Raw genomic sequence first — 44,842 nt, 5'->3', positions numbered from 1 at the left:
TGCTCACTCCAAATTATGTGCATAAAAAAATCCAGAGAGAAAATCCCTCTGGATGTATTGTTTAAAAACTTGTCAATCTATTTTAGGACTAGTCAATAACGTAATCTTTGTATTCTTCCGCAATGCGATCAAATAAACTTAATAATTCAATAGGATCATCAGTTGTAACTAATTTTAAACGATGTGGTTTAAAACCGTGAATACCTTTGAAATAGTTAGTGTAATGACGTCTCATTTCAACGATACCAACACGTTCACCTTTCCATTCCATAGACCATATTAAGTGGTTTTTAGCAGCCTCTAAGCGATCTTTAATCGTTGGAGGAGGAAGTAATTCACCTGTTTTAAAATAGTGTTTGATTTCATCAAAAATCCAAGGATATCCAATAGCTGCACGACCAATCATCATACCATCTAGACCGAATTTCTCTTTGTATTCTAATGCTTTTTGTGGACTATCAATATCACCATTACCAAAAATAGGCATTGTAATACGTGGATTGTTTTTAATGCGTTCAATATGTGTCCAGTCAGAATGCCCTTTATACATTTGAGCACGAGTACGCGCGTGAATAGTTAAAGCTTGTACTCCAATGTCTTGTAACCTTTCAGCTACTTCATCAATGTTGATCGAGTCATCATCCCATCCTAAACGAGTTTTAACCGTTACAGGTAGGTTTGTACTGTTGATAACTGCTTTTGTTAAGCGTACCATTAAATCAATGTCTTTTAAAACACCAGCACCAGCACCTTTAGAAACTACTTTTTTTACAGGACAACCAAAGTTGATATCAACTAAATCTGGTTGAACTGTTTCCACAATACGAGCAGACATTGCCATAGCTTCTTCATCTCCACCGAAGATTTGAATACCTACAGGTCTTTCGTAATCAAAAATATCTAACTTCATCTTACTTTTCATCGCATCTCTAATCAGTCCTTCTGAAGAGATAAATTCTGAATACATAAGATCTGCTCCGTGTTTTTTACACAAACGACGGAATGGGGGATCACTTACGTCTTCCATAGGAGCTAAAAGAAGCGGATGGTCAGGAAGTTCTATATTGCCAATTTTAATCATATTCGTTTTCGAAATTTGATGCAAAAGTACAATAATTTTAGTTTTTCAAATTTTTGTAAGTAAGAAACTTGTCAATTCTGTATTATACTGAGTTAATCCATAGTCGGACAAGTAGTTATTTGTTATCTTTAAGGCTCTAAAGAACCCCATAATTTATGCGATTAACAACTTTTGAATTTACGCCTTTTCACATTGAATTTTCTTTTCATCGATTGATAAAAGCGATGAATGAATTTATAGTAGATCCGAATAGGAATGAGATTAAAAAAAACTATCTAAAAGATTTATTAGAGAGAATAAATGTTGTCCCTGATTTATGTACAAACATAACAGCTACAGAAGTTCTTCAAGAGAATGAGGCTTTAATTCAAGAGTTGTTAGAGATTTTATTTCCAGTTGCTTTAAAGGATAATGAGATAAAGGCAGTTTCTATGCCCTTTCAACAATTGATGTTTAACTACACTAATCGTTTTAAAAAAATAATTGCCGAGAGTGGGATAAGTTATGATATAGAAATTCGTGATTTTGATCAGCACCAATATTATATTGCTTGCTGTTGTATTATTATGAATCATTATTTCAACGCTGATTTTGATTTAACTCGCCCACTGTTTATCGACTTGCCAGATGCAAAGGGGATTATACATCACTATCGCGTGTTGTATAATGCTGACTTTGTTGAAGTAATTCCAACTAATAAGGCTATTATGCTGACAAAGGCTGATATAGAATTATTGCAAGATAATTTTGACAACTTAGATTTGTGGAAAGAGAAATTTCCTCAAGAAAGTTGGATTATACGTGGATTTGGTATTGTTAGTTTGGTAGATGTAACGGTTGAAAGTGCTTTATCATTGTTGAAAGAAAACTTTTTAAAGTCGCAATTACAGCGAACACCTATTGGTGATACATTAGGACAAATATTTAGTTCTATTTTTAGAGTACCTAATTTGAAAATTGGTTATACGCCGATTGAATTAGAGACATTAGTTCAGAAAGAAACCCGCGATATAATGGGGCTGAAAAGTCATTTGTTGAATGATGAAAGTACAGATATTGTTTTGTCTAAAAAGGCTTATGAGGAGCTTATTTCAGATAAAAAATATTTCTGTATTTCTGATATTGATGAAATGATGTTAGATAAAAAAGAAGAGAAAATGTGTCTGCATTTGCGAAAACAAGGCGTTAGGAGCTGTTTGTTTAGACCTGTTGTTATATCAAGTGGTTTGGAGGGTATTTTAGAGGTTGTTTCTGAAGTTCCTCGTGATTTACATACTGTAAACGCACAGAAGTTAGAAGCAATGATGCCTATTATTTCAGAAACCTTTGAACGTGTAAAAGCAGATTTACTTAACCAAGTAGAGGCTATTATACAACGAGAGTTTACAACTATTCACCCAAGTGTTTATTGGAAGTTTATTGAAGAAGCTAAGCGAAACTATATAGAAAGTGTTATTGATAAAGATTATATTATTAATCCAATATCATTTCCAAAAGTATTTCCCTTGTTTGGAGAAATAGACATAAAAGGATCGAGTAAGTTGAGAAATGAGGCAATTGTTGCCGATTTGAAATCGCAATTGACTTATTTAATTAATATGTTTGATAAGAGTGCTTGTCGTAATGGAGCACTTGTTTTTGAGAAGCACTGTTTGCGTTTAAATGCGTTTTTACGTCAATTAGAAACTCGTTTCTATTCAGGTTTAGAACAGTTGATACAAAATTATATTAAAGAAGAAATACACCCGTTTTTAAGAAAAGAGGGGCATCTTTTTGATGAAGAAATATTAAAAGTATACCTATCTCATATAGACGTTCAGTTTGATATTTATTATAAGCAACGCAAAGTTTTTGACAATCAAGTAGGTCGTATGAATAAATGCTTTTCAGATATCTTAGACGAGCGTCAACAAATAGTTCAAAAAGTTTTCCCCCATTATTACGAGAGATTTAAAACGGACGGAATAGAGCATAATATTTATATTGGAGAATCGATATGTCCAACGATGTCTTTTGATTTTACCTATTTACAAAACCTGCGTTTGTGGCAATTGCAAGTAATGACTGAGTTGATGTGTGTTCACTACCGCAATAATATTCAGGATATGATTAAAATGGATGTTACGGTACTGATTTTTGTGTACGATACGTCTTTAGGAATACAGTTTAGAATGGATGAAAAACGCTTTGATATAGATGGTTCATATAATACCCGTTATGAAGTTATTAAAAAGCGTTTAGACAAGGCGTGTATTAAAGGAACAGAAGAGCGAATTGTTCAACCACAGAAATTGACAATTGCGTTTGCTTCTACCGAAGATTTAGAGGAATACAGACAATATCTAACGTATGGGCAACAAATAGGTGTATTACTTGGTGATATTGAACAATTTGAAATAGAAGATATGCAAAGTGTTTCAGGCCTACTTGGACTGAGAGTAAATGTTAATCTAGACTTTGATATAGAACAATTAGATTATAGTAATTTAATGCATGATTACCTTAAAAGCCAATACCTCTAAAAGCGAATACAAAAGCTAAAACAGAGGCAATAATTCCAACTGTAAAGATGGTATAAGTAATGCGTAATAGTTTATATTTTTTATCAAGTACTACACCTAAGTTGTACAAGTCTTTTGTCAGTGCATGGTGTAGGTACTTATTGTTTTTTAATATAGTCATTAAAGTCTTTTCATATTCATCAAAAGGCATTTGGTGAAATGTACCAAAGAAAAGTAAATTAACCTCATTGTTGTCAATTTCTTCTTTTGTAAATGTGCCAGAGGTTACTTTTGGTCTTGTAGATTGTATGGCGAAAATAATTGTAGCCACGCTAAAAAACAATAAAATAAAAGTTGGGTAAATTAAGTGAGCATTGCTTGGACTGTCTAATTTTGGAATTAAAGTAGAAAGACAAATAGAGATAATAATAGCATTTACAGAAAGCAATATATTCGCTTTTCTATCTGCTATAGCACTTAAAGAAGTGTGATTTCTTAAGGTTGTTCTGAACAAAGTATCAATAGTTCTACTTGATTCTGCTTTTTTCTTACGCGCCTTTCTGGTTTCTATTTTTTCTATTTTGGCAAGAATAGCCAATAAGTTTTTCTGTTTATAAGGTTGCCATTGCTGTTGGGCATACACAGTATAATATCTGTGTTTATAGAGCATAATATCTCTATTTTGTTCTAACCATTCTAAATCAGTAAAGGTTTTGTTACAGAAATGTTCAACTTCTTTTCTTAGTAAGTCACTTACATCTACATAATTCTCATCCGAAAAGTGTGCAAAATCAGCATCTTTTAAAATGCATTCAAGATTGTTTTCAGGAACATAGTCCAACTTTGTAGCCCTAATTAATTGCATAACAATATGTACGTCGTCTACATCAACACCATTCTCAAGTAAGAAAGTTTGCGCCATTTGCGCACCACGTTCTTCGTGTTCTTCCCAAGAGTTGATATATCCAATATCGTGAAACCAAGCAGCGTAACGAAGAATATTAGCTTCTTTATCAGTTACGTTAACAGTTTTTAGAATTTCTTCTAAACCATTAACAACACGTAATGTATGGTTAAAGTTGTGGTACGTATATTGATGTGATAGTGTATCTTTGTGTATCTGAAAGATATGTTCTTCAACCTTTTGTAGAATTGTCATATTCAAAACCTTTATAACCTCTAAATTATGAAATTATTTCCTCACATATCTATAAATGCTTTAAAAATAGGTTTAGCAACGTTATTTTCATTTGTTGTTTTGAGTTCTTGTGCAACGTATAGTATACAATATGGAAAGAAAAGTAAAGAGACAATTGTTGCTAAGGAGACTGTTTATAAAGCAGATATATCACATACTTATTACTTGTTAGGGAATACGGGATTTGACAAAAATAAGTCGAGAAAAAAACACTTCGATAAGTTATCTTCTTTTATCGATAAAGGAGAAAAAGAGTCAACGTTAGTTTTCTTAGGTAATAGTATTGATCGGGGAATGGCTAAAGAAGGCGCGAAAAGTAGAGGAAAAGTAGAAGAAATATTGGCTCCTCAATTGGGATTGGCAAAAGATTTTAAAGGGAATACTGTTTTTATAAATGGAAACGCTGAATGGGCAAGAGGGTATGAAGGAGTTAAGCGTTTTTCAGATTATATGGCATTAAATTTAGAAGACAAGAAAGCAGTATTACCGAGGAAAGTTTGTGGTTTTGAGCGATTAAAAATCAATGATGAAACTGTATTAATTGCAGTTGATAGCGAATGGTATCTACAAGATTGGGATAAGCAACCCAATATTAATGAGGATTGTGATATCAAGACAAGAGAAGATTTCTTTGATGAACTAAGAGGAGAGATTAACAAAAATCAGAATAGAATAGTGGTGTTGGCTATGCATCACCCAGTTTACAGCAATGGAAATTATGGAGGTCATTTTTCTTTTAAAGACCATATTTACCCTTTAAATTCCAATGTACCGTTGCCAATTATCGGTTCGATTATAAATTATACAAGAGCACTTTCTGGCATTAATACACAAGATTTACAGAGTAAGAATTACAATGAGTTTAATAAGCGTATTAGAACAATGGCGCAGATGTATGACAATGTTGTAATTGCTTCTGCACATGAACAAAATTTACAATACATAGCACAAGATGGGGTAAAACAAGTAATTAGTGGAGGTATGGCTGAAACGACACCTTCAAGAGCTATTTTACCAGATGATATTTCAATAGCACAAGCTGGATTTACAACACTTGAGATTATGAAAGATCGCAGTGTTGTGTTGAATTTCTATGGTTTTGACGAAAAAGGTGTTCAGTTAGTAACACAGAAAAAGATATTTGAACCGAGTTCTTATGTTTATAAAGGAGATGATGAAGTAAAAGAAGGATTAACGAAAGCAAGCGTATATCCCGCAGAATGGACAAAAAAAACTGCTTGGTATCGCTTTTTATGGGGAAAACATTATAGAGATATATACAGTAGACCAGTTGAAGTAGAAATAGCAGATTTAACAAAGATTAAAGGGGGATTGACACCAACTATTTCAGGAGGCGGTAACCAATCTATGTCGCTTCGTGTTGTTGATAAAGAAGGAAAAGAATACGTGATGAGAGGGGTGCGTAAGAGTGTTTCTCGTTTTGTTCAAACAGCTGTTTTTAAAGATCAATATGTGATGAATTCGTTTCAGGATACTTGGGCGGAAAGATTTATTTATGATTTTTATACGACATCACATCCATATACTCCGTTTATAATTAGTGACCTTTCTGAAGCAATAGGTATGTTTCATACGAATCCCGAGTTGTACTATATTCCAAAACAAAAAACATTGGGAAGATTTAATGAAAACTACGGAGATGAGTTGTATATGATTGAAGAGCGCCCTACCAGCGGTTTTGAAGATGAGGATAGTTTTGGAAATGCGACAAAGATAGTTAGCACTACAGATGTTATTGCTAATTTGAGAAAAGACGAAAAGTATGCTATTGACCAAAAAGCATTTTTGCGTGCACGTATTTTTGATATGCTAATTGGCGACTGGGATAGACATGGAGATCAGTGGAGATGGTCTGAGTTTAAAGAAGAAGGTAAGGTAATTTATAAACCTGTACCCCGAGATAGAGATCAAGCTTTTGCTAAGATAGATGGCGCTTTGTTGTCATTGATAAAGAAGCTTCCTCCTTTGAGACATATGCAAAGTTATAAAGAGGATTTTGCTAATCCACGTTGGCTGAATAAGACAGCCTTTCCATTGGATCAGTATTTATTAAAATCAACTTCTGAAGAAGATTGGATTACAGAGGCAAAAGATATTGTGACAACACTAAGTGATGAAGTCATCGAAGAGGTATTTGCTAAATTGCCTAAAGAAGTACAAGATAAAGAAATTGATGAAATCAAAAGAATATTGACGGTTAGAAAGAGTAATATTGTCGCCTATTTGCCAAAGTACTATGCTAAATTGAGAGAGTATGTTATTGTAGCAGGTACAGATAAAAAAGACTTTTTTGACATAGAACGCTTGCCAAATGGGGATGTGAAACTGACACAATATCGTGATAAGAAGTTGGGTAAAGAACTTGAGTTTGAAAAAGTATATTCGGCAAAGCAAACTAAAGAGATTTGGATTTACGGTTTGAATGATGAAGATGAATATATAGTTAGAGGAGAAGGGAAAGCAAAGATAAAGTTGCGTTTAATAGGAGGTAAAAATCAAGATACATACGTGATTGAAAACCCGGGTAAAACAATTGTTTATGATTATGCAGATAAGAAAAATGAAATAGTTGAAAAGAATGGTGTTGTAAGAAAATACAGCACGAATAAATATGATTTGAATAATTTTAACTATGAAAAAGTTCCTGTAAACATTAATATGTTATTGCCAAATATTGGTTTTAACCCAGAAGACGGTATTAAGTTAGGTTTTATGTATAGTTCAACTCGTATGAAGTTTTTACAAGATCCTTTTACCAGTAAGCACGAATTGAAAGGTTTTTATTCATTTAATACAAAAGGCTTAGAAGCTGAATATAAAGGGTACTTTCCGAATACCAAAAATAATTGGATGTTTACTTTAGGAGCAAGAGCTACGAGTCCAAACTTTGCTAAAAACTACTATGGTATTGGAAACGAAACTTATTATTTTGACAAAGAAGAAGGAGATGATTACAAACGAGTGCGTATCGAAAGTTATTCAATAGCTCCTGGATACCGTTATGAAGGAAAACAAGGAGGCTCTTTTGAAGTAAATCTTGGATATGACGCACTAAAAGTACAAAATAAGTCTAATCGATTCATTACCAGTTCACCAGAAGTGGTAAATCAGAAAGTTTTTGATTTTCAACAATATGGTTCGTTTAATGTAGAATATAATTATGAACAGTATAACTATCCTGCTAATCCAACTGTTGGATTTGGTTTTAATTCTAAAGCGGGATGGCGTATGAATTTAGAAGATACTAAACAGAACTTCGCTTACTTAGATATGCGAATAAACTTTATACATTTTATAGACAGAGGAGAGCGTTTTGTATTTGCTACAAATTTCACTTATCAAACAAGGTTTAATGACAATTACGATTTTTATCACGCAGCAACAGTTGGTGGTAACGCAAATTTAAGAGGATTTAGACCAGAGCGATTTACAGGAAAGACATCCTTTGTACAAACAACAGACATTCGCTTTAATGCAGGTCAGTTTACGGCAGGATTTATACCAATGAGTTACGGTTTCTATGCTGGTTTTGATTATGGAAGAGTATGGACTCCGTTAGAAAGTTCCAATAAATGGCACAATGCTTACGGAGCAGGTTTTTGGATCAATGCCATTGAACAAGCAACCCTACACTGTTCTTATTTCAACAGTGTAGATGGCGGTCGCTTTGTATTTGGATTAGGGTTTGGGTTTTAAAGCACCCAAATCCACTTTATAAATTTTACCACCTGTTTGCTTTTTTACTTCATCAGCGATGTAAACAGTATTGTTTCCATCGAAAGAAACAGATTCTTTTTGAGAAACGTGGTTTAATTTGTGTTCAGATATTTTACCATCTAAGATTGCATTAGGATTGAATCCGTCAATAATCCACAATTTAGAATGAGATAATAAAACAAAAGTCTTTTGGTCAGGACTAATAGCAGCTCCTGTTATAGCGCAGTGTTTATAAACATTACACCCTTTGAATGTTTGTACTAATTGAGCTTTGTGGTGTCCTGCTACATTGGGAATTTTATAAACATTTGATCTACCATCAAAGCCCTTACTTCTGTTTTTGGTAAAGATGTAAAAATTGTCATTATATAAAAAGAATGCCTCAGCATCATAAATCAACTCTGTGTCTTTAGGAGGAAATTGTTTTTGCTCAGGATATTCAAAAGAGATAATAGCAGAAGCGTCAACTTCTTCTTTAACTAAGTTATTCTTTTCAACTTTAATAATTTTCAAGTCTTTTCTTGTGTTTTTGTTATTTCCAAAATCACCGATATATAAGTTTCCTTCAGAATCACTTGTAAGTTCTTCCCAATCCTTATTTTTTTGGTTTTTAATTTTAACAGTATGTACTATATTTCCCGTCGAATCTATTTGGTAAAGTTCATTGCTGTTTCCACTGTCTTGAACAGTCCAAAATGTTTTAGAAGTTGTGTCGTAATGTAAACCAGAAACTTCTTGTAGATGATTAGGCAGTGTAATAAAATCTTCTGTAATTTCTTTTTTTTGACCACAACTAATCAATGTGAAAAAAGATAGTGTTGCGATAGATATGAATGTTTTCATTGCGCGAATTTTTAGAAAGTATAAAGTTAGTAAAAGTGTTAATAAAAAATGAGGCATTTGACAGTTTAATATTAGTGGTTAAAATACGTGGACTATAAAGGATGAAAAGTGCTGATAACTTTTTGTATAACGAAAAAAATGATTAAAAATTCAAACTTTAAAGTATATTTGCAAAATATAGGCTTATATTGTTTTAAATAGAAGAGAATAAAAGTCTTAGAATCTTGATTATATGATTATTGAAAGTTGTTTCAATACTTCTAATGGGCGTATAATCTAATTAAAACTTTGATATAACGAAGATGAAGAACATTAGAAACTTTTGTATTATTGCTCACATTGACCACGGAAAGAGTACGTTAGCAGACCGTTTATTGGATGCTACACAAACGGTAACTGCACGTGAGCAACAAAATCAGCTTTTAGATAGTATGGATTTGGAACGCGAAAGAGGGATTACAATTAAATCTCATGCGATTCAAATGGAGTATGTACACGAAGGCGAGAAATATATTTTAAACTTAATTGATACTCCAGGGCACGTAGACTTTTCTTATGAAGTTTCTAGGTCTATTGCTGCGTGTGAAGGGGCTTTGTTGATTGTAGATGCAGCACAAAGTATCCAAGCACAAACTATCTCTAACTTGTATTTAGCGTTAGAGAATGATTTGACAATTATTCCTGTATTAAATAAAGTTGACTTACCAAGTGCTAACCCTGAAGAGGTAAGTGATGATATCGTTGATTTATTAGGATGTGATTATGAAGAAATTATTCCTGCATCTGGTAAAACAGGTTTAGGAGTAGAAGATATTTTAAAGGCAATTATCGAGAGAGTTCCTGCTCCAAAAGGTAATCCTGAAGAGCCATTACAAGCTTTAGTTTTTGACTCTGTTTACAACCCATTCCGTGGTATTGAAGTTATCTTCCGTGTTGTTAATGGTACGATTAAAAAAGGTCAGAAGATTAAATTTATGGCTACAGGGAAAGAGTATTTTGCAGATGAGATTGGTACTCTTAAACTAAACCAAGTTCCTAAACAAGAGATTAGAACAGGTGACGTAGGTTACTTAATTTCTGGTATTAAAGAAGCTAAGGAGGTTAAAGTAGGGGATACGTTAACAGATGCAAAAGAACCAACTCAAAATATGATTGAAGGTTTTGAGAACGTTAAGCCAATGGTATTCGCAGGTATTTATCCAGTAGATACTGAGGATTATGAAGAATTGCGTAACTCAATGGAGAAATTGCAATTGAATGATGCTTCTTTAGTATTTGCTGCTGAAAGTTCTGCAGCTTTAGGGTTTGGTTTCCGTTGTGGATTCTTAGGAATGTTACACATGGAGATTATTCAGGAACGTTTAGAACGTGAGTTTAATATGACTGTAATTACTACTGTACCTAACGTTTCTTATTTAGCTTATACAAAGAAAGAACCAGATACAGCAATTGTAGTAAATAATCCATCAGACTTACCAGAGCCTTCTAAATTAGAAAGAGTAGAAGAACCATATATTAAAGCGACAATTATTACTAAAGCTGACTTCGTTGGTCAAGTAATGAGTTTGTGTATTGATAAACGTGGTATTATTACAAATCAAACTTATTTAACGGAAGACCGTGTAGAGTTGACGTTTGATATGCCATTAGCAGAGATTGTATTTGACTTTTATGATAGATTAAAAACAGTTTCTAAAGGATATGCTTCATTTGACTATTCTCCTATAGGTATGCGTACATCAAACTTAGTGAAAGTTGACGTTATGTTGAACGCAAACGTAGTAGATGCTTTATCTGCTTTAATGCACGCTGATAACGCTTACCATATTGGTAAGAAGATGTGTGAGAAGTTAAAAGAGCTTATCCCACGCCAGCAGTTCGATATTCCTATTCAAGCGGCTATTGGAGTGAAAGTAATTGCTCGTGAAACTGTAAAAGCACTTCGTAAAGACGTAACAGCTAAATGTTATGGAGGGGATATTTCACGTAAACGTAAATTACTTGAAAAACAAAAAGCAGGTAAAAAACGTATGCGTCAAGTAGGTAACGTTGAGATTCCACAAGAAGCTTTTATGGCTGTATTAAAATTGAATGACTAACAATTAGTTATATAAATAATGAAAAAAACTATCAGTAAAACGATAGTTTTTTTTTGCTCAAAAATCACTTAAATACAAATTAACTGATGAAAAAAGTATTGATTATCTTGGGGTTGCTAATGCTAATCGGCTGTAAAGAAACTACAGAAACAAAGTCTGAGGGTACACAAGAACTTACAGAAGAAAATAGCGTTGAACAAGAAGAGAAAAAAGATGTTCACCGATTTGCAGATGCTTATGGTAAAGAGGTAAAGGAGGTAATGACTGTTTTATTACCAGCATATTATGATGAAGATTTGACAGATACTTACTCTGCAATTAATGAAAATTGGTTAGAGTTTAGAAAGGTTGATAAAACACATTTTATTGTGAAAAAAGCAGATTATAATTTGACAGATCCGGTTTTGAACGAATGTACTGAAGTAAATCAAATTGGAGTATTCTCTCCAGAGGAAGAAGAGCCACTTTTTTTCTGTGCGCCTAATAAGTTGCTTGTTAAAGGAGATGTTGTCTCTTTACCTATTAAAAAGAAGCCATTGTGGCCAGGTGAGGTATATGAATACAAGTATAAAGGAGATACATATGCTTTAGAAGCAGAAGGAACAGTAAAAAATACATATATCTATACGGATGATACAGATCCGAAAGGGAAAGAGTTTAGAGAGATTGAAAATTACAAATTGTATATCAGTGTAAATGGAGCACAACAACAGATGGTTTTAGATATTCCTGTTTTCAGTGATACTTTTGTCGAATTACTTTTTGTTGGAGATTTAGATGGAGATGGCAAACTTGATTTTGTATTTGATACATCAGCAGATTATGAACAAAAAGAAATACAAATATATTTATCTAAGGAAGCTAAACACTATTTATACCTTGCAGGAAGTGGAGGATATGATTTTAGTTGTTAAGTAAAAAAAAGGTCTCAATTGAGACCTTTTTTCATTAGTAATTATTCTTGTATTGCTCTATGTTAGCAAGTAAAGTTTGTTTATCCATATATCCGGATTGACGCCATAGTAACTTACCTTTTCTAAACAACATTAAAGTAGGAACACCTCTCATTTGATACTGTGTGCTATATTGTGTTGTTAATGCTTGGTTTTTATCAACGTCAATCTTAATAATTGTGATATTGTCTTGTAGTGTTTGTTTTACTTCTTCCAAGACAGGTGCAAGCATCTGACAAGGACCACACCAAGTGGCAAAGAAGTCCACTAAGACTAACTGATCACTATTGATTAGTTCTTCAAATTTATTCATTTCTGTATTATTTTCCTGTTGTTGGACAAGTAGCAGTACAAGCACTTTCTTTTAAAGCAATACCTGTGTTTTTAATTGCTCCGAAACCTCCAATTACATCAATCATATTGTGGAATCCTCTTGCTTTTAAGATAGATGAAGCAATAAGTGATCTATATCCTCCAGCACAGTGGATAAAGAAAGTTTCATCTGTTGGGAATTCAGCTAAATGATCGTTTAAGTAATCTAATGGCGTATGGTTAACATTCTTATAGTCGATATGAGCAGAATTATATTCTCCTACTTTACGAACGTCAAAGATGTTGATATCTTCATTTTTAACTTTATTAGCTAACTCATCAGCAGTAACTTGTTGAACAGTGTCATATTCCATTCCTTCGTTCTTCCAGTTTGCAAATCCACCTTCTAAGTAACCTAATGTATTGTCATAACCAACACGAGAAAGTCTAATAATAGCCTCTTCTTCTCTTCCTTCTGGACAAACGATTAAGATAGGTTGTTTAATATCTGTAATTAAAGCACCAACCCAAGGCGCAAACTGCCCATCTAATCCAATAAAGATAGATCCAGGAATATGTCCCGCTGCAAATTCTGCACCAGGTCTAACATCTAAAATTAATGCACCAGAATCATCAGCTAAAGCTTGGAAATCTTTAGGAGATAATTTTTTATTATTAGTGATAATCGTTTCAACGTTCTCGTATCCTTCTTTGTTCAACTTCACATTTAATGGGAAGTAAGCAGGAGGAGGTAAAAGTCCATCAGTAACTTCTTTTACGAACTCAGCTTCTGTCATATCCGCGCGTAACGCATAGTTTGTTTGCTTTTGTTCTCCAAGAGTACCTACTGTTTCTTTACTTAAGTTCTTACCACAAGCAGAACCAGCTCCGTGTGCAGGATAAACAATTACGTCATCTGCTAGCGGCATAATTTTCGTACGTAAGCTATTGTATAAAGTAGCAGCTAATTGTTCTTGCGTTAAATTAGCAGCTTTTTGTGCTAAATCAGGACGTCCTACATCACCTAAGAAAAGCGTATCTCCACTAAAAATAGCGTGGTCTTTACCATTTTCATCTTTTAATAAGTAAGTTGTACTCTCCATTGTATGACCAGGAGTATGTAAAGTTGTAATAGTAACTTTTCCAAGTTTAAATACTTCACCATCTTTAGCAATGTGTGCTTTAAATGAAGGGTTAGCATTCGGTCCATAAACGATTGGAGCTCCAGTTTTTTCAGCTAAAGTAACGTGTCCACTTACGAAGTCAGCGTGAAAGTGAGTTTCAAAAATATACTTGATCGTAGCATTATCTTTAGTTGCTTTGTCCAAATAAGGTTGAACTTCTCTCAAAGGGTCAATTATTGCTACTTCTCCTTCGCTTTCAATGTAGTATGCTCCTTGAGCAAGACAGCCGGTATAAATTTGTTCTATTTTCATATCGTAGTGTATTTCTGTTGTTATTATAAAGTAAAATTAGGAAGATGTTTTGAATTGTACAGTAACAAGAGTTACAAACTAAAGAAACACTTCTTTTATTAAAATATAGATGGCCATAATTAAAACAAAATAACCAAAGCCTTTTTTTAAGTTGTTATCTGGGACAAATTTAGTTAAGTAAATCCCTATAAATATTCCGATGATTGAAATTCCACTAAAAGTTAGTAATAATGCCCAATCCATCGTTGTGTGTCCAATATCCCCTAAGAAACCGATTAGCGATTGTATGGCTACGATACATAGTGATGTACCTACAGCTTTTCGCATTGGTAAGTTTGAGAATAATACCAAAGCTGGTATAATAAGGAAACCTCCTCCAGCACCAACTGTACCAGCTAATAACCCAATTAATATTCCTTGTATAACTAGTCCTCCTAAATTAGGATTGTTTTCTTCAACTATTTGATCTTTTCGAGGACGAATCATTTTAATTGCTGATGTAAGCATAACAATTGCAAATAGCACCATAAGTGCAATGTTCTTGTCTAATTGTAAACTTCCTATAGCAATAATATCAGGAACTAAGGGTAATAAAAATGCTCTTGTAATATAAACTGATATTAAAGAAGGAATACCAAATAAGACAACTGCTTTTGTATCAACTTTTTTATCAACAAGGTTTTTGAAACCACCGACTAATGAGGTTGAACCTACAATAAATAGGGAGTAAGCTGTTGCAACAAAAGGCTCTATTTTCATTATATAAACTAAAATAGGAACGGTAAGTATTGATCCTCCACTTCCTATAAGTCCTAATGAAATACCAATTAGTAAGGCTAAAGAATAACCTATTAATGATGTGTAATCCATAGTGTTTTACTGAGATTTAAGTAACTCAATATATTTTCGATTGAGTTGTATAATTCCTTTGTTCTCAAGAGTTTTTAAAATACGAGAAATAACGACTCTCGATGTATTGAGCTCTTCGGCTAACTCTTGATGTGTGTTGTTTATAAACCTACTATTGTAAACCTTAGCTTTGTCTTGAAGTAATTTGCACAAGCGTTCTTCCATATTCATAAACGCTAAACTATCTACTGCAGAAAGTAATTCATTCATTCTGTTGTTATAGCTATTAAGTACAAAGTTTCTCCAACTTTTGTATTTCACTAACCATTCATCCATTTTACTAACAGGAACTAATATAACACTACCATCGCGTTCAGCAATAGAGCGCACTTGACTTTTAGTTTCACCCAAACAACAAGTTAATGTCATTGCACAGGTGTCTCCTTGTTCAATGTAATATAAGACAATCTCCCCCTCTTTTTGATCTTCTCTAATTATCTTGATAGCACCAGCTAATAGAAGAGGTATTTTTTTTATATACTCTCCAATTTCCATCAGTCTTTCTCCTTCTTTAAAATCTTTGATAGTAGAAACTTTGATAATCTCTTCTAACAATTCTTCTTCAAAGATGTAGCGGTATTTCGTTTTGATAATATGTTCCATAAAGATTGAATAAGATGGTTTTAGGTTTTAAAATTACTTTATTTAAAGCAACTTATCAATTTTATTACAATCTTAAAAGAGAATATATAAAATAATAATAGGCGTAATTCTGTGTTAGTGAATTATATAGAATAAAAAAGATTATAGAAAAAGGGGCGCGTAATTGGATAGTATTGATAAAATTCAGGCACTTTTAATCTTGTAAACAGCTGTTTTATCTGATAAAGTGCCAAAATTAAATTTAAGTTTTATCACTTAGTGTTAGTGAATATTATGCAATATTTTTTGCGTGCAGCATTTCAAAAGCTAAGTATTCTAAATTAATGAGGTAAGTATTTTCTCACTAATCCATAAACCCAAGTACCAAGAAGTGCACCAATGATAGCGAAGATAATAGAGTAAAATCCTGCTCCAAAGTTTGCAAACATAGGTCCTGGACAAGCTCCTCCAAGTGCCCATCCTAATCCAAAGATAATACCTCCAAATAAGTATCTTGGGATACTCATATCTTTAGGAGTAAATATGATTGGGTTGCCAGAGAAGTCTTTAATATTTTTCTTTTTGATAATTTGTGTAGCTATAACTGCTATAGTTAATGCTGTTCCCATAATACCGTACATATGGAAACTATCAAATTGGAACATCTCATAAATTCTAAACCAAGAAGCGGCTCCTGATTTAAACATTCCAATTCCGAATATCATTCCTACAAATAAATATGCTAATTTTTTCATTTCGAATATAATTTAAAAGATGAAAGGGAATAATAAATGAACCATAATTAGTCCTCCGATGAAGAAACCAATTACAGCAATTAATGAAGGCAATTGTAGATTACTCAATCCACTGATAGCGTGTCCTGATGTACAACCACCAGCATAGCGAGAACCAAAACCTACAAAGAAACCAGCTAAGATTAGAATTCCAATATTTTTTAAAGAAGAGAAGGTCTGGTTACTGTAAAGTTCAGTTGGAACATAAGCTTTACCAGCACTTTCAATTCCTAATTCGTTTAATTTTTGAATTGTGTTTTCTCCTAAAGGAATAGCTGCTGCGTCAATACTTAAAAAATGATATGCAATAAAACCTCCTGCAATTGTACCTACTAAGAACAATAAATTCCACGTTTGTGCTTTCCAATTAAAGCAAAAGAAATCACACGATTTACCAGCTCCCATCATCGAACACATAGTTCGCAAGTTTGATGAAAACCCAAAAGATTTACCAAGAAGTAATAATAATATTAAGGTGATTGCGATAAATAATCCACCAAGATACCACGGCCAAGGCTCAAATATCCAACTCATTTTCTTATTGTTTAAAGAATTAATAATAGTACAAAGGTCTCTATTAAAAATGACACAGAATGTAACTTAGGATACACTACTGCAAAAAAGATATTTGCTAATAAGTGGTACTATTTGTGAGGTTTTTCATAGCTTTATAAAACCAAAAATTAAATCATAAATTAAAAAAAGAAGATTATGAAAGAAGCTAATCACAAAGTAGTTTTTCAATTAAATACGGATAATATAATTGAGCAAAATGCTTTGATTACGTATGTCACAAATGTGAAAAAACATTGGGAAGAAGATGTCGTAATTCACGTTGTTGTACACGGACCTGGAATTGGTATGGTGCGAAAAAGTAAAACGATGGTTGGAGAAGGGTTAAGAATAGTTATGCAGAAGGGGATAAAGTTTTATGCGTGTCAAAATACGATGAATGCAAGAATGATATCTGAGGATGATATTATAGAAGGAGTAGCTTTTGTACCTTCAGGATTAGTCGATATAATTGAAAAGCAAGAACAAGGGTGGGCTTATATTAAGTGTAACCTTTAGTTGTAAATATTACGCCTTTTAAAGTCGTTTAAATGAAACTCTCTTTACTTTTGCACGTAGAATTTTTTGAAATAAAAAATAGTAATGAATATTGATACGAATGCTTTTTGTACGTTTTTAGAAGCAGAGGTTTTGGGAGAGAATGCCCAAGATAATTTGACAATTACAAATATCTCTGTTGATAGTAGGTCTTTGTTAAATGATGAGCATACGTTATTTTTTGCTTTGCAAGGAAAGAACCACAATGGGCACATATATATAAATGAGTTAATTACAAAAGGAGTTAAATATTTTGTGGTATCAGAAGATAATCTACCAAAAGAAACTTCTGGAGTCGTTTATTTTAAAGTAAAGAATACCTTAGCTGCTTTCCAAAAAGCAGCTAATTTTCATCGCAGTCATTTTAATTTACCTGTTATTGGAATAACAGGAAGTAAGGGAAAGACGGTAGTAAAAGAATGGTTGAACTTTTTACTAAATGAAGAGTTCTCCGTTATAAAGAGTCCAAAGAGTTATAATTCTCAAACGGGAGTTCCTCTTTCTGTTTTTGGAATTGAGGAAAAGCATAATCTTGGAATATTTGAAGTTGGTATTTCGACTATCGGTGAGATGGAACGATTAGAACCAATAGTTAAACCTACAATAGGTGTTTTTACTGCAATTACAGAAGAGCACAGTGAAGGCTTTGAAAGTGTAGAACAAAAAATTCAAGAAAAGATTAAGTTGTTCACAAATGTTGATAAAATAGTTTGTGAAGACGATATTCGTATTACCTCTTTCTTATCGAAAGACAAGTTGTATAGTTGGAGTTTTGAAAATAGAGAAGCACAAGTTTTTGCGTCTTTGCAGAACGATACTTTAATAATTACTCCAAATGCTAAACCTTCTTTTGAAGTAATTTTACCTTTTTCAGACAATGCTTCTGTTCGAAATATTCTTACCTGTATTACTACGATGCTATTGCTTAATTATTCTACTGAAATAATTAAGCATCGTATAGAATTGTTATATCCAGTTGAATTGCGATTACAGTTAAAAGACGGTTTGAATAATTGTACTTTAATTGATGATGCTTATAATGCCGATTATCAGTCGTTAGTAATTGCCCTTGACTTTTTAGAGAAACACAAGATAAATAAGTCTAAAACGGTTATTTTATCAGATGTGTTTAGAAGTGGTTTTGAAGAAGCTGAATTGTATGGTTTAGTTCGTTCATTACTTCTTAATAATAATATTACACGTTTGATCGGAATAGGTAACCATATTACAGAGTATTTATATGGTATTCCGAATACCTACTTATTTAAAACAACAGAAGAGTTTCTTCAAAAAATGTCTGTTGAAGATTTTTCAGAGGAGACAATTTTAATCAAGGGAGCAAGAGCGTATCGCTTTGACAAAATAGTAACTGCTTTAGAAACAAAGACACACGAGACAGTTTTAGAGGTGAACTTAAATGCTATACGTCATAATTTGAATTTTTATCGTTCTAAATTAGAAAGTAAAACTAAGATTATGGTAATGGTTAAGGCGTTTGGATATGGTAATGGTAGTTTTGAGATAGCAAAATTATTAGCACACGAGAACGTTGATTATTTAGGGGTGGCATTTGCAGATGAGGGTATTGATTTGCGTAAAGCAGGTGTGAATACTAAAATTATTGTAATGAATCCAGAGATAAGTGCGTTTTCTGCAATGATTGCGTATGACTTAGAACCAGAGGTTTATTCTGTCAGAGAATTGAATGCATTCTTGAAAGTAGCTCGAGAGCGCAATTGCTATCAATATCCAATTCACATTAAGTTGGACACGGGGATGCATAGACACGGTTTCTTAACCAATGAACTTCAAGAGTTAGTAGAATTGCTAAAGACTACAAATGTTGTCGAGGTTAAATCTATTTTTTCACATTTATCGTCAAGTGATATGCCAGAGTATCGTGATTTTACTTTGGATCAGATTAATATGTTTACCAAAAATGCAGATTACTTAATGAGTAGTTTGGATATACAACCTATACGTCATATTTTAAATACGTCTGGAGTTTATAATTTTTCAGCCTATCAAATGGAAATGGTTCGCGTTGGAATTGGTTTATATGGTGTAGGGAATGATGAAGAGGAGATGAAACAATTACATAATGTAAGCACATTGAAAACGCGTATTATGCAGATTAAAGAAATTGAAGATTTGGAGAGTGTTGGATATGGACGTCGTTTTAGAGCAGTTGGAAAAACGAAGATCGCAACAGTGCCTATTGGCTATGCAGACGGCGTACATCGTTCTTGGGGGAATGGAGTAGGATATGTGTTAATTAATGGGCAACAAGCACCAATTGTCGGTTCTATATGTATGGATATGTTAATGGTTGATGTTACTGCAATTGATTGTGTAGAAGAGGATGAGGTAATTATTTTTGGACAAGATTTACCAGTTACACTAATTGCGAATAGAATTAAGACTATTCCGTATGAAATATTAACAAGTGTAGCACAACGTGTGAAAAGAATTTTTTATGAAGAGTAAATTTGTACTATTTTTGCTCACTTAAACTCAATATTAAAAAAAGAAGACTATGGGATTTGTAAAAGAATTTAAAGAATTTGCTGTCAAGGGTAATGTAATGGACCTTGCTGTTGGGGTAATCATCGGTGGTGCATTTGGTAAAATTGTTACTAGTGCTGTAAACGATGTAATTATGCCACTTGTATCTGCTGTAATTGGTACACCAGATTTTTCAAATATGTATACAGTATTAAAAGGAACTGTTACAGAAGGAGCAGCATTAGCAGATGCTAAAGCAGTAGAAGGAGCTGTAGTTTTTGCTTATGGTAATTTCATTACTGAAGTGATCAGTTTCTTATTATTAGCTTTAGTTGTATTTATGCTTGTTAAAGGTGTAAATAAATTAAGAGAAGCAGAAGAAAAATTAACTAAAAAGAAAGAAGAAGAGGCTGCTCCAGCTGTTGAAGAACCAAAAGGACCAACACAAGAAGAGTTATTATCTGAGATTCGTGATTTGTTAAGAAATCAAAAATAAAAGTTAACTTCTATTAGGTTAAATAAAACAATATATGTTGTTAAAGCCACGTTTGTTCAAACGTGGCTTTTTTTATGCTAATTATTGATTATGTTATTTTTATATATTTTAATGCGATTTTTTCGGTAAAAAAGCCTAAAATATAAATAAAACAATAGTTATTTCTTTGTTAAATAAAATTTTATAAAAACTTAAATTGATGTTGACTTTATGGAATTTTTGTTAGTTATTTGTTAACGATAAAATAATAAATAGTTAATAAGTATGAGGAAATTTCTACTTCATTTCTTTTTGATGTTTATGACGCTTACTATAAGTGGTAGCGTATATGCTCAAAATAAAGAAATTAAAGGTAAAGTTGTAGCTGCAGATGACGGTATGTCATTACCAGGTGCAACTGTGTTTATTAAAGGCACAAAAGAAGGAGTTCAAACTGATTTAGACGGTAATTACTCTATTAAAGTAAAGGGTAATGAAACTGTATTGGTTTTTGAATTTATGGGATTCAACACTGTTGAGAAAAAGGTAGGAACACAATCTGTTGTTAACGTATCTTTAGCTGAGGCTACTGAAATGATTGATGAAGTTGTTATTACTACAGGGTATGAGAAATTATCTAAAAGAACTTTCACAGGAGCAGTAAGTACTATTTCTGAAAAAGAATTGAAAGTAGATGGTGTAGCTGACGTAAGTAGAATGATTGAAGGAAAAGCAGCTGGGGTTTCAGTACAAAACGTTACTGGTACTTTTGGTTCTGCTCCTAAAATTACTGTTCGTGGTTCATCATCAATTCTTGGAGACACTAAACCATTATGGGTTATTGATGGTGTTGTTCAAGAGGATATCGTAAACGTTTCTTTCCAAGACTTAGCTTCTGGAAACTCTGAAACTTTATTAAGTTCTGCTATTGCAGGATTAAACAGTAATGATGTTGTTAGTATCGAAATCTTAAAAGATGCTTCTGCTACTTCTATCTATGGTTCTCGTGCAATGAATGGTGTTGTTGTTATTACAACTAAATCTGGTATCAAAGATTCTCCAATGAGAATTAACTATACTATGGAAAATGCTATTCGTACAGTGCCAAGTTATGCACAATATGATATTTTAAATTCTCAAGAAAATATGTCTATTTTACAAGAGATGTCAGGAAAAGGATTGTTAGAGTATCCTGATGTTGTTCAAAATAGATATGGAGGAGTTTACAACTTATTAGCTCGTTCTATGGGACAAGTTAATCCTGATGGATCATTTGTTGTAAATAACTTTAATTCTGATAAAAATAAGTTTTTACAACCATATGAAATGGCTAATACAAACTGGTTTAAAGAATTATTTAGACCAAGTATTACTCAAAATCATACGTTAAGCTTCTCTGGAGGTGGTAAAAACAATGCATACTTTACATCTATTGGATACTATACTGATCCAGGATGGACTATTGCTGACCAAGTACGTAGATTAACTATTAATACAAAAAATACTTTCTTCGTTACAGATAAATTTAATTTATCATTTGGTGTTAACTTCTCTAATCGTGATCAAAAAGCGCCAGGAAGTTACAGTAGTAAAACTGACGTAGTTAATGGTGGTTCTTCAAGAGATTTTGATATTAACCCATTTAGCTATGCTTTAAATACATCAAGAACTTTACGTGCTTATGATGCTAATGGTAACTACGAGTATTACCGTATGAACTGGGCTCCTTTTAACGTATTGAATGAGTTAGAAAATAACGAAATCGATATGAACGTTAAAGATATTAAAGCTCAAATTGATGCTGAATATAAAATTTTACCTAAGTTAACTTATAATGGTAGTGCGTCTGTGCGTTATGCAATGTCTAAACGTGACCACAATATTTATGAAGGATCTAACGTGGTTGGTGCTTATAATGCAAACGAAACAACTATCGTTAACAAACAAAATATTTTCTTATATCAAGATCCAAACGATCCTGATGGAATTAAAGTTCCTGTTTTACCAGAAGGTGGTATCAGATACCGTCATAACAATAACTTATTAGCTTATAACGTAAGAAACAGTATTAGCTATAAAGATGTTTTCGCTGATAAACACGAATTAGAAGCATTTGTTGGTACTGAAATGCGTTCAGTAGATAGAAATTATGACTATTTAAGTGCTTTCGGATTACAATTTAATAAAGGATATGTTCCTTATACTGACCCTCGTTTATTAGAAAAAATTATTTCTGATGGTGGATCATATTATGAGTTTGATGAAGAGCGTGAAAGAACTGTAGGTTTCTTTGGTAAAGCTTCTTATATCTATGATAACAGATATATCTTGTCTTTAACTGGACGTTATGATGGTTCTAACAGACAAGGAGATAGTAATGCTTCTCGTTGGTTACCAACTTGGACTGTTTCTGGAAAGTGGAATGCTAAACAAGAGAAATTCTTATTGGATAATGAAACAATCAGTAACTTAAGCTTCAGAGGTTCTTACGGATTAACTGCTACTGCAGGTCCTGCTACTAACGCTTTAGCTATTTACAAAAGTATGATTACTGATAGACAATTTACTGGAGAAAGAGAGCCAGGATTGGAAATTAAAGAATTACAAAATGGTGATTTAACTTGGGAAAAACAACACGAATTAAACGTTGGGTTTGACTTAGGTTTATGGAATAACAGAGTTCAATTAGTAGTTGATGCTTACGAAAGAAAGGCTTTTGACTTAATTGATGTTGTAACAACAAGTGGTATTGGAGGTCAAAAATCTAAATTAGGTAATAATGCAGATATGACTACTAAAGGTATTGAGGTAGCTTTAACTACAAGAAATATTAGTACTCCTGATTTCAACTGGACTACTACTATTAATGCTTCTTACTACGATCAAGAGATTACAAAACTTCAGAATATTTCGAGAGTTATTGATTTAGTTGGTCCTACAGGAGGTAATGTAGTTGGAAGAGCAAGAAACAGTATTTATTCTTACCAGTTTACAGGATTAAACGGAGAAGGTCTTCCTACTTTCGTTTTAGCTGATGGTGTTACTAATAACGTGTATGGTGCTAACTTCCAAGATAGAAATGATATCACAGGATATTTAAAATATGAAGGATCTGTTGAGCCTAACAAATCTTTAGGTATTACAAATACTTTTAGTTACAAAAACTGGTCATTAAATGTTTTCATTGTGGCTTCAGGTGGTAACAAAATTAGATTAAATCCTGATTTCAAAGGAGCTTATACTGATTTAGATGTATTTACTAAATCATTCCAAAACAGATGGATTAATCCAGGTGATGAGCATATAACTGATATTCCTACTATTGCTTCTGCTTGGCAGATTGCTAACTACGGTAGCTCAAATATTAGTAAAGCTTATAATACGTATAACTATTCTGATGCACGTATTGTTGATGGTGGTTTCGTAAGATTAAAAGATGTTTCTTTAAGCTATGAGTTCCCTGACTTGTTAAAGAAACAATTGAAATTATCTAATTTCTCATTAAGAGCTACAGCAAGTAACCCTTGGTTGATTTATGCTGACAAGAAATTAAATGGACAAGATCCTGAGTTCTTTAGAAGTGGTGGTGTTGCAATGCCAGTAACTACGCAATACACTTTAACTTTAAATGTAGGATTCTAAATTTTTGATTATGAAAAGAGTTAAAATATTAATTGCAAGCTTAATATTAGCTGCAAGTTTTACATCATGTAGTGATTTCTTATCTGAGGTACCTGATAACAGAACTCAGTTAGATTCAGCTGTTAAAATTGGAGAGCTTTTAGTTACTGCATATCCTATTTATGCGTATGCACCGTTTACTGAAATTATGTCTGATAACGTGTGGGATAGTGGTGAATCAATCGGAGTTATAGATTATCATAGATCTCAATTTAAATGGGAATTAGAGGAGAGAATTTCTCAAGATTCACCTTCTGCTTATTGGGATGGTTGTTATGAAGCTATTGCTGCTGCAAACGAAGCTTTAGAGGCTATTCAAAAAGTTGATAAAGGAGATGGTAAATTAAACCCTTTAAAAGGTGAAGCATTAATGGCGAGAGCTTATGCTCACTATATGTTAGTTCAATTGTGGTCTAAAGCTTATAATCCTAATACAGCTGGTTCAGATATGGGGATTCCTTATGTGGATAAACCAGAGCGTAAATTAATTCAAGAGTATTCAAGAGGTACTGTAGAAGAAGTTTATGCAAAAATCGAAAAAGACATCGTAGAAGGAATGCCTTTAATTACTGATAATTATAAACAACCTAAGTTCCACTTTAACAAACAAGCAGCTAGAGCATTTGCTACTCGTTACTATTTAACTGTTGGTAAATGGGATCAAGTTATTTCTAATTCAGATTACTTAATGGGTGATCCTATTGGTATGATTAGAGATTATACTTCGTTTAAAAAGTTTGGATTAATGGAAAGGTTCCAAAAGTATACTAGACCTGAGATGAAAACTAATCTATTATTAGTTACTGCAGTTTCTACGTATTACAGATATAATTATCAATCTCGTTACTGGATTACAGGAAAAGAGAAAGATTTAATTTTTGGAACTGCAACAAATCCTTTTGGAAAAGCTTGGACATATAGTGGAGGTTCTTTTAATGGACAAACTACTTATGTTTATCCTAAGATGGGTGAGTATTTCAGATTAGATGATCCATCTGCAGGTACTGGTCTTCCATTTACTAATTATGTTCTTTTAAGTAACGATGAAGTATATTTAAATCGTATGGAAGCTTTGGTTATGTCTAATCGTATAGATGAAGCTATTGCTGGTATGGAGCTTTTTGCTGGTAATCGTACACCTTCTTATAAAGCAGGTACTGATAAAATTACTTTAGCTAAGCTTAGAACAATGTATCCAAATGTTACAGAGAAGTTAACTCCATTTTACAATTTAACTGAAGAACAAGCTTTACTTATCGAATTAATTTTGGAGACTAAACGTAGAGAGTTTATTCATGAAGGTTTAAGATGGTTTGATATTAAGCGTTATAATATTGAGGTTAAGCATAAGTTCAATACTGGTGAAGAATTGATTTTAACTAAAGATGATGCAAGACGTCAATTACCTTTACCTCTGCACGTAACAGCTGCAGGTTTACCTGATAACCCAAGAAACTAATTTTATTATGAAGAAAATTGTAAGATTTGTAAGTTTATGTTGTTTAACTGCAATGTTTGGTTTAACAGCATGTTCTCAAGAAGATAGTTTAGGGGAATCGAGATTAGTTACTACTCCTGAACAGAAAAGTGATTTAGATAATTGGATTGATGATAATTATACTTATCCTTATAATATGGCTGTTTTTTATAAATGGGATCCATATAAAGTTGATAAGACACGTTATTTAACACCAATTGAAGTAAATAGAGTTCAACCTGCTTTAGAAGTTATTAAAACTATTTGGTTAGATAGTTATAAAGAAATAGCTGGTGAAATGTTTGTTAAACAAACTGCACCAAGAGAATTGGTAATGGTTGGGTCAGTAAATGCTAACACAACTAATACTGTAACTTTAGGGTTAGCTGAACAAGGAGTAAGGATATCTTTGTTTGCAATGAATTATTTAGATACTAAGAATAAAGAAGAAGTTGAAGAGTTTATTCATACAATTCAACACGAATATGTTCACATTTTAAACCAGTCTAAACCATTTAATGAGCAAGAATATGGAAGTATTTCTGCTGGTGATTATATGGGAGATTGGCAGAATGGTGATGATGACGAAGCGTGGGAATTAGGGTTTATTTCGGCTTATTCACGTTCTAATGTAACTGAAGACTTTGCTGAGCAAGCATCGTGGATGTTAAAAGATATAAATGCTTATAATGCTATTGTAAATGCTGCACCTGCAGAAGGGAGAGCTAAAATCAGAAAAAAAGAAGCTTTTGTTGTAGCTTATTATTTATCAGCTTTTGGAATTGATTTTTATGAGCTTTGTAACTTAACAACTGCTAATACAGAAAAAGCTGTTAACAAAAAATAAAAGTTAGAGATGAGAAAAAATATATTAAAAGCTTTTATTGCTTTTGGAGCAATAGCTATGTTTGCTTCTTGTAGTAGCGATAACTTTGAAAGTAAGTTTGATGAAAATCCAACTGAGCGTTTTGAGAATAGAAAAAAAGATTTAACTAACAATCTTTTATCAAGTGAGTTCGGATGGAAAGCTACCTACTTTACGAATGATCAAAAATATGGTGGTTATACGCACTTAATGAAATTTAAAGATGCCACTAATGTTGAAATGATTAGTGATTTTGATTTAAATAGTTATAATGGTTTAAAAGCCATAGAGAGTGAGTATAAAATTGGATGGAGTACTACTGTAAGCTTAATGTTTAATACTCCTAACCATATTCATATGTTAGCAAATAATCAAATCGCACCTGGTAAAAAAGGGAAAGGTTTTGAAGGAGACTTTGAGTTCTTATTTAAAGCTAAAAATGGACTTGATTTAGATTTCATTACAGTTAGAAGTAATGTGGATGTTAAATTCGAAAGAGCTCAAGAGAGCGATTGGGAAGATATTAAATTCCATAACGATACTAAGAATGCATTGAATGTAAAGAGAAACTTAGTATTAATTGAAAATGGAGAAGAAACTACATTTAGTTTTAAATTTGATAGAAATACAAGATGGGCTTGGGTTTTAAATGCTGATCAAACAGAATCTGTAAATGGTACTGGTGGTATTGGAATCGGGTTTAGAAAAGATGGATTAGTTGTTAGTCCAGCTATCGAATTCGAAGATGGAACTTCAGTTTCGGAATTTGTTAAAGATGGAACTACTTATGTAGCACAAGTTGGAAATAACAAGGTTATTATCAAATAAATTTTAAAAGAGCCGCGATAGCGGCTCTTTTTTTGTTTTATAGTATCTTTGATTTTCATTCATTAAAGAAAAAAGATGCCGTTACTAAAGGTTATAGATACAGGAAATGCTATTGTCTATCTTTGGAAAATTGAAGAGTCGGTTGACGAACTAACAACAGGGATAAACTTGCGTGAAGCAAGTAGTACTCGTTTAAGCAGTATGAAATCCGAGGTACATAAACAAGGTTTTTTAAGTATTCGACAGTTACTTAAAGTTGCAGGATATAGCGATAGTGAGTTGCTATATGATACTAATGGCAAACCTTATTTAACAGACAATAAGTGTATTTCTATTTCACATTCATTTCAGTATGCTACAATTATTATAAGTAATGAAAATGTAGGTATTGACATTGAAATGAAAAGAGAGAAAATTAAGCGTATTGCAGCTAAGTTTTGTAGCTCAAAAGAGTTAGCAGTTGTTGAAGAAAGCGATAATGATATTCTTGCATTAACTACAATTTGGTGTGCAAAAGAAGCAATGTTTAAGATGTGTGACTCTCGCAGTTTAAGTTTTAAAGATCATATGTATGTCGATTTTAGGCAGAGTATATGTGAGGTGAATGCTAACGTGTTCAATAAGCAATTTAGTTTTGAAAGTATTGACCTATGTGATTTTTTATTAGTCTATGCTTTTGAAAAGTAGAATAATAGTTTGTTTATAACTCGAAAATTGTATTTTTGGAGAGAAAATATATAAATGGATATGGAAAATAACTTTAATTACGTGGCAGTTGCTCACGAGTCAGAAGCTGTAAAAGCACAGTTTTATAAGAAGACGTATGCAAACCTTGCAATAGGTGTTTTAGCATTTATCGTTTTCGAAACAGTATTATTAAATACGCCTATTGTTGTAGAAGGAATGTTTCAATTAATGGGTATGGGAAGGTTCTCTTGGCTTATTGTTTTAGGAGCTTTTATGGGGGTTACTTGGTATGCTCAAAAATTAGCTAATGAAACAGTGAACAAACCGAAACAATATGCTGGTTTTGCTCTTTATGTATTGGCAGAAGCATTTATTTTTGTTCCGATTCTTTACGTTGCAATGCAAATGACTGATGACGGTTCTTTAATCGTTCAAGCAGGTATTTTAACTTTAGCGTTATTTGGTGGATTAACAGGTGTAGTATTTGGTTCTAATGCTAATTTCTCATTCTTGCGTTCTATTTTAACGATCGGTTTCTTCCTTGCATTAGGTACTATGATTGCAGGAATGATATTTGGATTTAACTTAGGGTTATGGTTCTCTTTAGCGATGGTAGCTTTAGCATCAGGTTCTATTTTATATTCAACTTGGCAAATTAAAAACGAGTATGCTGCTGATCAATATGTTCCAGCTGCGTTGTCTTTATTTGCTTCTTTAATGCTTTTATTCTGGTATATCTTAAGAATATTAATGAGTAGAAATAACTAATTGTAGTTAATAAATTATACTTTTGAACCGCGTTCCTTTTGGATACGCGGTTTTTTATTAAATCATTTTCTTATGTTCGAATTTTTCTTTGGCGCTTATAAGGATGCCACTACATTGCAAATCGTATTAGAGACGATCGTTTTTTTCTTCGGTATTTTTAGTGTTTGGTATGCGGGAAAAGAAAATATACTTGTGTTTCCAACTGGTCTAATTGCTACTGTTATCACTGTTTACTTATTATATAAAGCGGGGTATTTAGGAGATATGGTGCTTAATGGTTATTATTCAATTATGAGTATCTATGGGTGGTATAATTGGTCACGTGGTAAAGGGGGAGAGGATTCTCTTAAAATTAGTAGAACAAACAATAGAGAAAAATTAAATGGACTTCTCATATTCGTAGTTACCCTTTTTGTAATCTTTGGAGTTTATAAAGTTGCTGGAAATGAAATTATGCCAGAGAACTATATCGATATTTTTACATCTGGAGTTTTCTTTACTGGTATGTACTATATGGCACTAAAGAAAATAGAGAACTGGACTTTGTGGATTTTTGCTGATATTATATCTATTCCTTTGTATGCTTATAGAGGGTTAGGAATATTGGCTGTGCAATTCGCTATCTTTACCATATTGGCGATTATGGCTTATATATCGTGGTATAAAATTTTAAAAGCAGAAAATGAATAAAGAAATTATAGAAAGGGAATTAGACTTTAAAGCAGTGCGCAGTGGAGGTGCTGGTGGACAACACGTAAATAAAGTGTCTTCAAAGGTTGTGCTTTCTTGGAATTGTAGTGCTTCAGAAGGGCTTTCAGAAGAAGAGAAAATGTTGTTTTTAGAGCGTTTTAGCAATAGAATATCGAAAGATGGCTTGTTGGTTATGGATGCTGATAGTACCCGTAGTCAGATTAAAAATAAAGAAATTGTTATAGAACGTTTTTTTCAACTTTTGGCACTGGGTTTAAAAATTGATAAACCAAGGCGTGAAACAAAAGTTCCAAGACATGCTATCTTAAAGAGAAAAGACAACAAACAACAAATGTCTTTGAAAAAAGCACTTAGAAAGAGACCGAATTTTTAGTAAAAAGCATAGGTAACTAAATCTATTTCAGTTATAACTACAATATGAGATTTATTGTTACCTTTGCAAAATAAATCTCAAAGGGGTGCCACACGGCTGAGATCATACCCATAGAACCTGGGCGGGTAATGCTGCCAAGGGAGTAAAGTAATCGTAAATCAACGGTTGCTATGGAACAAGTGTAATTATTAATCTATTAAATAATTGCCCCTTTTATTTGTGAAAGTGTTTTTTACGAATGAAAAAAAAACTAACTAATCCTTTATTAGCTCTTACTTTGTGTGTTGGTGCACAAATGTCTTCTTTTGCACAAGAAAAACAAGTTAATGATTCTATCCACCATACTTCGTTGGATGAAATTGTTTTATCTGCCGTTAAAATTGACGACAAGACACCTATTGCATATAGCAATTTATCAAAGAAAAATTTAGCTGCTCGTAACTTAGGACAAGATATTCCGTCTATGATGGGATATATGCCTTCTGTTGTTACTACTACAGACGCAGGAAATGGTGTGGGATATTCAAGTTTTAGAGTTCGTGGTTCTGATGCTACAAGGGTAAACGTAACTTTAAACGGAATACCGTATAATGATGGTGAATCTCAAGGTTCTTTCTGGGTTAATATGCCTGACTTTACATCTTCTGTTCAAAGTTTACAATTGCAAAGAGGGGTAGGAACATCTACAAATGGTTCTGCTGCTTTTGGAGCGAGTTTAAATTTAAAAACAGATGACTATTCTCACGATGCTAACGGAGAAATTTCAAACTCTTTTGGTAGTTATAACACCAGAAAATCAACTGTAAAATTCAGTACTGGGTTGATGAATAACAAATTTGAAATCGCAGGTCGTTTATCTGATATGCATTCAGATGGATACATAGATCGTGCAGAATCAAAAATGAAATCGTACTATTTACAAGGGGTTTATGTAGGTAATTCGTCTTTGGTTAAAGCAATTGTTTTCGGTGGAAAACAAAAAACTTACCAAGCGTGGAATGGTGTTGAACAGGCTGATATTGATAAATACGGTCGTCGTTATAATCCAGCTGGAAAATATAAAGACGATGAGGGTAATGTACAGTTTTACAACAATGAAACGGATAATTATATCCAAAATCATTACCAATTACATTGGAGTGAGCGTTGGTCTGATAGTTGGACTTCAAACGTGTCATTGCACTATACAAAAGGGGACGGGTACTATGAAAACTATAAGAAAAATCAAAAGTTTAAAGAGTATGGCTTCAAACCTATTGTAGTTGATGGTAAAGAAGTGAATAGAACAGATCTTATTCGTAGAAAAGGATTAGATAATCACTTCTATGGTGCGGTGTTTAGTACAAACTATCATACAGATGATTTTAGCCTTTCAATGGGTGGAGGTGCTAATAAGTATGAAGGAGATCACTTTGGTCAAGTACTATGGACTAAAGAAGCAGTAGCGCATAGTTACAAACAAGAATACTACAGAGATAGTGCTGTTAAAACGGATATGAACTTTTTTACAAAAGCTACTTGGCAGTTTACAGATAAGTTTAGCTTATTTGGAGATATGCAATATAGACGTGTAACTTATCAAACAGAGAGTCTTGAAGTAGGAGATTTGAATGAAAACTTTATTTTCTTAAATCCTAAAGCTGGTTTAACGTATCAAGCAAATGAGAATAACCAAGTTTATTTTTCTTATGCAAGAGCTAATAGAGAGCCAAATCGTACGGATTATAAAGAAAGAAAAATGGATGTGTTGCCAAAAGCAGAACGTTTAGATGACTTCGAGTTGGGATGGAGATTTAACGGAAATGGTTCTACAATTAACGTGAATGCATACTATATGAAATACAAAGATCAGTTAGTTGTAACTGGTGATTTGAATGATGTAGGGGCAGCGGTTAGAGAAAACTCTAAAGATAGTTACCGTTTAGGTATAGAAATTGATGCTAATGTAAAAGTGTTAGATAAGTTATATTGGAGTCCAAGTGTAACGATTAGTTCTAATAAAAATAAAAATTTCGAGTACTTCTGGGAAGGCGAAAGAAAGAATTTTGGAACAACAGCAATTGCTTTTTCTCCTGATTTCGTAGCGTCAAACGCATTGACTTATTTACCTGTAAAAGGGATGAGTGTTTCATTGTTGACTAAGTTTGTAGGAGAACAGTTTATGTCTAATATTGAAACAGAAAATTCTAAGTTAGACTCTTATTTCGTAAATGATTTAAGTGCTACTTACGAGTTTCCAATTAAAGGATGGGTAAAGAGTATTGGAGTGTCTGTATTGGCTAATAATATTTTTAATGTGAAATATATTTCTAACGGATATTATTGGACAGGATATGATGGTACGAGTATGATGGATGGAGCAGGATATTATCCACAAGCAGAATTTAATATTTTAGCAGGACTTACAATTAAATTTTAATTTGTATCTTTTGATTGACAAATTGAAAAAAGATATTTAATAATTTACGATTACAGCAGTGATGGGTTGAAAAAGAACTTAGGTTCTACATTGTTGCAGAAAGCCTTTTACGAAAGTAAAAGGCTTTTTTTGTGGGTTTTATACAGAGTGTTTGTATAGTGTATGTATAGTGTATGTATAGTGTTTGTATAGTCAATGTATACTTTCTATGTAAAAAGATACAAGCATTCTACATACAGTGTACAAAAAGTATACAAACAACACGCATAAAACGGCTATAGCACTTGAAATGCATAGCATAAGTATTTAGTTTATGGGTGGTTATTTGAAGTTTTTTGTATGAGAAAAGAGTTATATACTCCCAAGTGAAGGTGTAATGAAGTTATCTTTACTTAAACAAAGTAGTCTTTGATATTGATTTCAAATCAAGTGAAAGAATACTACAAAGTTACCAATATTACAGATTGTTTTTATACTAATAATTAACAATTAAATAGTCTCCTTTCTTTGTCACAGGATAGGGTTTAAGTTGATAGTTTATACCAGGAGTAAGTGATTGTCCGGTTATCAAGCTAAATTGCGCTTCTTGTCCATTGTGCTGGTGGATACATTTACAATTTACATATACACCTTTGTTGTCTTTGCGCATTAATCGAGAACACGGTCGCTCAATTGCGTGATTAGGACAAGCTAAATCATAGGCGAAAAATTGTCCGCCACCATTAAAAATAGCTACTCCCATAATTCCTTCATTATAATTTATATAAACACCACCTGGGTTTAGTACTTCTAAGGCATCAGGATTGTTTAGATAAACTGAAAAATTAACAGGTTGACTTGGTAAATATGGGTTAGCGTATTTGCTATTGCTTTTACTACAAGCAGCCAATATTAAGAAAGAGAAAATAAATAGAAAAGCTTTTTTCATGGTATAAAGTATTTGCAAAACAAATTTAATTATTTAACTTTGACAAATAGAGTTCAAGATTTTATATATAGATTAAACGAAAAAAAATAATAAATATTTTATAGGAAGAATCCCGTTTTATGGGATTCTTTCTATTTATATAAACCAGATAATTATGAGTAAGATTTCGTATTATACTGCAGAAGGTCTAAAGAAATTGAAAGACGAGTTAGAGCAGTTAAAAAGCGTTGAGCGTCCTAAGGCTTCACAAGCTATTGCTGATGCAAGGGACAAGGGGGATTTATCGGAGAATGCTGAGTATGATGCAGCTAAAGAAGCACAAGGTTTATTAGAACTTAAAATCGCTAAATTAGAAGAAGTAGCATCTAATGCAAGACTTATAGATGAATCTCAATTAGACAACTCTAAGGTGTTAGTATTGTCTAAAGTTAAGATCAAAAACCAAACAAACGGAATGCAATTAACTTATACGTTAGTAGCAGAAAGTGAAGCTGATTTAAAAGCAGGAAAAATTTCTGTAACTTCACCTATCGGAAAAGGATTGTTAGGTAAATCTGTTGGGGATATTGCTGAAATTAAAGTACCTAATGGAATTATGAATTTTGAAGTTTTGGAAATCTCAAGAGACTAATTTTAAAAGAAGATATTATGAGTTCTATTTTTACAAAGATCATCAGTGGAGAGATACCTGCTTATAAAGTAGCAGAAGATGATAATTTTTTAGCATTTTTAGATATTAATCCTAATGCTAAAGGACATACATTGTGTATCCCTAAGAAAGAAATTAATAAGATTTTTGATATGGAAGAAGATCATTATATCGAATTAATGAAGTTCTCTCGTAAAGTCGCTATTGCCTTAGAAAAAGCAGTGCCTTGTAAACGAGTAGGTGTAGCAGTGGTAGGTCTTGAAGTACCTCACGTACACGTTCATTTAATCCCGTTACAAGAAATGGATGATATGCGCTTTACGAAAAAAGAAAAATTAACTCCTGAGGAGTTTGAAAGTATAGCGAAAACTATTAATAGTCATTTATAAGACTAATAGAAAGATAGAAGAGAGGCTGCCCCATTAGGACAGCCTTTTTATTTTTTATAGGTAATACAGAAGGTAGTTCCTTTTCCTATTTCTGAGTGCAATACTTTTATTTTACCATTTTGAAAATCTTCAACGATTCTCTTTGTTAGGGATAATCCCAATCCCCAACCTCTTTTTTTAGTTGTGTAACCAGGTTCAAATATTTTGTTGAACATTTTTTTAGGAATACCTCCTCCGGTGTCACTAATAAAGATATTTACTTGTTTTGTGTTTTCTTGAATTAACACATCTAAGCCTCCTTTTCCTTTCATTGCATCTATTGCATTCTTAATTAAGTTCTCTATTGTCCAGCTGTGTAATTCTTTGTTTAAAGGGACAAGAATTTCGTGTTGCGGACTTTCAAAGGTAAAGTTGATTTGCTTAGAGTTTCTCAATTGTAAATAAGAAAATATTTTCTCTGTTTCAGCTACAATATCAATATTGGTTAATTGTGGTTTGGAACCAATCTTGGAAAAACGGTCGGCAATTATTTCTAATTTCTTGACGTCTTTTTCGATTTCTTCAATTATTTGAGGGTCTACATTGTCTAACCTCATAATTTCTAACCAGCCTAATAAAGAGGAAAGTGGTGTGCCTATTTGATGGGCTGTTTCTTTTGCCATTCCTGTCCATAGTCTGTTTTGTGTGGCTATCTTATTGCTTCGATAGAAGTTGAATAATAAGATAGTGAAAAACAAAAAGATTAATACTAAGGAGATAGGGTAGTACTTTAACTTGGTAAGTAAAGACGAGTTTCCGTAGTATAGGTATTGTGTGCTTTTCCCTACTTTAATTTCGATGGGTGGGTTCTGAGATTTTAGCTTTTTGAGGAAGCGTATTGTTTTTTCAGAACTGTTAATAATTTTATCATCAATATTGATCATTGATAAAATACTATCCTTATCTGTTGTTTGTATGATAGGAATTGTACTGTTTTCTGTAATGATTAATAGGGGTAACGATAAGTCAGTATCAAATTGGGTTGCATCATTTAAGGTATTAGATGCTTCTGCCCAGATGTTCATTTTTATTCGTTCTTCTTCTTTGTAAGTTTGAAAGAAGGAATAGGTATTCCACAAAATAACCAATAGGGTAACGAATGCCATTGCAATGACAGTCCAGCGAAATATTTCTTTTTTTCTAGTCAATTTTTTGTTGATTTGTAATCAGTATTTAAAAGTAAATAAAATAAATGAATTGCATACTTAGTTAAGTAGCTAATAAAAATTTTTACCTTCATAAAAGCTTTTGTAACTTTACTTTTTGCACTTAATATTAATTATTGATGAAAACAATTACACCAAAAGACATATCAACAGTTGACTTACAGCGCTATTTACAAACTGCTGTGGGACCAAGACCTATTGCTATGGCAAGTACAGTAGATGCAGATGGACGACCAAACTTATCGCCATTTAGTTTCTTTAACTTGTTTAGTGCAAATCCACCGATCTTAGTTTTTTCGGCTTCAAGAAGGGTGAGAGATAATAGTTTAAAACACACATTATTTAATGTACAGGCGACGATGCAAGTTGTTATAAATGTTGTAAATTATGAAATGGTACAACAAACTTCTTTGTCGAGTACAGAATATAAAGATGGGGTTAATGAGTTTGTAAAATCAGGCTTAACAATGATTCCTTCTGAAATTGTAAAACCATTTAGAATTAAAGAGAGTCCGGTTCAATTTGAATGTGCAGTACAGGAGATAATTCCTTTAGGAAATGAAGGAGGAGCTGGAAATCTTGTAATTTGTGAGGTGTTAAAAATGCACATAAGTGAAGAGGTGTTGGATGAAAATGGAAATATTGACCAGCATAAGATTGACTTAGTTGCTCGTATGGGAAGCAATTGGTACACGCGTGCAAATGAAGGAATGTTTGAGGTTGAAAAACCATTGACAACTTTAGGAGTTGGGGTAGATGCCTTGCCTAAAGGAGTTGTAGAAAGTGGCGTTTTCTCTGGAAATGATTTAGGTGTTTTGGGTAATATAGAACAGATACCTACTGATGAAGAGGTTGCTGAATTTGTAGCTTCAAATAGTGAAGTACAAGAATTAGTAAAGCAGGGAAACCAAAGCGAGAAATTTAAAAAAGCAAAAAAATATTTAGAAGAAAATAATGTACCTTTGGCTTGGAAAACAATTTTAGCTAAATAGTTACATTTAAATAACGAGGTAAAAAAGATCAACATGGAAGTAACAGGAAGAATCAGATTAATAGGACAAACACAAGATATCAGCTCATCTTTTAGAAAAAGAGAGGTTGTTGTAACAACAAGTGAACAATATCCTCAACATATTATGATTGAGTTTACTCAAGATAGAGTAGGTTTATTAGATGCATATCAAGTAGGACAAGAAGTAAGAGTATCTATTAATTTGAGAGGAAGAGAGTGGCAAAGTCCACAAGGTGAAACAAGATACTTCAATACAATTCAAGGATGGAGAATTGAGCCTTTTGCTCAAGGACAAGAAGCTCCTCAATTCCAACAACAACAGTCTTACGGAGGACAACAAGGTGGTTTTAACCAAAACCAACAACAAGGTTCTCAGTTTGGACAAACAAATCAGTTTGCTCAACCAAACCAACAAGGTGGATTCAACCAAGCGCAACAACAAGGTGGATTCAACCAAGCGCAACAACAAGGTGGTGGAATGCCTCAACAGAACTTTCAGCAAGGTGGTCAACAACAGTACAACCAATTTGCTCAAAATAATAATTCTGGTAATCAATTCCCTCCAGCTTCAAGTTATAATGAAGAGGAACACGATGATTTACCATTTTAATTAATAGTATAATTTAATCCCTAAGTTCTCTTACTTAGGGATTTTTTTATTTATAACTATATGATTGCATTTTTAGACGAGAATACTTTATTTTTTCCTTCTGTTGATGAAACACACGAATCTGGTATTATTGCCATAGGGGGTGATTTGTCTGTTGAACGAATTACTTTAGCTTATAAATCGGGTATTTTTCCTTGGTTTGAAGATGGTGAACCGATTACGTGGTGGTCGCCTGAATATAGAATGGTCTTGTTTTTAGATGAATTACGCGTATCTAAGAGTATGCGAAATATCTTGAATAGAAATATTTTTAAGGTTACTTATAATACGTGTTTTCGAGAAGTAATTACGCATTGCCAGAATGTAAAACGAGAAGGTCAATTAGGTACTTGGATTACGGATGAGATGTTAGAGTCATATTGTAAATTACACGAATTGGGGATTGCAAAGTCTGTTGAGGTATGGCAAGAAGACCAATTGGTCGGTGGGTTATATGGTATGGACTTAGGACATATATTTTGTGGTGAGAGTATGTTTTCTCTTGTGCCGAATGCCAGTAAGGTTGCGTTTATTAATTTGGTAAGAAAGTTAGCGGAAGAGAATTATGCGTTGTTAGATTGTCAAGTGTATAATGATCATTTAGACAGTTTAGGTGCTCGTGAGATACACAGAGAAGAGTTTATGGAATACCTCCATAGGAAGTAATCAGAAACTGAGTTTCTGTACTTCCCAATGTAAGGTATCTATGATAAGCAACTGATTGGTCAAGTGGGGTAAACCTATGATTACTTTTAGGGCTTCTTGTGCCATCATTGTTCCTATAACTCCTGGAAAAGTTCCTAACACACCGTTTAGGCTACAATTAGGGACATCACTTTCATTAGGTGGTTCAGGAAACAAATCTCGTAGGTTTTTACTCTTGTTGTGATTAAAGACGGCTAATTGTCCTTGAAAACCTAAAATGGTTCCATATATAAGGGTTTTGTTTAACTTCACACAATAATCGTTTACTAAATAACGAGTTTGAAAGTTGTCAGAACCATCAATTATGTAGTCATAATTACGAAATAAATTTTCAATATTTTCTATTGTCAGCTTCTCGTTGTAAGCAGTAAATACAATGTTTGGGTTAAGCTTGTGTATTTGCTGTTTTGCTATTGCTGTTTTTGCAATGCCTATGTTTTTGGGCGTGAATAAGATTTGACGGTGAAGGTTGTGTTCTTCTATTACGTCAAAATCAACTACTGCCAAGTTGCCAACGCCACAAGTAGCCAAGTAGGTTAGGATAGGAGAACCAAGTCCGCCCGCGCCAATAACTAATACTTTTGCATTTTTGATAAGTAGTTGTCCCTCCACCCCAATACTATCCAAAGCCATTTGTCTGCTGTATCTCAAAAAATCAGATGTGTCTATCATATTCTATTGTTTATGAGTGATACGAATGATGCCAGTCTTTCCAAACAGGGTCATAGCCTTGTGCTTTTATCATTTCGATAATTTGCTCAGTTGACCTATTATCACATATTTCAAATTGTTCAAGGGAATCTTCATCAACAGAGTAACCACCAGGGTTAGTTTTAGAACCTGCACTCATAGAGGTAGCTCCCAATTTGATGATGTTATTTCGCAATACCTCATTTTCTCTGGTAGAGATAGATATCTCTAAATCCTCATTCCACAAGCGATAAGCGCATATCAGTTGCACTAAGTCTCTGTCGTCCATTATAAAGTTAGGTTCAATCATTCCTTCAGCAGGGCGTAATCTTGGAAAAGACACAGAATACTTGGTTTGCCAATACGTTTTTTGCAAGTAGTTTATGTGTAAAGCATTGAAAAAGCTATCGACACGCCAATCTTCAAGCCCCAGTAAAACACCTAAGCCAATTTTGTGTATGCCCGCTTTTCCAATTCTATCAGGCGTATCAAGGCGATATTCGAAGTTTGATTTTTTTCCTTTAGGATGATACCGTTTGTAGACTTCTTTGTGATAAGTTTCTTGATACACTAAAACAGCGTAAACGCCTAAAGTAGCTAAGGTACTATACTCGTCTTCAGAAAGAGGCTGTACTTCAATCGAGATAGTGGTAAAGTCTTTTTTGATTTGTTCAACTGCTTGTTTGAAATAGTTGATATTCACGGTGTAGTTAGCTTCCCCAGTTACCAATAAAATATGGTCATACCCTTGTTTCTTGATGACATCAACTTCCTGTTTAATCTCCAAAGAAGAGAGAGTTTTTCTCTTAATTTTATTGTCCAGACTAAAACCACAGTACGTACAAATATTTTGACACTCATTGCTCAAGTACATCGGTGCGTAAAGAGAAATGGTTTTACCAAACCTTTTTTGAGTAATGGTATGACTCATTTGTGCCATTGTTTCAAGATAAGGAGCAGCGGCAGGAGAGATGAGGTTTATAAAATCCTCAAGCGTTTTTTTAGGTTGTTGTAAACTCTGTTCAACCTGATGTACGGTAGTGGCGTATATTCTTTGTTTTACGTCTTCCCAGTTATATTGGTTAAAAGTATCTAAGAAAGCCATAGTTATTCTTGTAAAAAAGTAGTGAGTGGACTTGATGCTTGTGCGTGAGAACGAATACCTCCCAGTTTGGCTTCAAAAGCTTGTCTGCCTGAGATAACAGCATTTTTAAAAGCTGTAGCCATTAATTCAGGATTACCTGCTACGGCAATAGCTGTATTAACAAGAACAGCATCAGCTCCTAATTCCATTGCTTTAGCAGCATCAGAAGGAGCACCTATTCCCGCATCAACAATAACAGGGACATTGCTATTTTCGATAATAATTTCTAAGAAGTCGATAGTTCGCAAGCCTTTGTTAGTACCAATTGGTGCTCCTAACGGCATTACAGCTGCAGTACCCGCATCTTCTAAGCGTTTACATAAAACAGGGTCGGCGTGAATATAAGGCAAAATAATGAAGCCTAATTTAGCCAACTCCTCTGTAGCCTTTAGCGTTTCAATAGGGTCGGGTAATAAATATTTAGGGTCAGGGTGTATTTCTAATTTTAGCCAATTAGTTTCTAAAGCCTCACGCGCTAATTGTGCCGCAAATATAGCTTCTTTTGCATTTCGTGCACCAGAGGTATTAGGCAATAAATTAATATGAGGATGCTGTAGATGATTTAAGAGTAAATCAGTTTCTGTTTCTGCATCAATTCTTTTTAAAGCAACAGTTACTAACTCTGTTTCAGAGGCAAGCGTTGCGGCCTCCATCTGTGAGGGAGAACCAAACTTACCTGTTCCCAAGAATAGGCGAGAGTTAAATTGTTTATCTGCTATGTGGAGTGGTTTCATTTTAAAATATCGTTAAGTTGTGTGAGTATTTCTGTTTTGTCTTGCGCATTGTATAGCAGGCCTGACAAAGCTATACCGTGTACGCCAGATTGGATTATCGAATGAATATCGCTGATTTCAATTCCGCCAATAGCGATAATTGGAATGTTGATATGATCCTGTTTCATCTGTGTTAATAATTGTTGATAACCCTCTAAACCAAGAACAGGACTAAGTTTGGCTTTGGTTGTTGTAAATCGGTAAGGCCCCAGACCAATGTAGGTACATTGTTCGTATGCACGTTGTAAGATATGTTCATACGTATTAGCCGTTCCTCCAATTATTTTGTTAGGTAAGAGTAGTTTTGCTTGGACAACAGACAAGTCGGTTAATCCTAAGTGTACACCATCCGCATCTATTGCTTTTGCTAAATCTACGTGGTCATTGATAATAAGTGTAGCCTTATACGTTTCACAAAGTTTTTTTACCTTTTCGGCAGTACTCCATCGAATAGAAGATAAAGTGTTTTTAAAGCGGTATTGTATCCAATCTTGTCCAGCATCAAGTACTTTTTCAATGTGGTACAATTGTTCTTGTGGAGAATCACCGTGACTGATATATTGAATTTTAGATAGCATGATATCCTAATAATGTATGGTTAGACTCTAAGTATTTTTCCATGTATCGCTTGGCGTTATACATAGCATATTCTATTGGTTCTCCTAAAGCTAAGTTGGCAGCAATAGCTGAAGAAAGTACACAACCAGAACCGTGTTTAGGGTAGTCAGATAGTTTTTTGGGAGCAAAGGTTTGTATGTTTTGTTTGTGGATGAGGTAATCAAAACCTAAAGCATTCTCATTATGACCACCTTTTAGAATGACCGTACAATGCTGACTGAGTTGACGTGCTTTTTCTATGGCATCTTCATTTGTTTGTACCAAATCGTGTATCTCTAAGTAATTAGGAGTGATGATATCTATTTGGTTTAAAATCTGAAATAATGTCTTTTTCTCTATATTATCTGTAAACTCAAAAGCCCCAGTAGCTTTAAATACGGGATCCCACACGATTTTTGTCGTAGGATATTTGTCTTTGATGAGGTTGATATAAAGAAGTAAGTCTTGTGAATTTGGAATAACCCCTATTTTAACCGCATCAGGTTTATAGCGATTTAGTAAAGTAGTCAATTGTTGTACTACAAACGCTTGTTTCTCCCAAGAGACAGTCAATACATTCTCTTCCGTTTGTATTGTGTTGGCCGTAATTACAGCTAAGCCCAAAACGCTGTGGTTTTCAATTGTTTTAATATCCGCCAGTGTTCCTGCACCCCCTGTGGGGTCAAGACCTGCAATAGTTAAGACAATTGGTCGTAATGTTGACATAGTTCAAATGTTTTTAAAGGGTTTTCAGATAGCCATATACAACCAAGTAAGGCATAGTCATCCAATCCCATTTGTTTAATAGCCGGTATATCGGTTGGCTTAATACCTCCTAATGCTACTAATGTTGTATAAGCATTGTCTTTTTTAGCTAACTCCTCTGTCCAATTCATTGTTGATGCATAGCCAGGTTTAGATATACTTGGGTAAATAGGACTTATGAACGCTCTATGATAGATTGTTGATAACTTATTATACTCACTTATACAATGAACAGATGTTGATAACTTTGGTAAGTAACTGATATAGTTGTTAACAAGTGCTTCATTAATTGTTGATAAGTGCGTATAATAGCTGTCTAAATTGTTGATAACTCTTAAATACTGTTGAAAAAGGCGTTCATTGTTGTTAATAACCTTACTTGAAATGTGTATAACTAACTTTCTGTGATGCTGTTTATCTATCTTTTTGAGCCAAAGCTTTAGGTATTCAATATCCCAATCAGGTTTTCTAACGTGAGCAAGGGGCAAACCCTTATCAAACATTTTGTTGATAAGAGTTGCTTCTTGTTTTACCTCATTTGGCATCGTAATTAGAACCATTGTTATAGGTATATTTCTTTACCTGCCTCAATAAACTCTTCAGATTTTTCTTTCATTCCTTGTTCTGCCGAATCTCTAATCTCTTGAGATATTTTCATCGAACAGAATTTAGGTCCACACATTGAACAGAAGTGAGCTACTTTAGCACCATCCGCAGGAAGTGTTTCATCGTGAAACTCTCTTGCAGTATCAGGGTCAAGCGAAAGGTTGAATTGGTCTTCCCATCTAAACTCAAAGCGGGCTTTACTCAAGGCATTGTCTCTGTATTGCGAACCTGGATGTCCTTTAGCTAAGTCAGCAGCGTGAGCAGCAAGCTTGTATGTGATAACACCATCCTTTACATCCTTTTTGTTTGGCAAACCTAAGTGTTCTTTAGGCGTTACATAACATAGCATTGCCGTTCCGTACCAACCAATCATTGCTGCACCAATAGCAGATGTGATATGGTCATATCCAGGAGCAATATCAGTTGTCAACGGACCTAAAGTGTAGAAGGGAGCTTCACCACAATCGCGAAGTTGTTTCTCCATATTTTCTTTGATGAGGTGCATTGGTACGTGACCAGGACCTTCAATCATAACTTGCACATCGTGTTTCCAAGCGATTTTCGTTAACTCGCCTAATGTTTCTAATTCAGAAAACTGTGCTTTGTCATTTGCATCAGCAATAGAACCAGGGCGTAGTCCATCACCAAGAGAAAAGGCGATGTCATATTTCTTCATGATCTCACAGATATCTTCAAAATGAGTGTACAAGAAGTTTTCTTTGTGATGAAATAAGCACCACTTAGCCATAATTGACCCACCACGAGATACGATACCCGTAACGCGTTCTGCCGTTAAGTGAATATATCTTAGAAGTACACCAGCGTGTATAGTAAAATATGAAACCCCTTGTTCAGCTTGTTCTATAAGTGTATCTCTAAATATTTCCCACGTTAAATCTTCTGCAATTCCCTTCACCTTTTCTAACGCTTGGTAAATAGGTACAGTACCAATAGGCACAGGAGAGTTACGAATAATCCACTCTCTTGTTTCGTGTATATTTTTACCAGTTGACAGGTCCATTATTGTATCAGCTCCCCAGCGACAAGCCCATACTGCTTTTTCTACTTCCTCTTCAATCGATGAAGTAACAGCACTATTACCAATGTTTGCGTTGATTTTAACCAAGAAGTTTCTACCAATAATCATTGGCTCACTTTCAGGGTGGTTAATATTGTTAGGAATAATAGCACGACCAGCGGCAATTTCGTCTCTAACAAATTCTGGAGTAATATAGTTTTTAGGAGTATTAGCATTGAAACTATTACCAGGATGTTGGTGTTTCATTGCCTTAGTAGCTTCATTTAATTGCTCAATCTTTTGATTTTCGCGAATAGCTACATATTCCATTTCAGGAGTAATAATACCTTTTTTAGCATAGTATAACTGCGTTACATTCGCATTATCCTTAGCTACTTTTGGTTTGTGTCTAAATTCAAATCTAAGATGATCAAGTTTTTCGTCTTGCAATCTCGCTTGTCCGTAAGCAGAAGTGATATTATCTAAAATAGTAACATCATTTCTATCGAGAATCCATTGTTCCCTAATTCTTGGAATACCTTTTCTAATATCAATTGTGATGTTAGGGTCAGTATAAGGTCCAGATGTATCGTAAACAGTTACAGGTGGATTTTTTTCTGTTCCACCACTTGCCAGTTTTGTATCGCTTAAAGTGATTTCACGCATTGCTACTTCAATAGGAAATAGTTTTCCTTTGATGTATACCTTTTTAGAATTTGGAAAAGGCGTTTGTGAGATTTTTTCGTGTTGTTCCATGTGTTTATTTTTAGTTATGTTATTTTTTCAAATGGAATCAACCGCCTTGAGTGGCTGTAATAATCAAGATATTATCAGAAGGGTTTAGATAATAAGTAGCCCAATTATCTCTTGTAATCACTGTTTGGTTAACAGCAACAGCAATGCCTTTTTGATGCGTTGGCTTATGAATATCAAGCATATTTTTGATGCTTAGGATATCAGAGTCGAATTGTACTTTTTGATTGTTAATTTGTAATTCCATTCCTTTGTTAATTTTGAGATATAACTTTAGGAATGGCTACAATAAGGTACGGACGTACCTATTTATGATAGTCATCTTACTTTTCCCTACGCTAGTATTAACCAGATCAGGTTCAAAGGGTGAAGTCTCAGCCTACATAACGATGTAGACACCCCTAAAGTTGTCAGCAAATATAAACAAATTTTATTAGCAACCTAATTAGAAGATATTTTGTAGAAAGGTAAAAAAATAATTTATAAACAATAAAGGAGCTGTTAAGGGGGAAATTTAGGTGACTAGTCCTAAAATAGATTGACAAGTTTTTAAACAATACATCCAGAGGGATTTTCTCTCTGGATTTTTTTATGCACATAATTTGGAGTGAGCA

General features: G+C 33.5%; 40 protein-coding genes and 1 riboswitch. Of the genes, 21 read left to right on the top strand and 19 right to left on the bottom strand.

Going from position 1 to position 44,842, the window contains the following annotated elements; genetic code table 11:
* Nucleotides 1–88 precede the first annotated feature (88 nt).
* The gene (gene dusB, locus BLT46_RS10300; RefSeq protein WP_090409913.1) at nt 89–1,081 is read right to left on the bottom strand and encodes a tRNA dihydrouridine synthase DusB; all 993 of its coding nucleotides are present in this window, start codon (nt 1,079–1,081) and stop codon (nt 89–91) included.
* A gap of 155 nt (nt 1,082–1,236) precedes the next feature.
* Between dusB and BLT46_RS10295 the strand changes: the two genes are divergently transcribed.
* Nucleotides 1,237–3,603, top strand: coding sequence for a hypothetical protein (locus tag BLT46_RS10295; RefSeq protein WP_090409911.1), 2,367 nt, complete (start codon nt 1,237–1,239; stop codon nt 3,601–3,603).
* Here the strand turns inward: BLT46_RS10295 and BLT46_RS10290 are convergent.
* Complete coding sequence (locus tag BLT46_RS10290; protein WP_090409909.1) at nt 3,584–4,741, bottom strand: Pycsar system effector family protein; 1,158 nt, start codon at nt 4,739–4,741, stop codon at nt 3,584–3,586. The genes BLT46_RS10295 and BLT46_RS10290 overlap by 20 nt on opposite strands.
* A gap of 27 nt (nt 4,742–4,768) precedes the next feature.
* Here BLT46_RS10290 and BLT46_RS10285 point away from each other — a divergent pair, with 27 nt between their 5' ends.
* Nucleotides 4,769–8,497: a metallophosphoesterase gene (locus tag BLT46_RS10285; RefSeq protein WP_090409907.1), complete on the top strand. Its 3,729-nt coding sequence runs from the start codon at nt 4,769–4,771 to the stop codon at nt 8,495–8,497.
* Here the strand turns inward: BLT46_RS10285 and BLT46_RS10280 are convergent.
* Nucleotides 8,480–9,361: an SdiA-regulated domain-containing protein gene (locus BLT46_RS10280; protein WP_090409904.1), complete on the bottom strand. Its 882-nt coding sequence runs from the start codon at nt 9,359–9,361 to the stop codon at nt 8,480–8,482. The two genes, BLT46_RS10285 and BLT46_RS10280, sit on opposite strands and share 18 nt — an antisense overlap.
* Before the next feature lie 302 nt (nt 9,362–9,663).
* Here BLT46_RS10280 and lepA point away from each other — a divergent pair, with 302 nt between their 5' ends.
* Both lepA and BLT46_RS10270 read left to right on the top strand, forming a co-directional pair.
* A complete protein-coding gene (lepA, locus tag BLT46_RS10275; protein ID WP_090409902.1) occupies nt 9,664–11,460 on the top strand; it encodes a translation elongation factor 4 in 1,797 nt (598 codons plus the stop codon).
* A gap of 86 nt (nt 11,461–11,546) precedes the next feature.
* On the top strand, nt 11,547–12,374 hold the full coding sequence (locus tag BLT46_RS10270) for a hypothetical protein (RefSeq protein WP_090409901.1): 828 nt from the start codon (nt 11,547–11,549) through the stop codon (nt 12,372–12,374).
* Nucleotides 12,375–12,408: 34 nt separating this feature from the next.
* Here the strand turns inward: BLT46_RS10270 and trxA are convergent, their stop codons facing one another.
* The 6 genes from trxA to BLT46_RS10240 all read right to left on the bottom strand — a co-directional run bounded on the left by trxA (nt 12,409) and on the right by BLT46_RS10240 (nt 16,980).
* The gene (gene trxA / locus BLT46_RS10265; protein ID WP_090409899.1) at nt 12,409–12,726 is read right to left on the bottom strand and encodes a thioredoxin; all 318 of its coding nucleotides are present in this window, start codon (nt 12,724–12,726) and stop codon (nt 12,409–12,411) included.
* A 7-nt stretch (nt 12,727–12,733) separates the two neighbouring features.
* On the bottom strand, nt 12,734–14,161 hold the full coding sequence (locus BLT46_RS10260; RefSeq protein WP_090409897.1) for an MBL fold metallo-hydrolase: 1,428 nt from the start codon (nt 14,159–14,161) through the stop codon (nt 12,734–12,736).
* A 78-nt stretch (nt 14,162–14,239) separates the two neighbouring features.
* Nucleotides 14,240–15,031 (bottom strand): sulfite exporter TauE/SafE family protein, encoded by a 792-nt coding sequence (locus tag BLT46_RS10255; protein ID WP_090409895.1) that lies wholly within the window; start codon nt 15,029–15,031, stop codon nt 14,240–14,242.
* 6 nt (nt 15,032–15,037) lie between these two features.
* Nucleotides 15,038–15,673, bottom strand: coding sequence for a Crp/Fnr family transcriptional regulator (locus BLT46_RS10250; RefSeq protein WP_090409893.1), 636 nt, complete (start codon nt 15,671–15,673; stop codon nt 15,038–15,040).
* Nucleotides 15,674–15,993: 320 nt separating this feature from the next.
* Nucleotides 15,994–16,407 carry a DUF6691 family protein gene (locus BLT46_RS10245; RefSeq protein ID WP_090409891.1) on the bottom strand — a complete coding sequence of 138 codons (414 nt, stop codon included), beginning with the start codon at nt 16,405–16,407 and terminating at the stop codon, nt 15,994–15,996.
* A gap of 12 nt (nt 16,408–16,419) precedes the next feature.
* Nucleotides 16,420–16,980: a YeeE/YedE family protein gene (locus BLT46_RS10240; protein ID WP_090409889.1), complete on the bottom strand. Its 561-nt coding sequence runs from the start codon at nt 16,978–16,980 to the stop codon at nt 16,420–16,422.
* Between the two features lie 177 nt (nt 16,981–17,157).
* On the opposite strand from BLT46_RS10240, the gene BLT46_RS10235 reads away from it, so the two are divergent.
* From BLT46_RS10235 to BLT46_RS10180, 12 genes are all read left to right on the top strand, one after another.
* Nucleotides 17,158–17,517 (top strand): DsrE family protein, encoded by a 360-nt coding sequence (locus BLT46_RS10235; protein ID WP_090409887.1) that lies wholly within the window; start codon nt 17,158–17,160, stop codon nt 17,515–17,517.
* 84 nt (nt 17,518–17,601) lie between these two features.
* Nucleotides 17,602–20,043 carry a bifunctional UDP-N-acetylmuramoyl-tripeptide:D-alanyl-D-alanine ligase/alanine racemase gene (locus BLT46_RS10230; RefSeq protein WP_090409885.1) on the top strand — a complete coding sequence of 814 codons (2,442 nt, stop codon included), beginning with the start codon at nt 17,602–17,604 and terminating at the stop codon, nt 20,041–20,043.
* A 49-nt stretch (nt 20,044–20,092) separates the two neighbouring features.
* Nucleotides 20,093–20,557 (top strand): large conductance mechanosensitive channel protein MscL, encoded by a 465-nt coding sequence (gene mscL / locus BLT46_RS10225; protein ID WP_090409883.1) that lies wholly within the window; start codon nt 20,093–20,095, stop codon nt 20,555–20,557.
* 264 nt (nt 20,558–20,821) lie between these two features.
* Complete coding sequence (locus BLT46_RS10220; protein ID WP_090409881.1) at nt 20,822–24,178, top strand: SusC/RagA family TonB-linked outer membrane protein; 3,357 nt, start codon at nt 20,822–20,824, stop codon at nt 24,176–24,178.
* A gap of 10 nt (nt 24,179–24,188) precedes the next feature.
* Complete coding sequence (locus BLT46_RS10215) at nt 24,189–25,676, top strand: RagB/SusD family nutrient uptake outer membrane protein (RefSeq protein ID WP_090409879.1); 1,488 nt, start codon at nt 24,189–24,191, stop codon at nt 25,674–25,676.
* Between the two features lie 7 nt (nt 25,677–25,683).
* A complete protein-coding gene (locus BLT46_RS10210; protein ID WP_090409877.1) occupies nt 25,684–26,541 on the top strand; it encodes a substrate import-associated zinc metallohydrolase lipoprotein in 858 nt (285 codons plus the stop codon).
* A 9-nt stretch (nt 26,542–26,550) separates the two neighbouring features.
* Nucleotides 26,551–27,387 carry a DUF4302 domain-containing protein gene (locus tag BLT46_RS10205; protein WP_090409875.1) on the top strand — a complete coding sequence of 279 codons (837 nt, stop codon included), beginning with the start codon at nt 26,551–26,553 and terminating at the stop codon, nt 27,385–27,387.
* Nucleotides 27,388–27,462: 75 nt separating this feature from the next.
* Nucleotides 27,463–28,074, top strand: coding sequence for a 4'-phosphopantetheinyl transferase family protein (locus BLT46_RS10200; RefSeq protein WP_090409873.1), 612 nt, complete (start codon nt 27,463–27,465; stop codon nt 28,072–28,074).
* A gap of 60 nt (nt 28,075–28,134) precedes the next feature.
* Nucleotides 28,135–28,842 carry a Bax inhibitor-1/YccA family protein gene (locus tag BLT46_RS10195; protein WP_176770746.1) on the top strand — a complete coding sequence of 236 codons (708 nt, stop codon included), beginning with the start codon at nt 28,135–28,137 and terminating at the stop codon, nt 28,840–28,842.
* Nucleotides 28,843–28,914: 72 nt separating this feature from the next.
* Nucleotides 28,915–29,532 carry a nicotinamide riboside transporter PnuC gene (gene pnuC / locus BLT46_RS10190; protein WP_090409869.1) on the top strand — a complete coding sequence of 206 codons (618 nt, stop codon included), beginning with the start codon at nt 28,915–28,917 and terminating at the stop codon, nt 29,530–29,532.
* The gene (arfB, locus tag BLT46_RS10185) at nt 29,525–29,926 is read left to right on the top strand and encodes an alternative ribosome rescue aminoacyl-tRNA hydrolase ArfB (protein WP_090409867.1); all 402 of its coding nucleotides are present in this window, start codon (nt 29,525–29,527) and stop codon (nt 29,924–29,926) included. Before pnuC ends, arfB begins: the two co-directional genes overlap by 8 nt.
* 238 nt (nt 29,927–30,164) lie before the next feature.
* A complete protein-coding gene (locus BLT46_RS10180) occupies nt 30,165–32,345 on the top strand; it encodes a TonB-dependent receptor (protein ID WP_090409865.1) in 2,181 nt (726 codons plus the stop codon).
* Between the two features lie 475 nt (nt 32,346–32,820).
* Here BLT46_RS10180 and BLT46_RS10175 read toward each other — a convergent pair whose 3' ends face one another.
* Entirely contained in the window at nt 32,821–33,273 is a 453-nt protein-coding gene (locus BLT46_RS10175) for a Rieske (2Fe-2S) protein (RefSeq protein WP_090409863.1), read from the bottom strand.
* A gap of 154 nt (nt 33,274–33,427) precedes the next feature.
* On the opposite strand from BLT46_RS10175, the gene greA reads away from it, so the two are divergent.
* The gene (greA, locus tag BLT46_RS10170; RefSeq protein WP_090409861.1) at nt 33,428–33,904 is read left to right on the top strand and encodes a transcription elongation factor GreA; all 477 of its coding nucleotides are present in this window, start codon (nt 33,428–33,430) and stop codon (nt 33,902–33,904) included.
* Between the two features lie 17 nt (nt 33,905–33,921).
* Nucleotides 33,922–34,311 (top strand): HIT family protein, encoded by a 390-nt coding sequence (locus BLT46_RS10165; protein ID WP_090409860.1) that lies wholly within the window; start codon nt 33,922–33,924, stop codon nt 34,309–34,311.
* A gap of 47 nt (nt 34,312–34,358) precedes the next feature.
* Here BLT46_RS10165 and BLT46_RS10160 read toward each other — a convergent pair whose 3' ends face one another.
* Nucleotides 34,359–35,498: a sensor histidine kinase gene (locus BLT46_RS10160; RefSeq protein WP_090409858.1), complete on the bottom strand. Its 1,140-nt coding sequence runs from the start codon at nt 35,496–35,498 to the stop codon at nt 34,359–34,361.
* 137 nt (nt 35,499–35,635) lie between these two features.
* Here BLT46_RS10160 and BLT46_RS10155 point away from each other — a divergent pair, with 137 nt between their 5' ends.
* Genes BLT46_RS10155 through aat form a run of 3 tightly spaced genes read left to right on the top strand, consistent with a single transcriptional unit; the run spans nt 35,636 to nt 37,843 of the window.
* Nucleotides 35,636–36,508: a flavin reductase family protein gene (locus tag BLT46_RS10155; RefSeq protein WP_090409856.1), complete on the top strand. Its 873-nt coding sequence runs from the start codon at nt 35,636–35,638 to the stop codon at nt 36,506–36,508.
* A 33-nt stretch (nt 36,509–36,541) separates the two neighbouring features.
* Nucleotides 36,542–37,138, top strand: a complete 597-nt coding sequence (locus BLT46_RS10150) for a DUF3127 domain-containing protein (RefSeq protein WP_090409854.1) — start codon at nt 36,542–36,544, stop codon at nt 37,136–37,138.
* Between the two features lie 60 nt (nt 37,139–37,198).
* A complete protein-coding gene (gene aat / locus BLT46_RS10145; RefSeq protein WP_090409852.1) occupies nt 37,199–37,843 on the top strand; it encodes a leucyl/phenylalanyl-tRNA--protein transferase in 645 nt (214 codons plus the stop codon).
* Here aat and BLT46_RS10140 read toward each other — a convergent pair whose 3' ends face one another.
* From BLT46_RS10140 to thiS, 8 genes are read right to left on the bottom strand one after another with little or no spacing between them, the layout of a single operon-like run.
* Nucleotides 37,844–38,554 carry a HesA/MoeB/ThiF family protein gene (locus BLT46_RS10140; RefSeq protein WP_090409850.1) on the bottom strand — a complete coding sequence of 237 codons (711 nt, stop codon included), beginning with the start codon at nt 38,552–38,554 and terminating at the stop codon, nt 37,844–37,846.
* Nucleotides 38,555–38,564: 10 nt separating this feature from the next.
* Nucleotides 38,565–39,677: a 2-iminoacetate synthase ThiH gene (thiH, locus tag BLT46_RS10135; protein ID WP_090409848.1), complete on the bottom strand. Its 1,113-nt coding sequence runs from the start codon at nt 39,675–39,677 to the stop codon at nt 38,565–38,567.
* 2 nt (nt 39,678–39,679) lie between these two features.
* On the bottom strand, nt 39,680–40,450 hold the full coding sequence (locus tag BLT46_RS10130; RefSeq protein WP_090409847.1) for a thiazole synthase: 771 nt from the start codon (nt 40,448–40,450) through the stop codon (nt 39,680–39,682).
* Nucleotides 40,447–41,067: a thiamine phosphate synthase gene (gene thiE / locus BLT46_RS10125; RefSeq protein ID WP_090409846.1), complete on the bottom strand. Its 621-nt coding sequence runs from the start codon at nt 41,065–41,067 to the stop codon at nt 40,447–40,449. Before thiE ends, BLT46_RS10130 begins: the two co-directional genes overlap by 4 nt.
* Nucleotides 41,057–41,812: a hydroxymethylpyrimidine/phosphomethylpyrimidine kinase gene (locus BLT46_RS10120; RefSeq protein WP_090409844.1), complete on the bottom strand. Its 756-nt coding sequence runs from the start codon at nt 41,810–41,812 to the stop codon at nt 41,057–41,059. The genes thiE and BLT46_RS10120 overlap by 11 nt, the downstream gene beginning before the upstream one ends.
* Nucleotides 41,785–42,411 carry a beta/alpha barrel domain-containing protein gene (locus BLT46_RS10115; RefSeq protein ID WP_090409842.1) on the bottom strand — a complete coding sequence of 209 codons (627 nt, stop codon included), beginning with the start codon at nt 42,409–42,411 and terminating at the stop codon, nt 41,785–41,787. The genes BLT46_RS10120 and BLT46_RS10115 overlap by 28 nt, the downstream gene beginning before the upstream one ends.
* Nucleotides 42,412–42,413: 2 nt before the next feature.
* Complete coding sequence (thiC, locus tag BLT46_RS10110; protein WP_090409841.1) at nt 42,414–44,231, bottom strand: phosphomethylpyrimidine synthase ThiC; 1,818 nt, start codon at nt 44,229–44,231, stop codon at nt 42,414–42,416.
* A gap of 37 nt (nt 44,232–44,268) precedes the next feature.
* On the bottom strand, nt 44,269–44,475 hold the full coding sequence (gene thiS / locus BLT46_RS10105) for a sulfur carrier protein ThiS (protein WP_090409839.1): 207 nt from the start codon (nt 44,473–44,475) through the stop codon (nt 44,269–44,271).
* A gap of 66 nt (nt 44,476–44,541) precedes the next feature.
* Nucleotides 44,542–44,641, bottom strand: a riboswitch (TPP riboswitch).
* Nucleotides 44,642–44,842: the final 201 nt, after the last annotated feature.

The sequence above is a fragment of the Myroides phaeus genome, assembly GCF_900099675.1.
Classification (GTDB): Bacteria; Bacteroidota; Bacteroidia; order Flavobacteriales; family Flavobacteriaceae; genus Flavobacterium; species Flavobacterium phaeum.
The sequence above is the reverse complement of the archived record's forward strand: the minus strand, read 5'-3'. Positions and strand labels throughout refer to the sequence as shown.

Bases quoted from the DNA above. Each gene is read 5' to 3' on its own strand.
- BLT46_RS10255 (WP_090409895.1), bottom strand. From the start codon at position 15,031: ATGGATTACACATCATTAATAGGTTATTCTTTAGCCTTACTAATTGGT.
- BLT46_RS10165 (WP_090409860.1), top strand. From the start codon at position 33,922: ATGAGTTCTATTTTTACAAAGATCATCAGTGGAGAGATACCTGCTTAT.
- BLT46_RS10120 (WP_090409844.1), bottom strand. From the start codon at position 41,812: ATGTCAACATTACGACCAATTGTCTTAACTATTGCAGGTCTTGACCCC.
- thiE (WP_090409846.1), bottom strand. From the start codon at position 41,067: ATGCTATCTAAAATTCAATATATCAGTCACGGTGATTCTCCACAAGAA.
- thiH (WP_090409848.1), bottom strand. From the start codon at position 39,677: ATGGCTTTCTTAGATACTTTTAACCAATATAACTGGGAAGACGTAAAA.
- aat (WP_090409852.1), top strand. From the start codon at position 37,199: ATGATTGCATTTTTAGACGAGAATACTTTATTTTTTCCTTCTGTTGAT.
- BLT46_RS10175 (WP_090409863.1), bottom strand. From the start codon at position 33,273: ATGAAAAAAGCTTTTCTATTTATTTTCTCTTTCTTAATATTGGCTGCT.
- thiS (WP_090409839.1), bottom strand. From the start codon at position 44,475: ATGGAATTACAAATTAACAATCAAAAAGTACAATTCGACTCTGATATC.
- BLT46_RS10130 (WP_090409847.1), bottom strand. From the start codon at position 40,450: ATGAAACCACTCCACATAGCAGATAAACAATTTAACTCTCGCCTATTC.
- BLT46_RS10270 (WP_090409901.1), top strand. From the start codon at position 11,547: ATGAAAAAAGTATTGATTATCTTGGGGTTGCTAATGCTAATCGGCTGT.
- arfB (WP_090409867.1), top strand. From the start codon at position 29,525: ATGAATAAAGAAATTATAGAAAGGGAATTAGACTTTAAAGCAGTGCGC.
- BLT46_RS10260 (WP_090409897.1), bottom strand. From the start codon at position 14,161: ATGAAAATAGAACAAATTTATACCGGCTGTCTTGCTCAAGGAGCATAC.
- BLT46_RS10230 (WP_090409885.1), top strand. From the start codon at position 17,602: ATGAATATTGATACGAATGCTTTTTGTACGTTTTTAGAAGCAGAGGTT.
- BLT46_RS10240 (WP_090409889.1), bottom strand. From the start codon at position 16,980: ATGAGTTGGATATTTGAGCCTTGGCCGTGGTATCTTGGTGGATTATTT.
- BLT46_RS10295 (WP_090409911.1), top strand. From the start codon at position 1,237: ATGCGATTAACAACTTTTGAATTTACGCCTTTTCACATTGAATTTTCT.
- thiC (WP_090409841.1), bottom strand. From the start codon at position 44,231: ATGGAACAACACGAAAAAATCTCACAAACGCCTTTTCCAAATTCTAAA.
- BLT46_RS10235 (WP_090409887.1), top strand. From the start codon at position 17,158: ATGAAAGAAGCTAATCACAAAGTAGTTTTTCAATTAAATACGGATAAT.
- BLT46_RS10150 (WP_090409854.1), top strand. From the start codon at position 36,542: ATGGAAGTAACAGGAAGAATCAGATTAATAGGACAAACACAAGATATC.
- BLT46_RS10215 (WP_090409879.1), top strand. From the start codon at position 24,189: ATGAAAAGAGTTAAAATATTAATTGCAAGCTTAATATTAGCTGCAAGT.
- lepA (WP_090409902.1), top strand. From the start codon at position 9,664: ATGAAGAACATTAGAAACTTTTGTATTATTGCTCACATTGACCACGGA.
- mscL (WP_090409883.1), top strand. From the start codon at position 20,093: ATGGGATTTGTAAAAGAATTTAAAGAATTTGCTGTCAAGGGTAATGTA.
- BLT46_RS10245 (WP_090409891.1), bottom strand. From the start codon at position 16,407: ATGAAAAAATTAGCATATTTATTTGTAGGAATGATATTCGGAATTGGA.
- BLT46_RS10140 (WP_090409850.1), bottom strand. From the start codon at position 38,554: ATGATAGACACATCTGATTTTTTGAGATACAGCAGACAAATGGCTTTG.
- trxA (WP_090409899.1), bottom strand. From the start codon at position 12,726: ATGAATAAATTTGAAGAACTAATCAATAGTGATCAGTTAGTCTTAGTG.
- BLT46_RS10290 (WP_090409909.1), bottom strand. From the start codon at position 4,741: ATGACAATTCTACAAAAGGTTGAAGAACATATCTTTCAGATACACAAA.
- BLT46_RS10180 (WP_090409865.1), top strand. From the start codon at position 30,165: ATGAAAAAAAAACTAACTAATCCTTTATTAGCTCTTACTTTGTGTGTT.
- pnuC (WP_090409869.1), top strand. From the start codon at position 28,915: ATGTTCGAATTTTTCTTTGGCGCTTATAAGGATGCCACTACATTGCAA.
- BLT46_RS10250 (WP_090409893.1), bottom strand. From the start codon at position 15,673: ATGGAACATATTATCAAAACGAAATACCGCTACATCTTTGAAGAAGAA.
- BLT46_RS10195 (WP_176770746.1), top strand. From the start codon at position 28,135: ATGGAAAATAACTTTAATTACGTGGCAGTTGCTCACGAGTCAGAAGCT.
- BLT46_RS10285 (WP_090409907.1), top strand. From the start codon at position 4,769: ATGAAATTATTTCCTCACATATCTATAAATGCTTTAAAAATAGGTTTA.
- BLT46_RS10115 (WP_090409842.1), bottom strand. From the start codon at position 42,411: ATGGTTCTAATTACGATGCCAAATGAGGTAAAACAAGAAGCAACTCTT.
- BLT46_RS10200 (WP_090409873.1), top strand. From the start codon at position 27,463: ATGCCGTTACTAAAGGTTATAGATACAGGAAATGCTATTGTCTATCTT.
- greA (WP_090409861.1), top strand. From the start codon at position 33,428: ATGAGTAAGATTTCGTATTATACTGCAGAAGGTCTAAAGAAATTGAAA.
- BLT46_RS10220 (WP_090409881.1), top strand. From the start codon at position 20,822: ATGAGGAAATTTCTACTTCATTTCTTTTTGATGTTTATGACGCTTACT.
- BLT46_RS10205 (WP_090409875.1), top strand. From the start codon at position 26,551: ATGAGAAAAAATATATTAAAAGCTTTTATTGCTTTTGGAGCAATAGCT.
- dusB (WP_090409913.1), bottom strand. From the start codon at position 1,081: ATGATTAAAATTGGCAATATAGAACTTCCTGACCATCCGCTTCTTTTA.
- BLT46_RS10155 (WP_090409856.1), top strand. From the start codon at position 35,636: ATGAAAACAATTACACCAAAAGACATATCAACAGTTGACTTACAGCGC.
- BLT46_RS10280 (WP_090409904.1), bottom strand. From the start codon at position 9,361: ATGAAAACATTCATATCTATCGCAACACTATCTTTTTTCACATTGATT.
- BLT46_RS10210 (WP_090409877.1), top strand. From the start codon at position 25,684: ATGAAGAAAATTGTAAGATTTGTAAGTTTATGTTGTTTAACTGCAATG.